The sequence below is a fragment of the Roseibium sp. MMSF_3544 genome, from assembly GCF_030732845.1.
Classification (GTDB): Bacteria; Pseudomonadota; Alphaproteobacteria; order Rhizobiales; family Stappiaceae; genus Roseibium.
This window is the reverse complement of sequence record NZ_JASHKA010000037.1, coordinates 1-45,958: the sequence shown is the minus strand read 5'-3', so window position 1 is coordinate 45,958 and position 45,958 is coordinate 1. Positions and strand designations below refer to the sequence as shown.

The 45,958-nt window shown below is 57.8% G+C and carries 39 protein-coding genes; 15 read left to right on the top strand and 24 right to left on the bottom strand.

The window, feature by feature from the left end; translation table 11 throughout:
• Positions 1 to 142: 142 nt before the first annotated feature.
• Positions 143 to 808, bottom strand: a complete 666-nt coding sequence (locus tag RBB47_RS29320) for a helix-turn-helix domain-containing protein (protein ID WP_305989480.1) — start codon at positions 806 to 808, stop codon at positions 143 to 145.
• A gap of 82 nt (positions 809 to 890) precedes the next feature.
• Between RBB47_RS29320 and RBB47_RS29315 the strand changes: the two genes are divergently transcribed.
• Both RBB47_RS29315 and RBB47_RS29310 read left to right on the top strand, forming a co-directional pair.
• Positions 891 to 1,997, top strand: coding sequence for an NmrA family NAD(P)-binding protein (locus RBB47_RS29315; protein ID WP_305989479.1), 1,107 nt, complete (start codon positions 891 to 893; stop codon positions 1,995 to 1,997).
• Positions 1,998 to 2,087: 90 nt separating this feature from the next.
• Positions 2,088 to 2,381: a DUF1330 domain-containing protein gene (locus RBB47_RS29310; RefSeq protein ID WP_305989478.1), complete on the top strand. Its 294-nt coding sequence runs from the start codon at positions 2,088 to 2,090 to the stop codon at positions 2,379 to 2,381.
• Between the two features lie 168 nt (positions 2,382 to 2,549).
• Here the strand turns inward: RBB47_RS29310 and RBB47_RS29305 are convergent, their stop codons facing one another.
• The 6 genes from RBB47_RS29305 to RBB47_RS29280 form a co-directional block, all read right to left on the bottom strand.
• A complete protein-coding gene (locus tag RBB47_RS29305) occupies positions 2,550 to 2,960 on the bottom strand; it encodes a hypothetical protein (protein ID WP_305989477.1) in 411 nt (136 codons plus the stop codon).
• A gap of 94 nt (positions 2,961 to 3,054) precedes the next feature.
• Positions 3,055 to 3,882, bottom strand: a complete 828-nt coding sequence (locus RBB47_RS29300; protein WP_305989476.1) for a 3-keto-5-aminohexanoate cleavage protein — start codon at positions 3,880 to 3,882, stop codon at positions 3,055 to 3,057.
• Complete coding sequence (locus tag RBB47_RS29295; protein WP_305989475.1) at positions 3,879 to 4,889, bottom strand: branched-chain amino acid ABC transporter permease; 1,011 nt, start codon at positions 4,887 to 4,889, stop codon at positions 3,879 to 3,881. The genes RBB47_RS29300 and RBB47_RS29295 overlap by 4 nt, the downstream gene beginning before the upstream one ends.
• Before the next feature lie 4 nt (positions 4,890 to 4,893).
• Positions 4,894 to 5,760, bottom strand: a complete 867-nt coding sequence (locus RBB47_RS29290; RefSeq protein ID WP_305989474.1) for a branched-chain amino acid ABC transporter permease — start codon at positions 5,758 to 5,760, stop codon at positions 4,894 to 4,896.
• A complete protein-coding gene (locus RBB47_RS29285; protein WP_305989473.1) occupies positions 5,760 to 6,473 on the bottom strand; it encodes an ABC transporter ATP-binding protein in 714 nt (237 codons plus the stop codon). The genes RBB47_RS29290 and RBB47_RS29285 overlap by 1 nt, the downstream gene beginning before the upstream one ends.
• A complete protein-coding gene (locus RBB47_RS29280; RefSeq protein WP_305989472.1) occupies positions 6,457 to 7,188 on the bottom strand; it encodes an ABC transporter ATP-binding protein in 732 nt (243 codons plus the stop codon). The genes RBB47_RS29285 and RBB47_RS29280 overlap by 17 nt, the downstream gene beginning before the upstream one ends.
• Before the next feature lie 205 nt (positions 7,189 to 7,393).
• Between RBB47_RS29280 and RBB47_RS29275 the strand changes: the two genes are divergently transcribed.
• Genes RBB47_RS29275 through RBB47_RS29255 form a run of 5 tightly spaced genes read left to right on the top strand, consistent with a single transcriptional unit; the run spans position 7,394 to position 11,625 of the window.
• Positions 7,394 to 8,260, top strand: a complete 867-nt coding sequence (locus RBB47_RS29275) for a dioxygenase (protein ID WP_305989471.1) — start codon at positions 7,394 to 7,396, stop codon at positions 8,258 to 8,260.
• A gap of 56 nt (positions 8,261 to 8,316) precedes the next feature.
• Entirely contained in the window at positions 8,317 to 9,495 is a 1,179-nt protein-coding gene (locus RBB47_RS29270) for a muconate/chloromuconate family cycloisomerase (protein WP_305989470.1), read from the top strand.
• A 1-nt stretch (position 9,496) separates the two neighbouring features.
• Positions 9,497 to 9,886 (top strand): hypothetical protein, encoded by a 390-nt coding sequence (locus tag RBB47_RS29265; RefSeq protein WP_305989469.1) that lies wholly within the window; start codon positions 9,497 to 9,499, stop codon positions 9,884 to 9,886.
• Complete coding sequence (locus tag RBB47_RS29260) at positions 9,883 to 10,725, top strand: alpha/beta fold hydrolase (RefSeq protein ID WP_305989468.1); 843 nt, start codon at positions 9,883 to 9,885, stop codon at positions 10,723 to 10,725. The genes RBB47_RS29265 and RBB47_RS29260 overlap by 4 nt, the downstream gene beginning before the upstream one ends.
• Positions 10,726 to 10,734: 9 nt before the next feature.
• The gene (locus RBB47_RS29255; RefSeq protein ID WP_305989467.1) at positions 10,735 to 11,625 is read left to right on the top strand and encodes a LysR substrate-binding domain-containing protein; all 891 of its coding nucleotides are present in this window, start codon (positions 10,735 to 10,737) and stop codon (positions 11,623 to 11,625) included.
• Positions 11,626 to 11,663: 38 nt separating this feature from the next.
• Here RBB47_RS29255 and RBB47_RS29250 read toward each other — a convergent pair whose 3' ends face one another.
• From RBB47_RS29250 to RBB47_RS29230, 5 genes are all read right to left on the bottom strand, one after another.
• Positions 11,664 to 12,947, bottom strand: coding sequence for an ABC transporter substrate-binding protein (locus tag RBB47_RS29250; protein WP_305989466.1), 1,284 nt, complete (start codon positions 12,945 to 12,947; stop codon positions 11,664 to 11,666).
• A 297-nt stretch (positions 12,948 to 13,244) separates the two neighbouring features.
• Positions 13,245 to 13,544 (bottom strand): hypothetical protein, encoded by a 300-nt coding sequence (locus RBB47_RS29245; protein WP_305989465.1) that lies wholly within the window; start codon positions 13,542 to 13,544, stop codon positions 13,245 to 13,247.
• Positions 13,545 to 13,637: 93 nt separating this feature from the next.
• Positions 13,638 to 13,862 (bottom strand): hypothetical protein, encoded by a 225-nt coding sequence (locus tag RBB47_RS29240; protein ID WP_305989464.1) that lies wholly within the window; start codon positions 13,860 to 13,862, stop codon positions 13,638 to 13,640.
• Between the two features lie 339 nt (positions 13,863 to 14,201).
• A complete protein-coding gene (locus tag RBB47_RS29235) occupies positions 14,202 to 15,416 on the bottom strand; it encodes an HlyD family secretion protein (protein WP_305989463.1) in 1,215 nt (404 codons plus the stop codon).
• Entirely contained in the window at positions 15,413 to 15,793 is a 381-nt protein-coding gene (locus RBB47_RS29230; protein ID WP_305989462.1) for a hypothetical protein, read from the bottom strand. Before RBB47_RS29230 ends, RBB47_RS29235 begins: the two co-directional genes overlap by 4 nt.
• 178 nt (positions 15,794 to 15,971) lie before the next feature.
• On the opposite strand from RBB47_RS29230, the gene RBB47_RS29225 reads away from it, so the two are divergent.
• A complete protein-coding gene (locus tag RBB47_RS29225) occupies positions 15,972 to 16,979 on the top strand; it encodes an AraC family transcriptional regulator (protein WP_305989461.1) in 1,008 nt (335 codons plus the stop codon).
• Between the two features lie 62 nt (positions 16,980 to 17,041).
• Here the strand turns inward: RBB47_RS29225 and RBB47_RS29220 are convergent, their stop codons facing one another.
• Positions 17,042 to 18,331 (bottom strand): hypothetical protein, encoded by a 1,290-nt coding sequence (locus RBB47_RS29220; protein WP_305989460.1) that lies wholly within the window; start codon positions 18,329 to 18,331, stop codon positions 17,042 to 17,044.
• A gap of 518 nt (positions 18,332 to 18,849) precedes the next feature.
• On the opposite strand from RBB47_RS29220, the gene RBB47_RS29215 reads away from it, so the two are divergent.
• Positions 18,850 to 20,025, top strand: a complete 1,176-nt coding sequence (locus tag RBB47_RS29215; RefSeq protein ID WP_305989459.1) for a hypothetical protein — start codon at positions 18,850 to 18,852, stop codon at positions 20,023 to 20,025.
• Positions 20,026 to 20,308: 283 nt separating this feature from the next.
• Here the strand turns inward: RBB47_RS29215 and RBB47_RS29210 are convergent, their stop codons facing one another.
• Complete coding sequence (locus RBB47_RS29210) at positions 20,309 to 21,154, bottom strand: enoyl-CoA hydratase/isomerase family protein (protein ID WP_305989458.1); 846 nt, start codon at positions 21,152 to 21,154, stop codon at positions 20,309 to 20,311.
• A gap of 522 nt (positions 21,155 to 21,676) precedes the next feature.
• Here RBB47_RS29210 and RBB47_RS29205 point away from each other — a divergent pair.
• The 6 genes from RBB47_RS29205 (at position 21,677) to RBB47_RS29180 (ending at position 30,487) form a co-directional block, all read left to right on the top strand.
• Complete coding sequence (locus RBB47_RS29205) at positions 21,677 to 23,164, top strand: DUF6212 domain-containing protein (RefSeq protein WP_305989457.1); 1,488 nt, start codon at positions 21,677 to 21,679, stop codon at positions 23,162 to 23,164.
• Complete coding sequence (locus RBB47_RS29200; RefSeq protein WP_305989456.1) at positions 23,151 to 25,832, top strand: glycosyltransferase; 2,682 nt, start codon at positions 23,151 to 23,153, stop codon at positions 25,830 to 25,832. Before RBB47_RS29205 ends, RBB47_RS29200 begins: the two co-directional genes overlap by 14 nt.
• A 39-nt stretch (positions 25,833 to 25,871) precedes the next feature.
• A complete protein-coding gene (locus RBB47_RS29195; RefSeq protein ID WP_305989455.1) occupies positions 25,872 to 27,053 on the top strand; it encodes a polysaccharide pyruvyl transferase family protein in 1,182 nt (393 codons plus the stop codon).
• Positions 27,054 to 27,106: 53 nt separating this feature from the next.
• Positions 27,107 to 28,198 (top strand): glycoside hydrolase, encoded by a 1,092-nt coding sequence (locus RBB47_RS29190; protein ID WP_305989454.1) that lies wholly within the window; start codon positions 27,107 to 27,109, stop codon positions 28,196 to 28,198.
• Positions 28,199 to 28,253: 55 nt separating this feature from the next.
• Positions 28,254 to 29,288: a hypothetical protein gene (locus RBB47_RS29185; protein WP_305989453.1), complete on the top strand. Its 1,035-nt coding sequence runs from the start codon at positions 28,254 to 28,256 to the stop codon at positions 29,286 to 29,288.
• A 230-nt stretch (positions 29,289 to 29,518) separates the two neighbouring features.
• On the top strand, positions 29,519 to 30,487 hold the full coding sequence (locus RBB47_RS29180; RefSeq protein WP_305989452.1) for an SMP-30/gluconolactonase/LRE family protein: 969 nt from the start codon (positions 29,519 to 29,521) through the stop codon (positions 30,485 to 30,487).
• Positions 30,488 to 30,558: 71 nt separating this feature from the next.
• Here RBB47_RS29180 and RBB47_RS29175 read toward each other — a convergent pair whose 3' ends face one another.
• The 10 genes from RBB47_RS29175 to RBB47_RS29130 all read right to left on the bottom strand — a co-directional run.
• Entirely contained in the window at positions 30,559 to 31,254 is a 696-nt protein-coding gene (locus tag RBB47_RS29175) for a carboxymuconolactone decarboxylase family protein (protein ID WP_305989451.1), read from the bottom strand.
• Positions 31,255 to 31,615: 361 nt separating this feature from the next.
• On the bottom strand, positions 31,616 to 31,975 hold the full coding sequence (locus tag RBB47_RS29170; protein ID WP_305989450.1) for a hypothetical protein: 360 nt from the start codon (positions 31,973 to 31,975) through the stop codon (positions 31,616 to 31,618).
• 187 nt (positions 31,976 to 32,162) lie between these two features.
• Positions 32,163 to 33,791: an alpha-D-glucose phosphate-specific phosphoglucomutase gene (locus RBB47_RS29165; RefSeq protein WP_305989449.1), complete on the bottom strand. Its 1,629-nt coding sequence runs from the start codon at positions 33,789 to 33,791 to the stop codon at positions 32,163 to 32,165.
• Position 33,792: 1 nt separating this feature from the next.
• A complete protein-coding gene (malQ, locus tag RBB47_RS29160; protein ID WP_305989448.1) occupies positions 33,793 to 35,799 on the bottom strand; it encodes a 4-alpha-glucanotransferase in 2,007 nt (668 codons plus the stop codon).
• A complete protein-coding gene (glgX, locus tag RBB47_RS29155; RefSeq protein ID WP_305989447.1) occupies positions 35,796 to 37,895 on the bottom strand; it encodes a glycogen debranching protein GlgX in 2,100 nt (699 codons plus the stop codon). The genes malQ and glgX overlap by 4 nt, the downstream gene beginning before the upstream one ends.
• Positions 37,892 to 39,346 (bottom strand): glycogen synthase GlgA, encoded by a 1,455-nt coding sequence (gene glgA / locus RBB47_RS29150; RefSeq protein WP_305989446.1) that lies wholly within the window; start codon positions 39,344 to 39,346, stop codon positions 37,892 to 37,894. The genes glgX and glgA overlap by 4 nt, the downstream gene beginning before the upstream one ends.
• A gap of 1 nt (position 39,347) precedes the next feature.
• Positions 39,348 to 40,610, bottom strand: a complete 1,263-nt coding sequence (gene glgC / locus RBB47_RS29145) for a glucose-1-phosphate adenylyltransferase (protein WP_305989445.1) — start codon at positions 40,608 to 40,610, stop codon at positions 39,348 to 39,350.
• A 27-nt stretch (positions 40,611 to 40,637) separates the two neighbouring features.
• Positions 40,638 to 42,839 carry a 1,4-alpha-glucan branching protein GlgB gene (glgB, locus tag RBB47_RS29140; protein WP_305989444.1) on the bottom strand — a complete coding sequence of 734 codons (2,202 nt, stop codon included), beginning with the start codon at positions 42,837 to 42,839 and terminating at the stop codon, positions 40,638 to 40,640.
• Positions 42,840 to 42,841: 2 nt separating this feature from the next.
• Positions 42,842 to 45,226, bottom strand: a complete 2,385-nt coding sequence (locus RBB47_RS29135) for a glycogen/starch/alpha-glucan phosphorylase (protein ID WP_305989443.1) — start codon at positions 45,224 to 45,226, stop codon at positions 42,842 to 42,844.
• A 321-nt stretch (positions 45,227 to 45,547) separates the two neighbouring features.
• On the bottom strand, positions 45,548 to 45,958 hold a 411-nt coding region (locus RBB47_RS29130), incomplete at its 5' end, for a TOBE domain-containing protein (protein ID WP_305989442.1).

Below are 45,958 nucleotides of genomic sequence, written 5' to 3'. Positions count from 1 at the left end.
GCTTGAAAATGAACCACATTTCCTGCGCTTTCGCTCCTTGCCGCTGGTCAAAACGATCCAAACCAAATTGACTTCATGTATGAGTCCGTACCCTAGAGCCCAGCTCGGCAACCTGTAGCCGTTTCACTTGACCGAAAAACCGTCAGGCCGTCCTCAACATGTCGGTAATTCTCGACATCAGCTCCATAAACTCAGCCTCTTTTCCCGGTGAGCGAACCTCAAGACTGCAGTGGTTTGCTGCGAACTCATCTGGATCCATGTCTCCCTCCGTAAGAGCAAGCAAGGCAGAATAGGACGTTGAGAATGTCAGGTCAGGCGCACGGCATTCACCGTATGTCATGTCTGCAGATCCCTCACTGACGTTCAGGCACATCTGTTCGCCATCAACCAAAACAGTCGCGTCGAAGTTCATCTCTGGGGTCGCTACACGCCTGGCTGCCGCTCCCATAGTTGTGGCAACTGTTCTCAGATTACCGGGTGGAACAATGTCGTCCTCTGGCGCGAAACGCGCCCCGAATGCTGCAAGTTCAAAGATGATGTCCGAGGTTTGTTTGCCGAGAGCGGTCAACTCATAGACCGTCGCGCCGTGACCGGCGTCAGCTTTTCTCGCGAGGCCGTCGTCAACCAGTTTCGCCAGCCTCTCCGTCAACAGATTTGCGGCAATTCCGGTCAAGCCGCGCTGGAGTTCGGAAAACCTGGCCGGCCCGGCGTGGAGATCCCGAAGGATTAGCAGGGTCCATCGATCACCAATTCGATCCAGTGCACGGGCAATCGGACAGAGCAGCCTGTAGGAACGTGCTTTTGCCATAGCATCCTCACAAAAATGTTACTTTAAAAAATAAAGTAACAACTTTAATTCAAGAAGTGCCACATTGATCAGGAGACCCCCGATGTCAACCCTGCCCAGAATTCTAGTCACCAGTGCTGCCGGTAAGACCGGCCGGCACGTCACGACCCAATTGCTTGAAAAAGGGTTTCCCGTCCGGGCGTTTGTTCGCAAGCGTGATGGTCGGTCAGATGCCCTTGCCCGCGCCGGCGCCGAGATTTTTGAAGGAGACCAATACGCGCTCTCTGACATGCGCCGGGCCATGCAAGGCATGAAGCGGGCATATCAATGCGCGCCGACCGCGCCAAACGGATTGCACTTCAATGCGATCTTCACGGCCGCCGCCCATGAGGTTGACCTGGAACACGTCGTAACGCTTGGCCAATGGTTGTCCGACGCGGATCATCCGTCCTTGTTTACGCGAGAGGTTTATATCTCCGATTTGCTTATCCGGATGTCGTCCAAGTTCACCGTAACCTCCGTCAACCCAGGATGGTTTGCGGACAACTATCTGATGGTCCTCGACATGGCGGCACATCTGGGGGTGTTCACAATGCCCCTGGGTCCGGGAGATCAGAAAAAAAATGCGCCGCCATCAAATGAAGACATTGCAAGCGTCGCGGTTGCTGCCTTGTCCGACCCCGGTCGACACGCCGGAAAGTCCTATCGGCCAACTGGACCTGAACTGATGTCGCCGAACGAGATCGCTGCTTCCATCGGGAGTGTGCTTGGCCGGAAGGTTCGGTACATGGACATCTCCGAGAAGATGATGTCAAAAGCACTCAGAGCGCTGCCGCCCTCCAACTATTCCGAGGCAGCCGTGTCACAATTGGCGATTTACGCAGATGAATACCGGCGCGGCAGCTTCGCCGTGAACGCACCGACGGACGCCGTCCGGCGGGTCGGTGGCCGTTTGCCGGAACGGTTTGAGAGTATCGTCCGGCGCGCAGTTGCCGAACGGTCCGAGCTTCGCACGACCTCGCTCAGGCGCGTGAAGGCCTTATTGAACTTCGCGAAGATTCTCCTGACCCCAGCATTGGACCTGACAAAGGTTCAGTCGGATCGGGACTATGTTTGCATTCCGCGCCCCAAGTTCAGTCAAAACAGTGCGGACTGGGTGACGACGCATCAACCGCAACGCGTCGCGCAAAACCCTGTCAGCGCAGCTTGAGCGGCTGCAAAACGCTTTCTCCAATTCAATTTCCACCCGGACGGTGCTCCTGCACCGTCCAACGCAGCGGCTCAGCCCAAGGAGGATTTCATGAGCGCACTCTTCATCTCACGTGTCACCATCAAGGATCAGGAGAAGTTTCAGGACTACCTGCAAAAATCCAAGGAAATCGCTTCCCAACACGGTGCGGAACTCCTTGCGAGTGGCAAGGATCCCCGGGCCCTGTCCGGACGAGCAGACACGCATCAACTCGCTGTTGTCGTGCGCTTTCCGACGATAGCGGCTCTGGATGCATGGCATGACTCCAAGGCGTATCAGGATCTCATCCCGCTTCGGGTGGAATCTTCTGATCAGGAGATCACTGTATACCAGCTGGCCAACTGATTAACTTGCGAACAACGCCCCGGTGCGTGTCTTGGGCGCATTGGGGCTTGCCCACAGCGGCAAAGGTGCCAGGACCTCCGCCGAAATATCCATCAGGATCGAAAACTGCCCTGGTTCCGCAATTTTCCCGGTCCGATATCGCGTTTCTTGCTTCCCGGACTGCTTTCGTCAGGGCCCGACGCAGGTCACGCCCATCGTTGGAGATCCGGTAAGCTGGACATATCCGATCTGATACGGCTCCTCATCGTCGGATCGCACAACACGTATTGACGCAATCAGATCGCTTGCCTGGTCATCAATCAGATCGACCTTCACCATGTCATCGTCCGCAAAATCTCGAGCAATCCATGCTGGCGTCGCACCGTCCCTTTTCTGGGTCGAAAAGTACTGGGTTTCGGTGCTTAACGTGACGTCGATTATGGTCAGGACAGGTCCGGCGCCGAACAGAATATTGACTTCAACACCGGAGTCGATGCCATCGCAGAACATGTTGGATGTTGCGCTTGCAGGAGAGGCGAGGAGAGCCAAGGTGCCAAAGCAGGAAGACCATCGCACCATGTCTCTGAAAAGTGATTTCATGAAAATAGCTCCCCCGGAGACGTCGTCATGACGTCTTTGAAATGTCCGACAAGTGTGTCGTCAGCGCACAATTAATCAAGTCGAAAATTGGGCCTCACTTCAGGCCGAGAATGTCCCGGGCTTGCTGAGGTGTTGCGACGGAGCGGTTGTTGGCGGCGCAGATCTCGGCGGTGCGCTTGACGAGTGCCGCGTTGGAAGGCGCAAGCCGGTCCCGGTCAAGGCGGATATTGTCCTCCAGCCCGGTGCGTGCATGGCCGCCGGCAGCGATGGACCACTCGTTCAGGGTGAGCTGGCTGGCGCCGATCCCGGCCGCACACCATTCCGCGGCCGGCATCAGGCGTTCCACGGTCCGGACGTAGTAGTCGAAGACATCCTTGTCCGCCGGCATGGCGTTTTTCACACCCATGACGAACTGGATGTAGATGTCGCCCGGAATGCGTCCGTCCCGGTTCATGGCTGCGGCCTGGTGAATGTGGCTCAGGTCGAAGGCCTCGATCTCCGGTTTGACGTTGTGCGTGCGCATTTCGCCCGCAAGCCAGTCGACCAGATCCGGCGCGTTCTCGTAGACGCGCGTCGGGAAGTTGTTGGAGCCGACAGAGAGCGAAGCCATGTCGGGTTTGAGGGGCAGCATGCCGCCGCGTTCCTTGCCGGCACCAGAGCGTCCGCCGGTGGAGAACTGGATGATCATGCCGGGGCAGTGCTTTTCCAAGCCTTCCTTGAGCCGGGCGAACTTTTCCGGATCGGAGCTGGGGGTCTGATCGTCGTTGCGCACATGCGCATGACAGATCGTTGCCCCGGCCTCGAAGGCTTCTTGCGTGCTTTCCACCTGTTCCGAGACCGTGATCGGCACGGCCGGATTGTGCTCCTTGCGCGTCAGGGAACCGGTGATCGCAACGCAGATGATGCAGGGTTTTCCGGTCACTTCAGGTGCCTCTGGATCTTGAAAAGACTGGGAACGCCCCGCGCCTTCAACGCGCCCCAGATGCCTCGCCGGTCGATGAGCATGACCGCGATCGCCACGACACCGAGACCGATCAGATAAATCGTGCCCAGGTCCGCTGCGATGTCGCGCAGCAAAAAGAACAGGATCACGCCCAGGATCGGGCCCTCAATCGTACCGAGGCCACCGATGACCACGATGAAGATCACGAAGGCCGACCATTCCGTCACGCTGAAGGCCGCATCCGGTGTGATGCGCAGCTTCTGGAAGAAGATGAAAGCACCCGTGAAGGCGGTTCCGATCGCCGTACCGACATAGACCGCGAATTTGATCCGGCGGATCCTGACACCAAGACTTCCCGCTGCTGTTTCGCTGTCGCGGATCGCATTTAGGGCCAGGCCCCAGCGCGAGCGCAAGAGCAGCCACACGGCAAGGACTGCCCCAAGCGCGATGAAGAGAGCGATGTAGTACATCACCATTTCACGGCCTGCCCGGGTGTCAGCAATAGACTTGGCAACACTCACCGGCAAAGAGATGCCCGACCCGCCGCCAAGCGCGGGAAACTGCGCAGCCGTCAGCCGGAAGACCTCGGCGACCACCCATGTGCCGATTGCGAAATAAGCCCCTTGAAGGCGAAACAGCAGCCAGCCTGTGGGGACAGCGATCAGGCCCGCGATCAGGGCTGCAATCGGCATCGCAGCGAGAACCGGTATTCCACCAAACATGGCCAGCGCGAAGAACAGATATCCGCCGATGCCAACGAAGGCCTGTTGCCCGACGGAAATCAGTCCCGTGTAACCCGCAAGCAGGTTCCACATCTGGGCCAGAGCCAGGAAACTCAGGGCTTCCATGAGCATCCTCAGATCCGCCCGCCCGGCCCAAAGCGGTGCACTCACCAGGGCCACAAGACAAACTAGGGCGGCGGCGACAAGCATGTAGTTCGCCGGGTTGCTCCCAATGGCGGGAGCTCTTTGTGTTGCAATCTCCATGACGTTATCCCTTCGCTTTGGCAAACAGACCGGACGGCCGCACGATCAGGACTGCGAGAAACGCAAGATGTCCGGCGAGGATCTGGTAACCCGCGTCGATCTGGGCACCGATTGCCTGGGCAACGCCGAGAATGATCCCACCCGCCAGGGTGCCCCAGATATTGCCCATGCCGCCGATGATGACCGCTTCGAAGGCAAACAGCAGCCGCGACGGGCCGATGGTCGGGTCGAAGTTGGTTTTCATGGCAAGCATTGTGCCGGCGATCGCGACGACACCGCTGGCAATTGCGGTCGCCAGTGCAAAGACATGCCCGTTGTTTGCACCCATCAACGGCACGATTTCCGGATCGTCGGATGTCGCCCGCAACAGGCGGCCCAGCGCTGTGTTGTAGAAAACAAACTGAAGCACTCCGATGACGCCGATAGCCGCCAGGAACATGGCCAGTGGCAGGAGACCAACCGCCAGATCTCCGGATAGGGAGAGGCTCGCCGTGTCAAAGCCACTTGCCGGTACACGCTGGCTGTCGGCGCTGAAGGTCTCAAGAAGGCTGTTCTGGATGATGATCGACAATCCGAACGTCACAAGGACCGGTGGCAGAATGTCATCATCGAGGACCCGGTTGAGCAAGATCCGCTGCCCCGCATATCCGACGGCTGCCATCAAAACGACCACCAGCAAAATGCCGATGATCGGGTTCAGACCGAGGAACAGGACAGCCACCAGCATCAGATAGGCAGCAACGACGATGAAATCGCCATGCGCAATGTTGATGAACCGCATGACGCCGAACATCAGCGAAAGTCCGGCGGCGAATAGGGCGTAGAGCCCCCCGAGAAGCACCCCTTGCAGGATGACATTGATCATTTCCATCAGGCAGCCTCCTCCGTGCCAAGATAGGCCTTTGCAATTTCATCTCTTGTGAGATCTGCTGGTTCGCCCTCGAGCGAGACGCGTCCCTCCTGCAGGCAGTAGACCCGGTCAGCGACCTTCAGGGCCTGCGCAATATCCTGTTCGATGACCACCAGCGATGTGCCACGTTCACGGATGAGCGGCACAGCCGCATAGATCTCCCGCACGATTTTCGGGGCAAGACCGAGGCTGAGCTCGTCACACAGCAAAAGCTTCGGATTGGACATCAGGGCTCTGCCTATGGCGACCATCTGCTGCTGACCGCCAGAGAGTTCCGAGCCGCCGTGACGCTTGCGTTCCAGAAGGGCCGGGAATAGGCGATAGACCTCATCGAGCGACCAGGGACCCTTGCGTCTTCCGGATGCGCCGATCTTCAGATTTTCCTCAACGCTCAGCGAGGGAAACAGGCGACGGCCTTCAGGCACCATCGCCAGACCGAGCTGGTGAATGCGATTGGCCGCCAGGCCGGAGATGGCGGTTCCGCAGAAACCGATGGATTGTCCGGGGACCGGGTGAAGACCCGTCAGCGATCTCAGCAGGGTCGACTTGCCGGCACCGTTCGCACCGATGATGGCAACCGTCTCGCCTTCGTCCACTGCGATATCGACACCGAACAAGGCCTGAAAGTCGCCGTAAAACGCTTTCAGGTCCTGCGTTTCAAGCAGCTTCGTCATCGACATCAATCCCCAGATAGATTTCCTTCACGACCGGCTCGTTGATCACCTCCGCCGGATCACCGTCCGCAATCACCCTGCCGTAGTCGATGACAACCAGTCGCTCAGCGACCGCGGTGAGCGCATGAACAATGTGCTCGATCCAGATGATCGAGACGCCGCTTGCGTGGATCCGCTTGATCAACTCGACCAGGAGCTTGCATTCCCCGTCGGTGAGACCGCCGGCAATTTCATCCAGAAGAAGCAGCCGCGGGCGGGTTGCCAGCGCGCGCGCCAGCTCAAGGCGCTTGCGTTCCAGAAGGGACAACTTTCCAGCGGGTGTATTGGCCTTTGACAGAAGTCCGGTCTGGTGAAGGATCTCCCGGCACCCCTCCCCATCCGCCGGTTTGCCGCCGATGCCAAACGCTTCGGCAACAAGCAGGTTCTCGTAGACGGTCAATCCGACAAACGGGTGCGGGATCTGAAAGGAACGGGCAATCCCCGCGTTGCAACGCTCGGCCGCCGAAAAACCGGTTATGTCGGCTTCATTGAAAAAGATCCGCCCTGAACTGACGGTCGTCGTGCCGCCGATCAGATTAAAGAGCGTGCTCTTGCCGGCTCCGTTCGGTCCGATGATCCCAAGCGCCTGCCCCTCCGGCACGGACAGGGAAACGCCGTCGGTTACCGTGAGCGCCCCATATTTCTTTGAAACCGCATCGAGCCTCAAGACATCCATGATACCGTCCTCCTGCCCTCAAACTGGACGGAGTGTGGCTGAAGGCTCAATGCCGGTTTCGGTGTCGCGTAATACCTTGTTCGTTAAGATTGCCGGCGCGTGATATCACATCGGTATGACCGTATACCCGAGCGAGCATTGGTCCCGGGCGACGATCGCGTCACTGTGACGGAAAGCAAGTTGACTGCGATCGATGGAGGAGAGCATGCGTAACATCACCCTGGAAAACATCACGGACGCCGTAACAACGTCGCTCGGTGACGACATTCCCCCGCGCAACAGGGAAATCCTGGTCAGTGCCCTGAAGCACATTCACAATTTCTGCAAGGAAGTGAACCTGAGCTACGCCGAATGGCTCGAGGCGATGGAATGGCTCCGCCGCGCCGGGGACATTTCCGATGATGCCCGCAACGAGTTCATTCTGATCTCGGACATTATCGGCGTGGAAGTGCTCGTCGACATGCTCGACCAGATGCCGACACACGGCGAAACCGTCACCACCGTCTTGGGCCCGTTCTACCGGGACAATCCACCCGTCCTGCCCAAGGGCGCTTCAATTGTCCAGAAGTCCTTCGAGGGCCAGGAAACCGTTCGGGTTCGCGGCCGGATCCTGGACACGGACGGCGTTCCCGTTTCCGGCGTTATCGTGGATGTCTGGGAGGATGCGCCCAACGGTCTTTACGAACAACAGGACCCGGACCAGCCGGACTACAATCTGCGTGGCCGGTTTGAGACCGACAGCGATGGCCAGTACGAATTCGTTGCCATCCGGCCGGTGCCCTATCCGATCCCGTATGACGGTGCAGCCGGTGAGTTGCTCAACTATATGGGCCATCACCCCTGGCGCCCGGGCCACATCCACTTCCTGATCCAGAAGCCGGGCTACAAGACACTCGTTTCGCAAATCTACGACGGCGAGACGGAATATCTCGACAATGACTCCGTATTCGCCGTGAAAGAGGATCTGATCGGGGAAATGAAACCTGCCGGCGAAGGCGCGGACACGGACCTGGTCATGGATTTCGATTTCGTCATCCGCTCAGACGCCAAGCTGCAGATCGCAGCCGAGTGATCGTCTTCCCGGCCGGTGCTTTTGCCGGCCGGGCACATTCCCGAGCCGAGGTCCCCATGTCACCGTTACAACCGGCCACGCTTGCGGCACACACGCCGTCACGCGACCTGATGCGCGACACGACCATTCGAAGGGTCGAAACGCGCATTCTGGACGTCCCGACCATTCGCAAACACCGTCTTTCAAGCACATCGGTGAATTGCCAAAGTTATGTTCATGTCGCCATTCAGTTTGAAAACGGTGTTGTCGGCCATGGAGAAGCCTCCACTCTAGGCGGCCCGCGTTGGGCAGAAGAAAGTGTCGAAGCCATCAAGGCCAATATCGACAGTTACCTCGCGCCTGTCTTGCTCGGCAAACCGGGATGCCAGCTCGAGGCGGCGGCGCTGTTGCTGGGCAAGGCGGCAAAGCGTAATTTTGCGGCCAAGTCCGCTCTGGACGCTGCCTTGCTCGACGCCCTGGGGATCACGCTTGATGTATCGGCGGCAACCCTCCTTGGTGGAGCGGTGCGAGAAAAGTTCTCGGTGATCTGGGCACTCGCTTCGGGCGACCCGGTTCAGGAAACCGAAGAAGCGCTTTCAAAATTGGAAGCGGGAAAGTTCAACCGATTCAAGATCAAACTCGGCTTTGCAGACCCTTCTCAGGACATTTCGCGCCTGGCGCAACTTCGCAAGAACCTGCCGGAGCAAACGCAGATTATCGCCGACGTCAATCAGGCCTGGAGCGAGGCGGAGACGATCCGCTGGTTGCCGGTTCTGAAGGATCTTCAGATCGACCTCGTCGAACAACCCCTTCCCGCAGAACAGACCGCCGCCATGGCAAGAACAGCGGCGCGCAGCCCCATTCCGCTCATGCTGGATGAAGCGGTGTTTACGGAAGAAGAAGCCCTCGCCGCCTGCAGCGAAGGTGCCGGGTCGGTCCTGTCGTTGAAACTCTGCAAGCACGGGTCCGCCCACGCGCTCAAAAGGGTTGCTGGCATCGCAGATGCCGCCGGATTGCAGCTCTATGGAGGATGCCTTCTGGAAAGCAGCCTCGGAGCCGCCGCTCATCTTGCGGTTTTTGCAACTTTGCCGTCGCTGCAATGGGGGACCGAGCATTTCGGCCCGTTGATCCTGGAATCTGACACGACGCTTGAAAGCCTTCACTTTGAGGATTTTCACGTCCATCTGCCAAGCGGGCCCGGACTGGGCGTTCAGGTCAATCCGATTATCGCAACAAGGTTTGACCGGGAGACATGACATGACACCGCAGCAAGTCTTTCCAAGACTGCAGGAAATGCAGGCGTCTCATAACGACAGACCGCATCTTGCACGGCTTGGCGCCCTTTTCTCTGAAACCGTTCTTCTCGAGGTCGACACGGTCGAGCACTATCTGACGTTTGAAAAAGGCAAACTTGTGCTTCTCGCGGAAGGCCCGAGCCGGAAAACCCCCTGGCGGTTTGCCCTGCGCACGGACGCAGATGCCTTGGACCGGTTCTGGAGCGCCTTGCCGGAACCCGGCTTCCACGACATTTTCGGCCTTGTCAAACTCAATCGCGGACGGATCGACGGCGACATCCTGTGTCTGGTGAAAAACCTGCGTTTCTTCAAGGAGTTCATGGCGCTCGGGCGGCAGGAGGCAGCGGGATGATAGCGCATCTTGAACCGATCACCGGCCGGTATGTGAACCTTGAGATTGAAGGCGCTCCCGTGCGTATTTATTTCGAAGAGGCAGGTACGGGAACACCAGTCTTGTGCTTTCACACAGCCGGCGCCGACAATCGCCAATGGCGCCACATCCTGAACGACGAGGCACTGACCTCCCGCTATCGCTTCATCGCACCGGACATGCCCCGGCATGGCAAGTCGCTGCCACCTGAAGGCTGGCAGACGGAAGAATATCTGCTCACGACCGAGACCTACATTTCAACCGTCCTCGCCTTTGCAGATGCGCTCGGTCTGGACAAACCCATCTATGCGGGTTGTTCCATGGGTGGGCGCATCGCGTTGCAACTCGCCTTAAGGCATCCAAGCCGGTTTTCCGGCTTCATCGCCATCGAAGCATCGGACTTCCAGCCGGCCTGGTACGACATCGACTGGTTTCACAGGCCCGACGCGCCCGGGGGCGAGATGGGAGCGGCGCTCGTATCCGCCAATATCGCGCCGCAGGCTCCAAGCGTCGAACGATGGAACACGCAGTGGATGTTCATGCAGTCTGGGCCGGGCGTTTTCCGGGGCGATCTCAGTTTCTATACAAGAGACGATAGTCTTGTCGGACAGCTTCACAGGATCGACACCAAACGTGCGCCCGTGCATCTGCTCGTCGGTGAGTATGACCTGACATGCACACCCGAAGATGCACTTCGCACTGCCGACGCGATCGACGGGGCAACATGTGACGTCATGCCCGGGATCGGTCATTTCCCCATGAGCGAGCATCCTGAAGCCTTTCGCCCCCACTTCGTTGCGGCGCTGGAGCGGATGCCGTAAAGAATCCCGATGGAACTCAAGCGCCTCCGATATTTTGTCGCCGTTGCCGAAGAACTCCATTTCGGCCGCGCTGCGGAGCGTTTGGAAATGGCGCAACCGCCCCTTTCGCGGCAGATTGCCCAGCTGGAAAAGGATCTGAACGTCAAGCTGTTCGACCGGTCGCGAGCCCAGATCAGGCTGACGCCGGCAGGCGACGTTCTGCTTGAACGGGCGCGCCAGATACTGGACCAGCTCGACTCGACTTTCAGGGAAGTCACACGCATCGGACAGGGCAGCGCCGGCCGATTGAGGATCGCTTTTGTCGGCTCGGCCTCGCACGGGGTCCTGCCCATCCTCATAAAGTCCTACCGCTCCCATTATCCGGACGTTGACCTTGCGTTGTCGGCCATGAACAACGCCGATCTTGAGCGCGCACTGGTCCAACGCGAAATCGACATTGCCGTCGCGCGCCCGTCGCTCACATTCGAGGAATTCCGTTCCGTCGAGCTGCATCGCGAGCCGCTTGTCCTGGCAATGCCCGACAACAGTCCTTTGAACGCCAGTGGCCAGATCGCGCTGAAAGACACAGCGACTGAGACCTTCATTCTCTATCCAAGGCGCCCGCGCCCGAGCTTTGCGGACTATATCCTTGGCGTCTTGAACACTGAGGGCATTACGCCGAAGGAAACGATCTTCGCCCAGGACTATCAAACGGCGATAAGCCTGGTTTCGGTCGGCGTGGGCCTTTCGCTGGTGCCGGAAAGCGTTTCCACCACCCAGCGCCCCGGCGTCTTTTACAAGCACTACACGGGCACAAACCCCGGCACGGGGTTAAGCGCGCATGCCCGGCGCGACAACACGAAGCCCCACGTCCTCAATTTCTTCAAGATCATCGAAACCTACAAAAGAAAGACCCGCTGAAAAGTCAGCGGGTCAGGTGGGGAGGCTTGCCGGATCGTTCAGGTGATCGGCCGCACGTCGGCGGTCAGGGGAATGTTCGTGTGATCCCGGTTTTCGACGAGATCGAGAACGGGTGCGCCGTTCTCAAGGCGCCACTGACCACCGACGAGCGGTGTCTTGGCAATGTTCGGCACCGGACCCGACGAGAAATCGATCGGACCGACGATCGTTTCCAGGGACGTCTTTCTAATAGCCGAGGCAATGCTGTCCGGGTCATCCAGATCTTCAGTTCTTCCCAGCGCGTCGATCGCGACTTCAAACAATGAATGCTTGAAACCGAGCGGCATGGTCCAGGGACGGCCAGTGGCGCTTTCATAATCTGCCGCAAGCTGAGCCGAGTTTTGTCCTGTGAAACTCGAAGCAAACGGATGGTGGGGTGACCACCAGACTTCGACGGACAACCCGTCAGCCCGATCTCCAAGGGCAGCCATCGCTTGCGGGAATTCGGAAGCCTTTGCGACATTGACGACCTTCGGCTTGAAGCCCTGCTGCGCTGCCTGTGTCCAGAATGTCGTGAAATCCGGTGGAATGACCACACCTGTCACGATTTCCACGCCCGCCGACTTGAACGCGGAGATCTGGGACGAAAAGTCATCGGTCATGGATTGGAACCGGCCAGTATCGACAAGCTGGTAGCCGCGTTCGCTCATGACGGGCGGAAAGCCGAGCTTCGGATCCCCCCAGGCGTTTCCATCCGGATCATTCGGCCAGAGCGCGCCGACAACCTTGTTGGTATCCACCGCGTCCCAGATCCCGGTGAAAACGGAAATGATGTCTTCCAGCCCCCAGAAAAAATGAAACGTGTAGTCGAACCCGGTTTCCGGGTCGCCCTGCCGCCCAAAGAAGTGCGGCTGCCACGGTGTATCGTTGGTGATGCACGGGACACCGTTGAGTTCCGCCTGGTCGGCGACCGGGTTGGTTGTATCCGGGGTCGATGTGGCCGTGATGATGTCGACCTCATCCTCGAATATCAGTTCCTGCGCCACGGACGACGCGCGGTTGGAACTTGACTGGCTGTCCTTGACGATGAACTCAACAGGGTGGGCAGTGCCGTTTATCTCAAGGCCGTTCGCAAGCTGGGACCGGAACTGATTGAGAACGAACTCGTCCGGCTCTGCGAAAATGGCAAGCGGTCCGGTTTTCGGTGTCACAAAGCCAATCTTGATCGGCCGGTTCCTGGCGATCGCCGGGGCGCTCAAACCGCCAACCAGGGACGCGGCGGCAACAGCACCGCCAGCTTTGATGAGCGAGCGTCTTGAGAGTGAAAATTTACGGTGTGTCATAGTCTCCTCCCGTCATGACATGGAAGGAGGCTAGAAAATCGAAGCACGGAGAGCGATGCCGTCTTCAGTATCGTGCAATACCGTTGATCTTTAGGAAAAAAGACCTGGCCGGGTCGAGGGGATTAACTTGATTGCTGCAGTCACCGTTTGCTGCGTCTCGCCGTTCGGCGAATGAAGGATCAGGATTTGGACTGGAGAGTGCTCGGCTTGAGTTTCGGTTTTCCAGAACCAAAACGGCTTCGGGAGCTGGCATTGCCAGCTCCCGAAAGTCCGTTGATATCAATGTTCGAAAGCGTCCTAAGGGTTGACGACAACATACACTGTCGTGCCGTTCTCCGTTACCGCCTGATAGTACACACCACCGCAATTGTAGTAGGCGTTGTACGGCGTGCAGCCTGAAATGGAATGACGGCGATTGACCCTTCGGGAGGTTCTACGCGCGGTTCGGCGGGCGGCGTTTTGTGAAGCTGTCTGAGCGCTGGCCTCGCCGACCTTGAAGGATAAAGATCCGGTGGACTGCGGCGACGGCAAGTCGATATTGCTGACAAATCCAACTGAAAAGGCGGCAGCGGCAAGTGTGAGTGCTTTGGCGTTCATTTTACATTTCCTTTGAGTTTTGCTGCTTCAGGCGCTTCGGCCATCGTGAAGGCAGTCAATGAATTGCTGGTGGGGTTTAAGGCGCTGTCAGGGTTAGTTGCTTTCAGCCGCAGTCTCGGCGGCCTCGTGCCGGCGGTTCACCCGACGCGAGGTTCTGCGGGACGTGCGCCGAGCCGCGTTCTGGGATGCCGTCTGCGCATTGGCTTCACTCAATTGAAAGCTCACTGGCGCACCGGACGGAATGGGATTGAGGTTTACTTCGCCGACATAACCGATCGAAAAGGCGATTGCTGCGAGTGTGAGTGCTTTTACTTTCACGATACTGCTCCTTTGAAATTCAACCGCCCCCCAAAGGGCAGTTTGCTTGCTGACACGGTGAATATGGTCGATGGGAGTCGGGAGATCTTTTGATGCCTGGCCAGGTGTTTAATCGTTCTGGCCAAATTGATCCGTGGAGCCTGAGCGAAGGGAAAGCCGGTGGGGGAGAGCGCCGTTATCCGCAGGAAACCGGGGCGCTTAGGGTCAGGACCCTAGGTGTTTTTCGCCGCTTGTTTCAGGAACAGGTCAGCAGCGGTGACAGACGAGACACACAAGAAAACAGGCGCCGGTTCAGGAACCCGCGCCTGTTTGCACATCTTCGATGTGATGGTTTGAAGATCAGTGGCTCGCGCCCGCAAGACCGATCCCCGAGGCGAGACCGAGCCAGGCCTTGATCCGCAGGCCGACGGCCTTGATGATCCCGAGAGCCTCGATCACGTGAGCGGTCACACTTCCTTCCAGATCGCCCTTGAGGTCGGTGGTGTAGGTCTGGACGATACAGCCGCTGCCCGGGACAAGAAGGTTCTGATGCTCCGGATGGACAAGGTCCAGATGCGCGACCACCTGACCTCGCTTGGCGCGTTCTGCAGGTTCCATCAACCGGCCTGAGGGAGCCAGCTGTCCGGAGGAAATCGGCTCCTGGATCCGCGTGATGCGGGCCGGCAATACCGTGTTCTTCATGGCGATGTTGAAGTTGCTTTCGCAAGCGATCTCCGCCGCCATGCCCTCATAGATTTCGGTGCGGGACACCTGCGAAAATCCTGCGACAATGCGGCCGTTTTCCTTCGGCAAGCGGTCCGGCACGATCAGAAGAGCCGGGCTCATCGCAGCCTGAGCAGCGCGGGCACCGACACTCAGCGTCAGCTGTTCAACGGTGCCGTCCACGTAGCTGTGCACCCGGGTCTTGTCCAGTTCTACCTCGGCCTGTTTCAAAGAGGCCCTGGCGCTTTCCAGCTGCGCCGGCAAAACAGCCTTTGCCTGCACCTTGGCGGTTTCCAGACTGCTTTTGGCAGCCTCGACGTCCGCGCTGCGCGCGTCGCGCTGGGAAATGGCACGCTCGTGCTGGCTGGGCTGATAGGCGGCCGATCCACGCGAGTGCAGTTCGCGCTGGTCGGCCAGCGCAAGCTCTGCTTGTCTGAGAGCTGCATGTGCGGCGTCGAGCGCGGCAGCGGCTGTTTCAACGTCCTGGTCGGCAGCCTGCATTGCGGCTTCAACTTCTTCGACCTTGCGCTGGCTGTAGTCCACTTTCGCCAGTTCGGAGCTGTTTTCGATCGCAAAAAGGGGATCTCCGACTTTTACGTGGTCACCGCCCTTGACGAAAACCTCAGTGACTGTACCGCCCGTTTCGGCAACGACGGGAACGGTGCGGAAAGGAACCAGACCCGTATAGGATTTCGGATAGTAGTAGAACACGGCAAAGAAGACGATCAATGCCAGCACGAACCACAGGAACAAAGCCCGATGGACGTTGTAAAGCGTGATCGGCAGACTCCGCCAGCGCAGATACATGACCCTCAAAACGAAGGGGAACGAGGTAACAAGGAGCTCGATCATTGTGCTGCCTCCTCTTCATCCGGGCGCCACCACAGCATGAAGTCCCGGGCGATCGCCGTCAGGATCAGGGCCGTAGGCAGAAGGATGCTGAAATGGTCCAGTGCAGGCATGATCTCGTAAGCCAGCGCTATGGTCAGTATGGTCGGAATGGTGGTGCGAAGCGGCGTGCCCTTGGCGCGATGTTCGGCGTAGTGGTCGAATTGCGAATAAAGATGAACCACAAGAAAGATCGCCAGAAAAAAGATGATAAGGCCGACCCAGGCGTACCAGTCGGATTGCCCTGGAACGACCCACCATCTGGGATCGCCGCCACTTGCGGCGGCCTCGGTGGTTAGGGCGCCGGTAAAGGCCAATGCCGGCAAGATGAACGTCTTCACGATGAATGTCCTTTGCTGTTGAAGATGGCCGCCCCCCGAGGGCAGCATCGGTGTTCACAGCCGACAGATGGGGAAAACAGGAGACGCGTTCTTTTGAGCTCTGGCCACGCGTTTAACAGTTCTGGACAATTTGCAGCTATCTTGCACAGCTGATCGATACATCCGGGAGACATGACTGATGCCGCGCGTCAGTGCCTATCGTTTGAAACACGTAGCCAGGTGCTTTGAGCAGGAACCGGCAGCGGATTTTGCTTTCCATGAAATCCTGGAAAAGTGCGGCATCGATGCAAAAATTCTGGATGCCCCGGAAGCAAAGGTCGAGTTGACGGCGGAAGCAGCGGTCGTCGAGCTTTCCTGCGAGGTCCTTGGAGACAGGACATTCGCGGCCCGTGCAGGTTTGTCGACACCCGGCTCAAAAACCCTATTGGCCTACCTGGCAAGGGCGAGCGAGACGGTTGGTCAGGTTCTGGCGCTGGCCCAGAAATACTACGCACTTGAAGACCCCGACCTGCAGTTTCATCTCAGTAAGACCTCAAAAGGACCCGTCATCGCCTTTGAAAGCTCGGTGCTGGCAAGCCATCAGGCGCCGAGACATCGTGAACTGCTCGTTTTCGGGGCCTACAGGCGAACCCAGCAAATTGCCGGCCCGGAGTTCGGTCCCTTGGCGATCGTTCTGGAAACCAATGACCTTGCCCACTGCGCCGAGCTCGAACGTTGTGCGGACTGCGAGATCATTTGCGGTCAGTCTGTCAGCGGCGTGCGGCTTCCGCTCGGAGGACTTGATCACCCGATTTCAACTTACGATCCAGCCTTGCTGGATCATCTGCTGATTCATGGAGATGCCCGTCTGGAGGCAGAAAGCCAGGCAGCGCCAACGCTTTCGCAAAAGGTTATCAATCTGGTGCGCGGACAGCTGCCCGGACATCTGCCGAGCGGTGATGAAGTCGCGTCAAAACTTTGCATGACACGGCGCACATTCACCCGGCATCTGGCCGCCGAAGGGACAAACTACAAGTCGCTCATTGATACCGCTCGCAGCGACATCGCCAAACGACTTCTCCTGGGAGAAAGCAGCATCGCACAAGTCGCGTTCCTGCTCGATTTTTCCGATCAGGCCGCCTTCTCGGTCGCCTTCAAGCGATGGACCGGCACAACCCCTGCCCAGTTCAAAAGAGCGAACGGGTAAAAGGCACACTTGACGTCTTCCAGGGTCCGTCCGCTTCAAGGCGATGAGCTGCTGCAAGACCACTATCTGTTTGCATCGGCAGCCAGAAACCGGCTCATGCGGGCGAGTGCCTCAAGCTTGGCTTCCGGTGTTTCCAGGTTCAGCGCCATCAGCAGCGCCAGGGTATTGTCCCGTCCGGTCTGCGCGTTGATGATCATGTGGTGCGCATGCTGACGGCTTCTGACATCGGGGAGTGCGGCGATCAGTTTTTCAACCGCTTCCGGATTATCTGAAAGGGACTCAGCGACCGCGACAGCCACGATGGCATCGTCCAGCATAAACCGGTCGCGTCCGGTTTTTTCGCCGGCATCGCGGATCAGTCCGTCCAGCAAGACATGGGCTTCATCAAGACAGGTATTGGGACCGTCGTTGCCACGCGCCACAAAGCTGCTGGCGCAATATCCATAGACCGATGCAAGTACGTCCATTGCACCCGCTTCTTCCGCCAACCCCCGCGCGAGGGCCCAGTTCCCAGCCCGGGCTGCGGTTTGCACAAGTCCGCCCAGAACGCTTTCCCGTACCTGATCGGAGGTCGCGCTGCGGGCAAGTGTCAAGGCTCGCTCCGTCTCGCCCTCCTTGATCCTGAACTCCGCAGCGCGCGAAAGCGTCAGGTAGCGCTTATCCTCGGGGAGCGCTTCCCTGAGGTCCGCAGCTTCGGCCATCAAGGCATGCGCTTCATCCTTCCGCCCGTCCTTCGCTCGGCGGGTTGCCAGTTCGATAAGTGTGATCGCACTGTTGGACGGATCCAGAATGGCGCGCGCGGCTTCTTCGGCAGCATCATGATCGCCCGCCATTTCGAGTGCGCTTGCAAGCCGGTAATGTCCGTGAGGTGCTTTTGTTTCCGCCTCGACCTCGGCTGCGGCAGCAAGCGCCTGATCAAGAAACGCGCGCGCGTCGTCGCCCTTTTCCTTTCGAAACGCCGCCTCCGCCATCATCGCGTAGTCCACCACACGCCGTTCAGCCGTGATACTCTCATCGAGGAGCGGCTTTTCCGACGACGCAACGCCCTTGCCAGGCTGCTGCGCGGCCAGTGTTTTCAGAACCTGGTTACGGCTCCGCTCGGTCTTGATGCGCTCGGCGATTGCAAGGGCCTCTTCTTCACGACCGGTCAGAGCGAGCGCACGTCCGTAGTCCGACAAAACTGCGTCTGTGCGGTATCCTGGCCTGAGATCGCCGATCGCCGAGGCAACCATGTCCAGGAGGCAGTCTACGGTGGGCTCCCGGACGCAATAAGGGTCCGCATCCAGAGCCAGAAGGGGCGTAGACGCCGACACAAGCAGGCTGCCGGCGAAAAGAAAAGACCTCCAGTACAAGACCAGTTCCTCCCCTTTCAGGTGCGCATGTTTATCCGCCGGCTGAACGAAATGCTTACAACGAAAAGGTTTTACGACCGGCGGCATCCGAATGCGGTGCGCTGCACCGCCCGCAATGGCACCAGTCTACACCGCGGCGCGGCAGTTCGGTATGTAAAGATTGCGTTTTCTGGATTTCAAAATACGACAAAACCTGTGAGCAATCTTGGCTCTTCGTGAGATCCCGGGGTCGAAGGCATCGACCTGACTGAGCCCCAAAACAAGGAGAACTTAGCCCTACAAAGACGTTAGAAAATTAAAAAAGTCCTGCTCGAAAAACCAGCTAGGAGCCCTTCCAAATTTGGAACGATCTAAAAAATTAATAAAAATTTAATTTGATTTTAATGCCGATATACGCCTACGAATACAACTGTTCGTTGATTAAAATTTCTTCGAGCCAGAGTGCTATTGGATGAAGATCATTCGTTACAAAACTTGTGCACGAACAGTACTGAACAGTGATCTATAGCACTGCATAAGTGTCTGCCCATGAAGGCAAAGAATTAAGTGGTGGAGAAACAATGGCTAGTGCTTTAGACATGATCGTGGAAGGTGACTCCAAGAAGGACCCTTATCTCAACGAGAAAGACGTCGGTGTCTTTAAAACCAGCGAAAAAAGCGGAAACGTTGGAGTTGTTGATTTTGGTGATCGCTCCAAGGCGTATACGATCGACCTTGATAACATCAATGCCTTGACAGTTCTCGACATCAAGGAGAACCAGGCATTCAAAGATATCGCATCGATGGGTCAGGATGGGAAGCGGTTCCAAAACAAGGAACTTGGCCTGATAGACAATGAGTCTGGTGAGGTCGACGCAGAACTTATTGAACTGATCAAGGTTGCTGCGCTTGGTGAAACAGACTCTATTCAACTTGGTAAGATCGAAAGCGGTGCCGTTGAAATACTCGTTGCCGGGGATTGGTCCACGGACGTACTTCGGTTCGAAGGAGATCAGTTGAACGAGGTCCTTGCTTCGTTGTCAGACATTCCTGCAATCTGCGAAGCGCTTCCAACGCTACTAGACCTAAAGAATAAGGATTCTCAGATTGCGGTTTACGACTACGAAGATGACAAAGACAAAGGTTTTGTCGGCAACGACGCTGATGTTGATAGTTCAGCAGTTAAAGCAATCATCGGCGGTTCTAAGCTCGAACTAGATGAAGCTGCCGCGTTGGTTAACTATGCCTTGAGTGACGATGGTCAAAACGACGACGGGATCGAAATCGACTTCAATGGATCGGCATTCATTGTAAACATTACAACGAGGGGCGGCACCGTCGTCGACACTCTTGTGCTCAAAGGTGACGCGCTCTTTGACGAGATCGGAAACAAAGTCATCGGCAACGGCGGTGAGCAAGACGGTCTCGACATGAAAAACGCGGTTAGCCAAACCGCTTTTTTCGACTATGACGAAGCAAACAGCTTCTTCTTCGGAAGTGACAGTTTTGTCGATAGCAAAGACGCCAAAGACATTCTCGGCGGGTCAAGAATGGATTCAGGTGAAGCCGAAGGCCTGGTGGAACTAGCGCTCGCGGGCGATCCGAATGTGCGTTACCTCGCTGGCGATGAAGACAGCGCGATCATTCAAGTTGATGCTGGTGGCGACAGCGTTGATACGCTGATAATCACCGGTGACGATTTTAACTTCGTTTAAGCGACACTGAGTCTACGGACTCAGGAAAAGTTAGCTTTCTGCTGTCTGCCTGTCGTTTTTTTAGACGGGCAGACCGAGCGGGAGCAACGAGTTCCCGTCAACGCCCGCGAAAAGACCCGGACCAACGTTTCGGTCCGAGTCTTTTCGGTAAGCCTAACGATCCCTACGTCCGGAAACGTACCCTAGCACCGCCACCGGCTCTCACCGGTTTTCGCCCGGCAAGAACACGGCGGCAGAAAAAAGTGTCCAGCGCCCGGCCATTCGGCGGGCGCTGCTGTGACAGTTACTGGATTTCCTGCACCTTCATGACAAGTTCATTCCAGTTGCGCTGGTTCTCGATGTCATGCTCAAGACCTTGCTCATCAGCAATCCTGAACCGCTTGAGTGCCGGTGTCTTGCTGGTCGCCTGGTAAAGCCAGTAGGCCTCCGCCTTCAGGGCTTCATCGATCGGTTTGTCGATGGACTCATAAACAGCCTGTTTGCAGGCATTGATCGACTCCGCCGGGAATTGGGCGATACGCCGGGCAAGGTTTTCGACATAGGCACCGATCTCGTCCGGGTCCAGCGCCTTGTTGATGGTGCCGAGCGCCTCGGCCTCGTCCGCGTCAAAGTCGCGTGCACTGAGGATGATCTCCAGCGCTCGCCCGAGGCCGGTCTGGCGCGCCATGCGCGAAGCGCCGCCGCCACAGGGCAGAATGCCCATGCCGACTTCCATTTGCATGAACTTGTACTTGCCGCGCGCCGCAAATCGCATATCCAGAGCCAGGGCGAGTTCATGCCCGCCGCCGCGGGCAAACCCCTCAAGCTTCGCAATGGTTGCCTGGGGCACTTTGCTGATCCGCTCGCAAACTGACTGCAGGTCGAGCAATTGCGCGTCTTCGCGCGAAACCGCCTCGTCCGACATGTCCTTCAAAAGCTCGGTGTCATAATGACAGACCCAGATTTCAGGATTGGCAGACTGGAACACGACCACTTTGGTTTCGCGGTCCCGTTCCAGTCGCATCGCGAGACTGTTCAGGTCAGCCAGCATCTGCTGCCCTTGCACGTTGACCGGCGGATAATCGAACGTCACCCAGGCAATGCCATTGTCGAGTTGAACGTTGAAGGTGGAGAAGTTTTCGTACTTCATGAGGAATTCTCGCTTTCTGGACCCGGCGTGCAGACGCTTCAGCACGCGCTTGTGTGATCAGTAGGTGAGAAAGGACCGCATCTTGCCGGCCCCAACGAGAACACATTTATTATCTCTGAAATCGATAAAAACACCGATTGAATGAATTCAGTATCTTGAAATTTCATATAATAGAAGTGCGTTCGAAACGGGCGTGGCACCCGTGGGCGCGGCACACACGCCTCCCCTGCCCGGTCTACAAAGCCTGTCTGATGTTGCCTAGGCCTCCAGGCGGCGTCAATTTCTCCGAAAAAATAGACGTAAAATAGTTCAAAATTACTTACAATAATTTTGTTTTTATTTCTTCAATTCATGGTTACATCTAATTTTATTTCATGATATTCCTGTGCTGCAGGGCACAAACACAGCGAAAGATGAGTATTTGCTGTAGTTTAGAGAGGTTTTTGTTTCGAAAATGCAGTTGAAGTGCGGGATTGGCCGTTCCAAATGTATCGAAAGCTTCAAGGGACAGCGCAAGACGAAATGTCGTTAGCACCAAGGCAGTTGCCAGCGAGCCGAAAACTGGTATTGGCGTCCGCGCAGGACAGACGAGCAATTGAAAACAGTGCGATCGAGCATCTTGTAAGGTTCATCGATCCTGGCGTGCCGGACATAACCTTGTTCCGGAACACCTTTCCCCTGCTCGCGATTGCATTTTCCAACGAAACCGAAGCCGCACTGAAAACCACGCTCGCATCCATCCGTCGACTGAAAACCATTCCGGAAATTTCCCTGTTGCGGCTCGACCAGGGCAACAGCGAAAGGGATTTCGCGCTCATTCAGGCGCTGCTGAGCGGCGGCGTTGGACAGCTCGCCTCGTTTTCAGCCTCCATCGCGTCGGAATTGACGCTTCTGAGGCGCGAACGTGAAGCGCTGCTTGAAAACTACCGGGCGCTGGAAGATGCCTTTCAGGCGAAAAACTGGGAACCGCTCACGGAAGCTTTTGCGCACGATCCCTATGTCGATCCGAAAGACGAGGGCATCGGCCAGCTTCTTTCCAAAAGCTTCATCGATCAGCTTCTTCCGGTGTCCAGCCACGGTGTGGCCGGGATCGCGCTGCACATGAATTTCGTGCCCAAGAGCGCGGGCGAACTGTGCGTGACGCTCAGCTATGTCGAAAGCGACGAAACCATCATGGAATGGATCGTCGACTACAAGAACCTCGTTGCAGAGTGGAACTACTTCTCACTTTCGCGTGCTTGCGGCGGCAGCGCACAAACCTTGCGCCTGCGCGTTTCCACCTCCGGTTCTGAAACGATCGGGTTGTCGCTCGGTTACCCGATCGCCAGCGAGCGATACACAATCCGTTCGGAAACAGAGCATCCGGATCTCGACATGCGTCCGTTGGCGTTTCGCGTTTACACAGGCGTTCCGGGTGTCGCCCCGGTTCTGACGCCCAACATGATTGCGCCGACCGACGTGTCCGACGCTCCGCGAATTCAGAACTATCATTTGCCTGTGGACCTGCTCAAGCAGACGGCCGATGTGTCGGTGAGAACCGTCATCCCTGATTTCGAGACGGTCAATTTTCTCGAGCATGAGAACGCTCTCATGTGCCATCCGGTTCCGGGCGGCATCACTGCGGGTGCGATCAGCGGTGCGCTTGAAGCGGGAACCGTCTCCGTTTCAGTGAGCGCAATCATAGATCATCCGGAGGGCAGACCCGCCGCCGTCAGTATCTTGCTTGCGCCCGCAAATGAAGATCCGCGGCCGAGAGTGGAGGAAGCGGGCCGGAGTGGATCAAACAGTCCCAGCTCCGTTTTCAGCGGCTGGCGCAAGGTCGGTCCGGGCAATCCGGTGAACATCAACATACAGCTCGACGAGCCGCTGCCTGGTCCGATGAACCTGGTGGTTCTCAGCGGTGCGATCGGTGACTCCGTCGATTTTTCCTGGCTGAAGATCTCCGACTTCCGGATCGCAAAACAAGCTGTCTCCCTGGCAGGAAGGGGCAAAACGCATGTCCAGCAGTGAGGACCCTTCCGATCTGATCGTCGTCGCGATGCCGCTATACGGGCATGCGGCGCTGGCCATGGAGGCAATCCAGTCTGTCCTGTCATCGAACACGCCGAATTGCCGTCTGGAAATTGTGGTGTCCGTCGACGGTGACATCCGGAATGAAACCTTCGACCTGCTTCTTCTTTACGCGGCGGCCTACCCGCAGATCCACGTGGTGTTCGGAGTGAATGCAGGGCCGGGCGGAGCGCGCAACCGGGCAATCGACTTTGTGCTGGAAGAATTGCCGGACGCCCGTGCCATTTACTTTCTCGATGCCGACAACCGGGTCCTGCCGACGACGATCGAGACACTCTACAAGGCCCTTGTGTCGAACGAGTGCGGCTGGGTTTACACGAATATCGACACCTTCTCGGTAAGCTGGCGATCGCATTATGGCAACCGCTATTCCCGTCTGGTTCACTGCATTACCGACAATATCTGCGACACCGGGTCGATGATCTCGATGGAGGTTTTCCACTCCGGCGTTCGCTTCAATGACGACAGGCAAAACGGGTTCGAGGACTGGGAGTTCTGGCTGAGCTGCATCGAACACGGTTTTGTTGGCATGCCCTGCCACGACACGACCTTCGAGTACCGCTTGCGGGCCGAAAGCCGCTTCAAGGATGCCAACCGGGATCGGGCCGCTTCGGAAAGCTTTCTGAAGAAGAGGCACAAGGCCCTTTATCAGCGTCCGACGCTGGTAGACTTCGAACACGAAGAATGTCCGCGCTACATGTTCATGCGCACCGAAGACGGGTCCCTGTCCTGTTTCACCGATCCGAACAAACCGCGCAGGACCATGCTTCTGGATGATCTTATTGCCGAGTTCTGGGCCAGTATCGGCGAACCGGACAATGTCCATTTTCCACCCTTCGTGATGGCCGGAAGCAGAGCAACACTGGATCTCCTGCAGGGCTCCCGCATGCTGCCGGGCATCCTGGCGCATCTGGAGAGCCTGAGTGAGAAAGCCAACGTCGTCTTCGTTCATCTGAGCAACGACAGGCAACAAAGGGAAATCAGTTCGACGCTCCATGACTCCGGCGCGCAAAACATTCCCCCGGCGGACCTCATTTTCCTGTCCACCGCCCTGATCAGGGACGTGATCAGCAACAACGCGCTGGACTGGTTTTCCTCGATCGCCGCCGATCAGGTCTGGCCGACGCTCGCCGTGTTGAATGTGTGCTTCCCTTACCCGCGCAAGCTGCCGCGTCGATCGCTCATTTCCCCGCAGCAAGTGGTTCTGAACTGCGTCAATGCGGTCGCATCAAGCTCGTTTCGCCAGATGGCCGACAAACGTTGGACCTGGCGCCCGATGCGGTTCATGCCCTATTCGGAATTGTACAAGGCCCTGCGCAGGGAACTCGGCGGCTCGCCGGTCCTGCCGCTCGGACATAATCAGGGCGGCAAGCGAACGGCGGCCCTCCTGGTCCCGAACGCCTCCTTCGGCGGCGCGGAAAAGGTCATCTATGCGGCGGCCGGGGAATTGAGGGCAGCAGGGTACGAGACCCATCTCTTCGTTCTCGGCACCACACGTATGGATGTCATCGACGAGTTCGAAAAAAGCTTCGACTACCTTCACTTTTGGGACGAGGGCATCCCCGCCTGGGGCAGTTCAGGTCTGTTCGTGGGTCAGGACTTCATTTCCGAAGATCATCCGATGGACTGGCAACCGCTCAAGGGTCTGCTGTCCGGATTTGACCTCGTCGTAAACAATCACGTCATGGCGGTGCATCCGTTGATCTCACGGCTAAGGTCGGAGGGAGCACGCACCGCCTGTTATCTGCACGTCATTGACAGCACCGTTTTCCAGCGCCCGGCCGGTCAACCCTATGCGGCCATCGCACACGAACATTGTTATGACGCCTTCCTGACATGTTCCGAACAGTTGAAGACCTATCTGCACAGTTTCGGTGTCCCGTTTGAGAAGACGTTCGCTGTCCCGAATTGTGCGAGTTTTTCCGTCACCCCGGCCCTGGTTTCCGAAGTGATGTCGCAGCGCCGGATGGAGGGTCAGGATCGGCGTCTCCGGCTGCTCTATATGGGCCGTCTCGACAGACAGAAGGGCATCGACCGCCTTTCTGCCGCGATCGGTCAGTTGCGCGCGTCGGGAGTGCCCTTCGAAGCGGTCGCGATTGGTGGGGAAATCCTGGCGGACTCGGCTGTCTCCTGGAGTGACAGGCTGCGGGAACAAGGTGTCGTCGTGCGCCCTCCGGTGTTTTCAAGCAATGACCTTATTAAGGCCTTAGGATGGGCCGATATCCTGGTTATGCCATCCCGATGGGAGGGCGCTCCCCTGATGATTGCCGAAGCCCAGCAGCTTGGATGTGTCCCGATTGCCACCGATGTCGGCGCGGTCGGTGAACTCATCACCCATTGGGAAGACGGCATCCTGATCGATGCACCGACCGATGTCGGCGTCGTCACCGAACTGGTGAGCACAATCAGGGAAGTGGCCAACAACCGGCAGAAACTGGCGCCTGTCGTGGAAGGTTGTTTGAGGTCAGCGCAGCGGCGCTCGTGGTCGACCTCGTTCGCTTCCTTCATCGGCTGGTGCGACGACACGGTCGTGAATTCGTCGGCAGTACGCCCAAAGTCGCGCGCCACGGACGAGACCGCATATCGCGGTGTTGTGGCAGCGGAGTGAAACGCTTGCGGGGGAAGCAAACAAAGAGGATATCATTGCATGCCACCTAGAATTCTCGTGACAGGCATTCCTGGGCATTTCACACGTTTGGTAAAGGGCGCACAAGGCCTGTCGGTTTTCTACTCCGAGCAACAAAAGCAACCAGAAACGAAGGAACAGTTCCTTGAGGAACTGCGCGGTATCAGCAATTCAGGAAACTACCTGATTGGTGAAGGCGCGATGGCGGCGCTTGTTCCAAGCGCAAAAGTCATTCCGTTCTGGCACCTTTACAACCTGGTCACCAAAGGCGAGAGCCTGGAAGAGTTCAACAGCCAGTTCGACATCTGCGTCTTCACCTGCGCGAACCTTTTGCGCAACGGCCTTTCGGCCGACGCGGAAGCGAAAGTCCTCGGTGAACTGAAGATGCCCATCGTCATGTTGGGTATCGGCATGCAGAACCGGAACGACCTGGAGAAAAAGGAGCTGCCTGCCGGCACGAAACGGCTTCTGCAAGTTCTCAAGGAACGCGATTCCTTCTTTTTGACCCGCGGGCACGAGACCGCCGGTTATCTCAAGGACCAGGGGTTCTCCTTCGTGCGCCCGACCGGTTGTCCGTCAATCTATTTCATGCCGCACAACATGCGCGCATCGATGAAGAAATTGCCCAAGGTCCGGATCGGAAAGGCCCGGACAATCTATTCCGGCTACCTCGGCGGCGACCAGGAACCCATCCTGGATGCCAACGCACTGGAACCGGCGGGCAGCGCTCCTGAGTATGTGGTGCAGGACGAATTCCTTCATTTCGACATGAAGGTGGAACCTGACGAAAACGGCCGCATCTATAATTCAGCGACAGGCCAGATGATCGGATCGCTTGCCTACCCGGGCATCGAAAAGCGGGATCAGCCATTCGTTGTGCGCACCTTCTTCGATACAAACCAGTGGCGTGGCTGGGCTGCATCCATGGACTTCAACTTCGGTCGCAGGTTTCACGGATCGATCATCGCGATGCAGTCGGCGGTGCCGAGCCTCATGGTGGCAATCGATGACCGGATGCGCGAAATGCTTGGATACTCGGGACTTCCGGCCATCGACCGGCATGAACTCGACAGGACCGGCGACAGGGCTGGCTATGTTGCCAACCACCTGGAGGGACTGAACGCCTCTGAGCTGGTTGATCGCTATTCCGACCGCGAACGCAGCTTCCGCGAGACGCTCCGGGAAATCGGCATCGGGAAGTAAAAGGTCCCGGGGCCGAACTGGTTATGACGCACTTGACCCAAATACCGGCAGGAATGCGCGCATCATTTATCGCATTCCTGTTCGCCGCCTTTGCCACGCTCGGACCGCAACCGGCCCCTGCCGGCGACGACCTTCGTTCCGGCGTCAACCGGGTCAACCTCGCCTGGCGCACAGCTGCAGAACAACAGGAAATACTTGGCGAGATCGCTGCAAGCGGTGTGACGGACATTCGTCTTTCGCTCTCCCGTCCGGTCGACCGGAGCATTGACGCTCTGAAAATCGCGGACGCACTGGGCTTGAACATTCTTCTTGAAATTCAGCTCTCGAACAAAAGCTACTACCCGCCCGGCCTTAAGCCCCGCACGGGACATGATCGGGTGTGGGATATCCATCGCTTGTCCGACCTTGATCTTGAAAAATATCGTACGGAGCTTTCGAGCGCCCTTACCCGGATCGACGAAGCTGGAATACGCCTTGAGGCCGTGGAACCGGGAAACGAAATCAACATCAGTCCCTACAATGGGGACTTGCATGTTTACCCCGTACGCGGCGTCCGAACGGCACGCAGCATCGATGAATTGCGGAACAGGTCCGCCTTCGAGAAAGGCCTGGACAAATACGTTGATTCACTGCGCATCACCCGCGATCTCCTGGATGCCACGGTCCACAGCCGTGAGGCGAAACTGGTCTCCTCGGGCCTGTCCGACATGCGGGCCCAAACGGCAGACAGACTTGGCCTGGAACGTCTCGACGCCGGAGAGGTGATCGATCTCCTGCAGGAACGCGGTCTCGACGAGATCGTCGATGCTTACGGTATCCATATTTATCCGGGCAACCGAACCGCGTCGGCCATCGAACGAAGGATTGGTGAGCTCTTGGAATTCTGCCTGCCCGCCGAAACGGGACATCCTTGCTGGATCACCGAATGGGGGGTTGCCAACACCAGCCAGGAATGCCCGGTCGACGACGGCAAGCGTGAGGTTGTCGTGCGCAACGTTCTTCAAACATTCGACGACCTGAGCGACACCGGCCGGCTGGAGGCGGTGTTCTACTACGACTGGGATTCCCACGATCGATACAGCGTCTGGCGGTGCGGAGGATTGTCACCGGCGGGCGCCTTGGCCGTGGGTCTGGAGGAAAAATAACAAACGTGGCCGACCGGCCAATGCCGAAGGCCTTCAGCGTTCGAAAGGAAAGACGGTGAGAATTGTTCTTCATATCGGAACAGAAAAAACCGCGACCACGTCCATCCAAAGATACCTCTTTGCGAACCGCAATGCCTTCGCGGAAAAGGGTGTTCTTTATCCAGATAAGCTTGGCGCTGAAAATCAGTTATGCCTTCCCGCCTGGGCAATCGGCAAGCCGGACGCGGATGAAGTGACAGCCACCGCATACGGGGTCATGAGCCGCTCCGGCTTTGACCAGATGGACAGGTATATCCTTGAGACACTTGAAAGGCAGATCTCGGCAACGGACCCTGACGTGATCGTATTTTCCAACGAACATCTTCACAGCCGGGTAAGGTCCCTGGGCCAAGTGCGCAGGCTCAAGCAAATCCTTTCGCAGCTGTCCGATGACATCCAGATCATTCTCTACATCAGGCGACAGGACAGACTTGCGGTCAGCTACTTCTCAACGCCGTACAAATTCGGCGAGAAAACGACGGTCGGCCAGGCAATCCCGGCTGCCTCCAAAGGCGTGCCGCACTACTACGACTACGGAAAACTCGTGACCCTTTGGAGCGAGGTGTTCGGTGCCGAAAACCTTGTGGTCAAGATCTTCGAGGAGGAAGTCCGATCCGAAGGTGGCGTCGTCGCGTCGTTCCTGAACGCAGCCGGATTGCCGCGCCAGGCTGACACGATGGCAAAGGTCCACAACGAGTCCCTTTCGATGGAAGCCATCATGTTCCTCGCCAGTTTCAACGAGCAAATAGCCGCGCTTCCAGACCAGAAAGCCGAGTTGCGCAAGATCCGAATGTCCCTCGTTCGCTTTCTGGAACGAAACTATCCGGCACGCCGCAAGCTGGCTTCAAAGGAAGCGGCAATGGACTTTTATTCGCGTTGTCATGCGTCGAACGAGATTGTGCTCAAGACCTTTTTTCCCGACCGAACGAAACTGTTTGATGAGAATTTCAACGAGTATGGCGATGAGGAGTCACTGGCGCCGGACACGCAAATGCTTGCTGAGATCGGCGCCCGCGCCGCAATGTTGATCCGCGATAAACTCACCGCGTAACGGTCGACACTTTCCTTGTGCCGCCTGATTGCCGTTGATCCGGACCGGAACATCTCGGCAGAAAAGTCCGTGAACCGATTGGGATGAGGACTTTCAGGATAGACCCCGTTGCCGCCACGAACTGGAGCATCGAAAGGTTGGATTTGCCGCGCCAAGGTGCCCTGTTCAATTCGAGCCCGGTGACATAACGTCTTTGGTGACGCAATATCCTTCAAAGCATGTGAGAAAGAATGTCCCAAGACACGAACGACGCCGGCGACTGGAAACCGTCGACACGATACCCCGACCCTTCCGTCATCTCCCTGGATGCAAGATTTGACGCTTTGAAGCTGCCGCTCGCAGGCGTGGAGCGCCTCGCAACAGGTTGCCGCTGGTGCGAGGGACCGATCTGGTTCGGAGACGGCCGTTACCTGATTTGGAGCGACATTCCCAACAATCGCATCATGCGCTGGGACGAGGTGACGGGACAGGTATCGGCCTACCGCCAGCCATCGAACTTTGCCAACGGGCAGACCAGGGACCGCCAGGGACGGCTTGTGACCTGCGAGCACGGTGGGCGGCGTGTAACGCGTACAGAGTACGACGGCAGCATTACCGTTCTGATGGATAGCTACGACGGCAAGCGGTTGAATTCACCCAATGACGTCGTCGTCAAATCGGACGGCTCCGTGTGGTTCACCGACCCTCCGTTCGGTATCCTCGGCAATTACGAAGGACACCGGTCGGAGCCGGAGCTGGGTCAGAATGTCTACCGGCTCGATCCGGAAACCGGCGCGGCAACTGTCGTTGCCGACGATATTCTCGGCCCGAACGGCCTCGCCTTCTCACCTGATGAGCAAAAACTCTACATCGTTGAATCCCGCGGCCAGCCAAATCGCAAGATCCTCGAGTACGATGTTTCTGCGGACGGTGCGGCGATCAGCGGCAAGCGCGTGCTTATCGACGCTGGACCTGGAACGCCGGACGGGTTTCGAATTGATGTTCTCGGCAATCTGTGGTGCGGCTGGGGCATGGGATCAGAGGATCTCGACGGCGTGATGATCTTTGCGCCGGACGGCACTCCGATCGGCCGCATCGCGCTCCCTGAACGCTGCGCAAACCTGTGTTTCGGCGGCCGCGCAAACAGCCGCCTGTTCATGGCAGCCAGCCACTCCGTTTACGCGCTTTATGTGAACGTTCCGGGCGTCGCAAACGGCTAGACTGTGAAGACACTGCGTCTTGGCTCCTCGACATCCCGTTGAGCAGGAGCCAATTTGCATTGGATGGGACCCTAGGTCTCCCAGGTGGCTGCTTTTTCCGCTTCCGCGTTCATCCGTTGAAAGGCCGCTGCATCTTCCGGCCAGAAATCGGCGAGCCAGTGGAGATAGGTGCCGACCTTGGCCGGGTCCATGTCCAGCGAGCGCTTGATCAGGTTGATCTCGTCTTCAAGTTCGATCGGAACGGCCAGTGAATCGTTGAGGCGATTGATCATGTTGAACATGGCGCTGACCATGGTCAATTCGACAATTTCGCCGTTGGTGAAATGTTTTTTCATCTCTTCGAAGAGTGCGTCGTCGCCCGCGGCCGTGTTCTTCGTGACAGCTTCCGCCCAGCGGACCGCGACTTTCTCTCCCGGCGACAGCGTTTCGGACTGCAGGTAGTCGTCGGAACTGAGTTCGATGATTTCCTCGTGGGTAATTCCGGCGGCCTGTCCCAGCGCCGTGTTGTGCGCATAGCAGTAGTTGCAGCCGTTCGTATGGCTGGTTTTGATCACCATGAGTTCCTTGATCCGGCCCGACATCCGTGACCCCGGCCATTGGCGCTGAACACTGGCATTGAAGCCAAGCAACAGCATCACGTACCACGGGGCATGTGAAATTGTTCGGTAGAAATTCGGGACCCGCCCAAGCAGTTGCGTCACTGCTCCATAGAATTCGTCGAATTCTCCCGAGATATTTTCACGCTCGATTTTTGGAAGTCTTTGCATCTTCTGTATCCTACCGTGACTTTAGCAACCCAGCGGCAGATTGACGGAAAAAATCCGCCTTGCCCAATGACTTAAGCTAATAATCACTATTAGGATTTCAGTTACCGGAGCATAGGACGCTGCAAGTCACCCGGCAAGCTGTTGCCGGACTTACGTAAGCCCGGAACATCTTTCAGCCCAAAGTCCGCGGCCGGCGCGGCGGTTACGGGTATCACAATTGGTAGATCGGCAATCGGTACAGGTTTCGGCGTCAAATTACGCCAACAAACGATGGGCGTTTTCGGGAAATGAGGAAGGTCGGCGGCTAGGCCGCCCTTTAAAACGCCATCCGCGGGCAAGTCGGATTTGAGCGCTGAATGCCTCAGAGAGGAAAGGCATCAATGATGGCTCGGTTACCAACTTGCACCGCGGAAGAAGCGACTGGTGTCTCACCTTGAGAGTTGAGGGTGACACCCGGATAAGCCGCTGGCACTTCCAGAAGTACCAGGGGGTTTAGCGGCGCTTCTGGCGAGTGATGGTGGACTTTTTCACCTGCAGGGGTCTGCTGGCCAGCCTGTTCGGTTTCCTTGCCCGCCTTGGAAAGATCGTCAACAAGTTTGTCGATGCAGTCCTGAAGTGCCTGACCTTGCAGACCCCAGCAGCTCTGACCGGCATTTGCAGCCGTACCCTGCATGACAAAAGCAGAGAACACTGCTGCAGCTACGATGGATGCGGTTTTCATTTCTAGTCTCCATTTGGTTCGTGACATGCCGGCGTTGTTGCCGACAAAACCAAAATGGGGACTGCTCTTGTCACCCCCGTTTCGCCGCATGTCTCAATTGTACCGGCCCGCGGTAAGGCCGACACAATTGATACATCAGGGATTTCTACGTCGAGCGGCTTCTGCGGGAGCAGGCTCCAGTAGACCCTCAGGTAATTACATCGGGACCGTCCCGGTTCAAAAGACCGATGCCGGCAATCTCATGCGCTGCATTGATGACAGGGCCCAAAGCCGATTGGACGTCCTGGTTGAACTTGGCCGGATCCGTTTCCAGGTGTTCGACATAAAGACGTACTGTTGCACCTTCCGTACCTGTTCCCGACAAGCGGAAAACGGCACGCGCGCCATCTTCAAACTGGATACGCAGACCCTGGTTGCTCGTTCTGGAACCATCAATCGGATCTTCGTAAGCAAAGCTGTCGGCTTTCGCGACAGCCAGTCCTGCAACCGTTGTGCCCGGCAGCTCGGCGAGTTTGCCGGTGACCCGCTCCATGAGGGCGCTCGCGTCGGCATTGGGAAGCGCCTCGTAGTCGTGCCGAGAATAGTAGTTCCGACCAAATTTCTCCCAGTGCGCCTGCACGAGATCCGTAACAGAGCAGCGTTTCGCTGCCAGTATGTTGAGCCAGAGCAATACCGCCCAGAGCCCGTCCTTTTCGCGAACATGATTGGATCCGGTGCCAAAACTCTCCTCACCGCAGATAGTGGCCCGGCCCGCGTCCAGCAGATTGCCGAAGAATTTCCACCCTGTCGGCGTTTCGAAATGTTCGATACCAAGGTCTTGCGCCACGCGATCGGCAGCGCAGCTTGTCGGCATCGAACGGGCAACACCCGCGAGCCCGCCGGAATAGCCGGGTGCCAAATGCGCGTTGGCCGTCAAGATCGCCAGACTGTCGGACGGCGAGACGTAGCAATTCCGGCCCAGGATCATGTTCCGGTCGCCGTCCCCGTCCGAGGCTGCGCCGAAATCGGGCCCGTTGTCTGACATCAGCTCGTTCATCAGTTCCTTCGCCCAGGCGGGGTTGGGATCGGGATGCCCGCCGCCGAAGTCTTCCAGCGGGGTCGCGTTGATGGCACTGCCCTTTGGCGCTCCCAGCGCGCCCTCAAGGATAGCTGTTGCATAGGGTCCGGTAATCGCATGCATGGCGTCGAACCGGATTTGGAAACCGGATGCAATGAGCTCCCGGATGGCTCCGAAATCAAACAGCTCTTCCATCAGCACAGCGTAATCTGCAACGGGATCGACAATGCTCACGGTCGTACTGCCGACCTCCGTCTCACCGATCGCGTGGAGATCGACATCCGGTGTCCCAAGCGTCAGATAGCGAGAAATGGATTTTGTGCACTCAAAGATAGCGTTGGTGACGCCTTCCGGTGCAGGACCCCCATTGGGAATATTGAACTTGAGACCGAAATCCTCGTCGATCCCGCCTGGATTGTGGCTTGCCGACAGGATCAGTCCACCGTCGGTCGCATTCTTGCGGATCAGGTTGGACGCTGCCGGCGTGGATAGCAGCCCGCCGCGTCCGACAATGATGCGCTTCGCTCCGTTGGCGGCCGCCATGCGCAGGATTGTCTGGATTGCGCTGGCATTGAAATACCTGCCGTCCCCGCCGACGACAAAAGTCTTGCCGTCTGCGCCACCGATCGCGTCAAACACGGACTGAACGAAGTTTTCCAGGTAGTGCGGCTCCATGAAAACACGAGTTTTCTTGCGCAGACCCGAGGTGCCCGGTTTTTGTCCCTCAATCGGTGCCGTTGAAACCGTTTTGATGTCCATGTCAATTTTCTCCTTCCGGATAAAAATGAGCGCGTCCGGCGTTGCGCATCAGGCTTGCCGTTTCATTGAGTGCGGAAACGCCGGCCAGGTCTTCAAGAGACACCGCCGAAATGCGGCGCCAGTTGGGATGTTCATCGGTCGTGCCGGGAAGGTTCTGAGCTTCCGTTTCGCCCAGAATGTCATCAAGTTGCACCGAGGTCATGGCTGCGGGTGAATTGGCCAGGCGGCTATGGATTGCAGTGGCGGGGTCTTCTCCTTCCGGCACGAGTGCAGCAACGGCTCCCTCTCGTTCATGGCGTAGGCGGTCGGCATTGTCCGCGTCCAGCCAGCCAAGGCGCTGCCACCAGTCGATGTCCCGCCCTGTGCAAAAACCATGTAATGTCGGCGTGTCGTGGGTTGCGAAACACGCAAGGCTCTGACCGCGAAGATGCGAAGGGTCGCGGAAGGTTTCGTCCGCTTCCTTCTCGTATTGCAGAACCGAGTATCCGTAGATCCCGCGCACAGCCAGCGCGTCTCGAAAGCCGTCGGGCACCAGGCCGAGATCCTCACCGACAACCACGCAACCGGCGTGGTGCGCTTCGATCCCGACGAGCGCCAACAAGGTCTCGAACGGCTGCTGGATATAGGCACCCGGGCTGCCGTCATCAGGTATCCAGAAGCTGCGGTTCAGCCCAAGCACATGATCGATGCGGATGACGCCGGCTGAGCGCATCGTCTGTCGCAGCACGGTCCTGAGGCTTCTGTAGCCATTTGCAGCACTGAGCGAGGGCGCAAAGGCTGTGAGTTGCCAGTTCTGCCCTTCCGGACTGAGATGATCCGGCGGTGCCCCGAGGGAAACGCCCTTCGCGACACTGTCCTGCCCCATCCACGCTTCAGCACCGTCCCGGCGGGCCCCGACGGCAAGGTCGAGATAAAGACCGAGCGGCAGACTTTTACCATTCGTGACTTGATCGACCTGCTCGGTTGCGACCCATTGCAGCCAGGCGTGAAACTCGGCCTCGTTTGGATCGTGGGCATCATGCGGCAGCTTGTTCGGGTCTTTCAGGGTGTCCGGCCAAAGGTGCCAGTTTTCGCCGTGTTTCACGGAAAGCGCTTCGAAAACCGCAAACCGCTGGAGATCGTCTCCGCCTTGGTCAACGAAGTCAGAGAAACGCGCTGCGACATCCTCGGTGGATGCGGACTTGAAGATTTCGAACAACGCGCGCAGCAATGGATGCTGCCGTGCCCGGATGGACGGATAGTCGATCAGGTCCACATCCCTGTCGATTTCAGCACGTGCCTTTTCAATCAGCACAGCGGCTTCATCCTGACCCTGAAGGCCCGGGATATCATCCACGGCAATATGGATCGTGTTGAGGAAACCGCGATGTGAAGGCGAATAGGGACTAGCAATATCTGCATGAGACCAACCCAGATTATGGATCGGGTTTACGCCGAGAAAACTTCCTCCCACCGCCCCGATGGTCTGGGCAAGGCTCGCCAGGTCGGAATAGTCGCCCAGACCCAGATTGCACATGGAACGCAATCCGTAGAGTGCTGCCGTTACCCCCCACACGCGATCCTGCCCAACGCGGGCCGCAAGCGACGGTGTCTGGACCGGCGCTGCGGGGATCAGCGCGGTTTGCTCGATCGTCCCGGACTTAACGCGCAGCCGATAGACGTTCACCTCCAGTGCAGGCAGGTCTACGAAGTCATGGGCGAACCCATCGGCCACCTGCTGTCCCGCGTCATCCAACAGGATCCACTCACAAGAACGGCTGGCGGGAATCTTCGCGCCGTACCCAGACGTCACAACATATTCCGGCGGGACGATGTGGCCATCACGTTCGGCCCACATTGCCTCCAGCGACATCTGCGCATCACTGTCGGTGTCCGCGGGAACCCCCATGGCTTTCAGCATTGCGCGCCGTGTGTCGTCGGTCGTCCAGCGTTCCTGGCCGCCAAGATCGTGGAACATGGGCAGCACACCATAGGCTTCCGCCAGTTGATGAAGCGGATCGTTACTCATGGAATTTCGCTCCCGGGCACCAGCGACAAAACAAGGATTGAATGCCCCTGAACGGTGATGCTGGTCTCTTTGGGGTAAACGTTCGGAAAGGGATCTTTCAAAGACGTATCGAGTTCAAGGCACCAGATATACCCAGGGTCAGGCTTGGGCAGGGTGGCCTGCAAACTTGCGACATCGCGGTTGAACAGGAGAAACAGCGTGTCCTTTATCTGGTGCTTGGGCGGGCGTTCGCCGGATCCGCGCAAGACCAGACCGAACGACGACAGGCCGGGATCCCGCCAATCCAGCGGCCGGCAGCTGAAATCAAGCCACTCGACATCGCGCTGACCGTCGCTCTCACGCACGGCGCCATGGAGAAACAATGATTGGCGCAGGCTTGGATGTGCCTTGCGCAGGGCTGAAAGCCCGGAGACGAATTCCACAAGCGCTTCATCTGCATCAGCCCAGTTGATCCAGCCGATGGCATTGTCCTGGCAATAGGCGTTGTTATTGCCTTTCTGGCTGTTTCCAATCTCGTCGCCGGCAAGCAGCATCGGCGTTCCCTGTGACAGAAACAGCGTTGCAAGCAGATTGCGCTGACGGCTGGAGCGGCGCGCCAGGATCGCCGGGTCGTCGCTGCCTCCTTCAACACCCAGGTTGTCGCTGAAATTGGCGTTGTGACCGTCCCTGCCCTCTTCACCATTTGCCAGATTGTGCCGCTCGGAGTATCGCGTGACATCGGCCAGCGTGAAACCGTCATGTGCCGTCACAAGATTGACGGAGGACCAGGCACGGCGTCCCCCCTTGTCGAAAAATCCGGCCGACCCCAGGACACAAGCGGCCAGCTCCTGAGCGCTGTGATCATCGCCTCGCCAATAGCGGCGGCTGGTGTCTCGAAACTTGTCGTTCCACTCTCCGAATTCAGGCGGAAACTGCCCAAGTTGATACCCCCCGGGGCCGATATCCCAGGGTTCGGCGATCATGTGCACATTGGCCAATACCGGATCCTGCCTCAACGCATCCAGAAAGCTGCCACTTGGATCGAAGCCGTTGCTCTCCCGGCCAAGCGTCGTCGCCAGATCGAACCTGAACCCGTCGACGCCCATGACTTCGACCCAGTAGCGGAGACTGTCGAGGATCATTCTCAAAACAAACGGATGCGACGCATTCACCGTGTTTCCGGTGCCTGTGTCGTTGACGTAGTATCTCGGCTGTCCCTGGATGAGGCGATAGTAGGACGCGTTGTCGATGCCGCGGAACGAAAAGGTCGGTCCCCGGTGGTCGCCTTCGGCCGTGTGGTTGTAGACCACGTCCAGAATGACCTCGATACCGGCTGCATGCAGCCGCTGGACCATCGATCGGAACCCGGCACGACCTGCAGGTCCGAAGTAGCGCGGCTCGGGAACGAAAAAACCGATTGAGTTGTAGCCCCAGTAGTTTCTCAGACCCTTTTCAAGCAGGAAACCGTCATCGACAAATGCCTGGACCGGCAACAGCTCGACGGTCGTGATACCGAGCTTTTGAAGGTGCTCGATCATCGCATCGGAGGCCAGGCCCTCATAGGTCCCCCGAAGGTGTTCGGCGATAGCCGTATGCTCTTTGGTCAAGCCTTTCACATGGGCTTCGTAGATCAGCCGCTCCTCGTCTTCTACAACCGCACGCTCGGCAAGCGGGACCAGATCTTCCGGAGCCAGAACAACCGACTTTGGAACGTAGCGCGCGCTGTCGAGCGAACTGAAAGACAGGTCAGCCTGCGGATCGAAAGCATCAAAGCCAAGCAAAGCCTTGTGGTAACGAAAGGAACCGCTGAAGGCGCGCGTATACGGATCCAGCAGCAATTTGTTCGGATTGAAGCGATGCCCCCGCTCCGGCGCAAAGGGTCCGTGAACGCGATATCCATAAAGCGTGCCCGGGAGGGTCTTCGGCAGGTATCCGTGCCAAACCGGCCCGCTCCGTTCCGGCAGTGCTATCCGTGACAATTCCCGATTGCCGTCTTCGGAAAAGAGGCACAACTCGACCTTGTGCGCATTGTCCGAGAACAGCGCGAAATTCGTTCCGACACCGTCATAATTTGCGCCGAGCCTGTTTGGCGAGCCCGGAAGCATCTGGATAGTCATTCAGCTTCCTTCTTGCCGGCACTCAAAACAGTGTCGAACAGCGCCCGGTATGCAGCGGCGGACGCGTCCCAACCGACCTGGTGCCGCATGGCATTGCTGATCAAGGATGTCCACCCTTTTTGATCGGCAAACAGGTCACAGGCACGATCGATCGCATCCGCCAGCCCTGCGGCCGAGACCGGCGCGAATTGAAACCCTGTGGCACATCCCGTCCTCATCGCGGCATCGTTGGCATCGATCACCGTATCGGCAAGTCCGCCGGTCCGTGCGACAACGGGCAAGGTACCGTATCGAAGTCCATAGAGCTGGGTCAGTCCGCAGGGCTCGAAGCGCGAGGGGATCAGAATTGCATCCGCACCGGCTTGCATCAGATGGGACAGGCTTTCGTCATAGCCGATAATCGTTCCGACCGATCCGGCATGATCGCTGGCCGCTTTGCGAAACGCGTCTTCAAGCGCCGCGTCACCGCTGCCCAGAAGCGCAAGGCGTCCGCCACGCCCGACAAGCACCGGCAACACCTCAAGAAGCATATCCAGTCCCTTTTGCGCAGTCAGCCGGCTGATCACGCAGAACAGCGGTGCTGCCGGATTTGCAGTGAGGTTGAACCGCTCTTCCAGCGCTGTCCTGTTGAGTGCTTTCTGCTTGAGTGCCTTGGAACTGTAGTTGCTCTCGATTGCGGCATCGGTCTGAGGATCCCAGGTGTCAAGATCAATCCCGTTGAGAATCCCGGCAAGATCCGACTTGCGGGACTGGAGCAAACCCTCAAAACCCATTCCGAATTCTGGAGACATCAATTCCCGCGCATATGTCGGACTGACGGTCGTGATCTTTTCCGAAGCCACGATCCCGGCTTTCAGATAGCTGATCTGGTCGTAGTACTCATAACCCTCCGGCGAAAACCCCGCGGGATCGAGCCTCAGCTCTTTGCTCAACGAAGCCGGAAAGAGACCCTGAAAGGCAATGTTATGAATTGTCAGGACCGAGGGGATATCCGCACCGGCCTGGCGCAGGTACCAGGGTGTCAAGCCGGCCTGCCAGTCGTGCGCGTGAACCAGATCGGGTTGCCAGCCGTCGAAACCTTTCACCGCGACACGGGTCGCAGCCTCACACAAGGCCGCGTAGCGCTGCGCATTGTCGGACCAGTCCTTGCCGTTCTGATCAAGATAGATGCTCCCGGTGCGGTCGAACAATCCGGGTGCATCCAGCAAAAACAGCGAAAGCCCCTCTGCGTCGACGGCCATTAGCCGCGCCGGGCTGCCGAAAAGCGAGCCGAGATCTTCAACAACGGATGCCTTCTCGGCAAGGTTTTTCAGGGCAGGATAAAGCGGCAGGATGACTCGGCTTGAAACGCCGAGCGGATCCAGAGCCTTCGGCAAGGCTCCGACAACATCCGCCAGTCCTCCAGTCTTGATGAATGGCGCGCATTCGGACGCGACCAGGAGGACCTTCATCTCAGCCCTCCAGCTTGTCGATCATGTTTTGGGTAATCAGGCAGATACCGTTCTCCGTGCGGCGGAAACGCTTGGCATCCATTTCCGGATCTTCTCCGACAACCAGATCCTGGGGGATCTTTACACCCCGGTCGATGACCACATTTGTGAGCCGTGCATTGCGGCCGATATCCACATGCGGCAATGCCACGACGCCCTCCAGACGGGAATAGGAATTGCATCGGGCCCCGGTGAACATCAGACAGCGGTAAAGGCTCGATCCGGAAATGATGCACCCGCCCGAAACCATGGACGAAATCGCCTGGCCGCGCCGGCCTTCCTCGTTGTGAATGAACTTTGCCGGCGGATTCAGCTCCTGATAGGTCCAGATAGGCCATTCGTTGTCGTAGATATCAAGTTCCGGCGTGAAGTCCGTCAGGTCGATATTGGCTTGCCAGAACGCATCGACAGTCCCGACGTCGCGCCAGTAAGGCTCCTTTTCGATCCCGCTGGTCACACAGGAACGGCTGAAGGGATGGGCATATGCCGTGCCGTTCCTGACCAGCTTGGGGATGAGATCCTTGCCGAAATCATGGCTGGAGTTGGGATCGTCAGCGTCTTCCCGCAGGAGATCGAACAAGAGTTTCGTTTCAAAGATGTAGATCCCCATGCTGCACAGGGCCTGGTTCGGATTGCCGGGCATGGGAGGAGGATCGGCGGGCTTTTCGACGAAATCGGTAATCCGATCGCTTTCGTCGACGGCCATGACACCAAAGCCCTTTGCCTCTTCCAGAGAGGCTTCGATGCATCCAACAGTCACTTCGGCGCCTGTGTCCACATGCTGCGCCAGCATCTTGGAGTAGTCCTGCTTGTAGATGTGGTCACCAGCCAGAACCACCATGTACTTCGGCGCGTAGCTCTCGACGATGTCGATGTTCTGGTAAACCGCATCGGCCGTACCGAGATACCAGTTCTGCTCATTCACGCGTTGCGAAGCGGGCAGAATGTCCATCGTCTCGTTGCGTTCCGGCCGGAAGAAGCTCCAGCCGCGATGGAGGTGACGTATCAGGCTGTGCGCCTTGTATTGCGTGGCAACACCAATGCGCCTGATGCCGGAGTTGATTGAATTTGACAGGGCGAAATCGATGATCCTGGTCTTGCCACCAAAATAGACGGCCGGTTTGGCACGACGGTCGGTCAATTCCTTCAGCCGGCTTCCCCGTCCGCCAGCCAGAACAAATGCCATTGATTGACTCGCGAGACTGCGTTGATCTTGCGTGGACATCCAGTTTCCTCCCGTTTGTAGCGCCAATTATGTGTCCGGCGCCTCAAATTCTAAGATCAGGGTGCTCAATGGTGGCAGTGTCAGACTAAGGGAATATGGCTGTCCAGCAACAGCAACCCGGTCAGTTGCCACGCCGCCCAGATTGCCACCGCCACGACCGCCATAGTCCGCAGCATCCGTATTCAGCCGTTCCGCCCAACGTCCTTCGATGGGAACCCCGATCCGCCGCCCTGAGCGTTCAACGGGCGTGAAATTGCAGACCACCAGAACAGGCGGAGCTTCCTCGCCGCCCCGGCGGATCCAGGCAAATACGGACTCGTCCGCGTTGGACTCCATCCATTGGAAACCTTCCGCCTTGCTGTCCAGCTGATGGAGCGCCGGTGTCTGCGCGTAGAGGCGGTTGAGATCACGGACAAGCGACTGCACCCCCTTGTGCAAACCGTTGTCCAGAAGGTGCCAGCCAAGGCTTTCGTTGTGGTTCCATTCCCAGCCTTGCGCGAATTCCGAGCCCATGAACAGGAGCTTCTTGCCCGGATGGCCCCACATGAAGCCGTAGTAAGCCCTCAGGTTCGCAAATTTCTCCGCGCCGTCCCCGGGCATCCGGTCCAGGATCGATCCCTTGCCGTGCACCACTTCGTCATGGCTGAGCGGCAACACGAAGTTTTCCGAAAAGGCGTAGTGCAACCCGAACTCGATCTTGTTGTGATGGTATTTTCGATGGACCGGGTTTTCGCTCATGTAGGACAGCGTGTCGTTCATCCAGCCCATGTTCCATTTGTAACCGAAGCCGAGCCCGCCATTGTCGACCGGTGTACTGACACCGGGAAAGGCTGTGCTTTCCTCGGCAATGGTGATGACGCCGTCCATATCCGCATAAACGAGCGTGTTGGCCCGTTTCAGGAACTCGATCGCTTCCAGGTTTTCGCGCCCGCCATATGCATTGGGAACCCACTCGCCTTCCTTGCGCGAATAGTCGCGGTAAAGCATGGACGCCACGGCATCCACGCGGAGCCCGTCGACATGGTGTTCGCGCATCCAATAGATCGCATTGGCAATCAGAAAGTTCTGAACCTCCGTGCGGCCGTAGTTGTAGATGAACGTGCTCCAGTCCGGATGCCACCCTTCCCTCGGATCGGCGTGCTCATAAAGCGGTGTGCCGTCGAACCGGCCGAGACCGTGCTTGTCTTCGGGAAAGTGACCGGGGACCCAGTCGATGATCAGGCCAAGTCCTGCGCCGTGGCAAGCATCGACGAAGGCACGGAATTCATCAAGCGTTCCATACCGGATCGTTGGTGCGTAAAGCCCGACCGGCTGATACCCCCAGGATCCGTCGAATGGATGCTCTGAGACCGGCAGGAGCTCGATATGTGTGAAACCCATGTCCTTTGCGTAGGACACCATGTCGCGCGCGAGTTCCAGATAGGAAAGCGAGCGATCCCCGTCTTCCGGTATCCGGCGCCAGGAACCCAGATGCACTTCGTAGATCGAAATCGGCTGGTCGATCCGCTGCGTTGCGGCGCGTGTTTTCAGCCACGCATCATCCTGCCAGGCGTATCTGTGCAGATTGCGCACCACGGACGCTGTCTTGGGCGGGTGTTCTGCTCCGAAGCCGAATGGATCCGCCTTTTCCGGCAACAGATTTCCCTGGGCATCCTGCAGCTCGAACTTGTAGACGGCACCGTCGTCCAGTCCGGGCATGAAGATTTCCCAGACCCCCGTGCTGCCGCACCGTCTCATCACGTTGCGGCGCCCGTCCCAGGCATTGAAATCGCCAACCAGCGAGACGCGTCTTGCGTTGGGCGCCCAGACCGCGAAATGGGTGCCTCGACTGCCCTCATGATCCATCACATGCGCGCCAAGCTTTTCCCATAGCCGCAAATGCGACCCTTCGCCGATCAGGTATTCGTCCAGTTCCCCCAGAACGGGGCCGAAGCGGTAGGCATCGTCGGCCTCCCAGCTCTCGGAACCACGCGAGAACCGCAACCGGTAGGAAAACCGGTCTTTTTGTCCGCTTGCCGCGTGGAAAACACCAGGTGCATCCGGCTGCAGCAAGAGGGTTGCAATGACCTTGCCCGTTTCTGCGTCGAATGCTTCCACCTTGTCCGCATCCGGATGAAACACGGTGAGGCTTTGCTGTCCCTCTGCCTCGTGCAATCCAAGAACGGAAAACGGATCGTCAAAGCTGCCCCGGCTGATATCCCGAAACACGCTTTGACCTGATGCACTCATCTTCAGTCTCCCGTTTTGTCCAGAAGAGACGACGTTTTCCAGATATCCTTAGCATATCCTTCAATCGTCCGGTCGGAAGAGAACCATCCTGAACGGGCTGTGTTCAACGCGGCCATTTCCGACCACCGTTTGCGATCGACAAACGCCTGATCGACGTTTCTCTGCGTCGCATAGTAATCCTTGAAGTCGCAGGTCACCAGAAAGTAGTCATGCTCGTGGAGCAGGCGAACCAGACCGTGGTAGCGGCCCGGATCTCCAGGTGAGAACAGGCCGTCTGCGATCTGGTTGAGGACGCGCGTTAGGCGCGGGCTGGAAGCGATGGCCGCGCGGGCATAATCGTGCACATTCCGGCGCTCCACGACTTCCTCGGCCGTGAGCCCGAAGAGGAAGAAATTCTCCGGGCCGACCCGTTCGCGAATTTCCACGTTTGCGCCGTCAAGCGTTCCGATCGTCAGAGCACCGTTGAGCGCAAATTTCATGTTGCCGGTGCCTGAGGCTTCTTTGCCGGCGGTCGATATCTGTTCTGAAAGGTCTGCGGCCGGGATCAGGATTTCCGCCATTGAGACGTTGTAGTTCGGCGGGTAGATCACCTTCAGCCGGTCGCTTGTGACCGGGTCGGCGTTGACGACCTTCGAAACATCGTTGATCAGGTGAATGATTTCCTTGGCGACCACATATCCTGGAGCCGCCTTGCCGCCGAAAATCTTGAGCCTTGGTGTCCAGGAACTGTTTGGATTGTCGCGAATGTCGTTCCAGTGCGCGATCGTCTCCAGAATATTCATCAGCTGACGCTTGTATTCGTGGATCCGTTTGATCTGCACGTCGAACATGGCCGACGGGTCGACCGACGGTCCTCCTTGTTCGGCGAGCCAGTTTGCCAGTCGCTCCTTGTTGGCCTGTTTCGCCGCCATGAAGTCTTCCAGGAAGCCCGCGTCGGAAACGTGCGGTTCAAGACGCTGGAGTTGCTCCAGGTCATCGACCCAACCGTCGCCGATCGTCCTGTTGATGAGTTTGCGCAGGGGCGGATTGCAGGTGTAGAGCCAACGCCGTGGTGTGACGCCGTTCGTCTGGTTGATGATACGTCCCGGATAGTCCCGGTTCAGATCCGCGAAAACGGTCTTTTTCACCAGTTCGGAATGCAGTGCCGAGACGCCGTTGACGCTATGAGCCATGATGAAGGCCAGTTCGCCCATCTTCACATTGTGGTTCTCGATGATCCGAATATGGCTGCCGGTTCGCGAGCGGTGGTCGGCCTCGATCATCTCGATGATCTGGAGGTGCCGTGGCAGGGTCCGGGCAAACAAGCCGAGATCCCAGCGCTCGAGCGCTTCGGGCAGGAGCGTGTGGTTGGTATAGGCGAGGCAATTGCGGGCCAGACCGATGGCTCTTTCCATCTCGACACCATGCTCGTCCACCAGAAGGCGGATCAGTTCAGGACCGGCAATGGCCGGATGGGTGTCATTGAGTTGAATGGCAACATGATCGGACAGGGTCTCGATCTCGTAGCCCTCCGACTTGAAACGCCGGACAATGTCCTGCAGCGACGCGGAGGTGAAGAAATACTCCTGCTTCAGGCGCAGTTCCTTGCCGGCCTCGGTCGTGTCATCGGGATAAAGAACACGGGAAATCGCGCGGGCCAGCGCTTCCGGCACGACGGCACCGACCAGGTCGCCGCGGTTGAAACTGCCCAGGTCGAACAGGACCGTCGGTTTTGCGGACCACAAGCGCAAGGTGTTCGCCCACCTTCCCTTCCAGCCGAGGACCGGTGTGTCGTGCGCATCGGCGATCACGGTTTCGGCCGGCTCCCATTTGTCGCCGACATGTCCGCCAAAGCCGATCTTGTATTTTACTTCGGGACGGTCGAACTCCCACGCGGGACGCTGAGCAAGCCACCCTTCGGCAACCTCGATTTGGCGGCCGTCTTCGAAGTGCTGTTCGAACAGACCATGTTCGTAACGAATGCCGTAGCCATAGGCGGGGATGCCGAGCGTGGACAGGCTGTCCAGAAAACAGGCGGCAAGCCGCCCGAGGCCCCCATTGCCAAGCGCGGCGTCAGGCTCGTCATGCACGACCGTCTCGTAGTCGAGACCAAACCCCGCCAGTGCTTCGCGAGCCGTGCTTTCAGCCCCCAGATTGATCGCCACGTCTTGAAGAAGGCGACCGATCAGGAACTCCATTGACAGATAGTAGACGCGCTTGCCGGCGACTTCGTAGGACTTGCGGGTTGACTCGAACCAGGGATCGACGACCAGATCGCGCAAGGCCAGTGACAGCGACATGCGCCAGTCGTAGAGGCTCGCGTTGACAATATCCTTGCCAAGAGACGTCTCCAAATGGCGCAGTATGGATTTTTGCAGGTCTTCAGGGGCGATCGCCGTATTCGTCAACTTTTTCTCGCTTTCTATTCCGATTGGTCGATGCATGGTCGATTGGCGGGCTCTCGATCCGGTTCTCAGAACCCGGGCCGGATTTTGAAACCTTTGAACGAGTCACACCCGATCTCGATACCATAATCAACTCTGAAAGCGCGCTCTAATAGTGTGCAAAGATGGATTCCGTCCTATGGAACGGCGAGAACGGGGTTTGGACGAACGTGCTGGAGCCCGAAAGGTACGCGCCGTGCGTGTCACACCAACGCTGTCTTGGCCGGTCCGTAGCCGGACCGTGCCGCCAACTCATTTTTCTACGGGCCAGCGCCCGAGGCCGCATTATGCGATCCTCAGGCCCTGATTGTCGAAGCGGTGTATTTTGTCAGCTTCTGGCGTGAGATGGATTGTGTCTCCGTGCCGGAATGCGATGTCTCCGGGGGATCTAACGGTGACCGGTTCGCTGAGCCCTTCGACATCGACATAAAGGAAGGTGTCTGATCCCAGATGTTCGGAGACGCCGACGGTTCCGGTCCACTTGCCCTCGGTGTGGGAGACGGTCAGGTGTTCCGGTCGGATGCCGATGGTGGCCGCATCATATTCTGAGGAAAAGGCGCCCATCATGAAGTTCATCTTCGGCGACCCGATGAAGCCGGCGACGAACCGGTTGCGCGGCGTGTGGTAGAGCTCCAGGGGCGAGCCGACCTGCTCGATGATACCGGCCTGCAGCACCACGATCTTGTCGGCCATGGT

Coding starts and splice junctions, on each gene's coding strand:
- RBB47_RS29285 (WP_305989473.1), bottom strand. CDS start 6,473: ATGACGAAGCTGCTTGAAACGCAGGACCTGAAAGCGTTTTACGGCGAC.
- RBB47_RS29320 (WP_305989480.1), bottom strand. CDS start 808: ATGGCAAAAGCACGTTCCTACAGGCTGCTCTGTCCGATTGCCCGTGCA.
- RBB47_RS29225 (WP_305989461.1), top strand. CDS start 15,972: ATGCCGCGCGTCAGTGCCTATCGTTTGAAACACGTAGCCAGGTGCTTT.
- RBB47_RS29290 (WP_305989474.1), bottom strand. CDS start 5,760: ATGGAAATGATCAATGTCATCCTGCAAGGGGTGCTTCTCGGGGGGCTC.
- malQ (WP_305989448.1), bottom strand. CDS start 35,799: ATGAGTAACGATCCGCTTCATCAACTGGCGGAAGCCTATGGTGTGCTG.
- RBB47_RS29275 (WP_305989471.1), top strand. CDS start 7,394: ATGCGTAACATCACCCTGGAAAACATCACGGACGCCGTAACAACGTCG.
- RBB47_RS29165 (WP_305989449.1), bottom strand. CDS start 33,791: ATGGACATCAAAACGGTTTCAACGGCACCGATTGAGGGACAAAAACCG.
- RBB47_RS29245 (WP_305989465.1), bottom strand. CDS start 13,544: ATGAACGCCAAAGCACTCACACTTGCCGCTGCCGCCTTTTCAGTTGGA.
- RBB47_RS29255 (WP_305989467.1), top strand. CDS start 10,735: ATGGAACTCAAGCGCCTCCGATATTTTGTCGCCGTTGCCGAAGAACTC.
- RBB47_RS29295 (WP_305989475.1), bottom strand. CDS start 4,889: ATGGAGATTGCAACACAAAGAGCTCCCGCCATTGGGAGCAACCCGGCG.
- RBB47_RS29270 (WP_305989470.1), top strand. CDS start 8,317: ATGTCACCGTTACAACCGGCCACGCTTGCGGCACACACGCCGTCACGC.
- RBB47_RS29195 (WP_305989455.1), top strand. CDS start 25,872: ATGCCACCTAGAATTCTCGTGACAGGCATTCCTGGGCATTTCACACGT.
- RBB47_RS29280 (WP_305989472.1), bottom strand. CDS start 7,188: ATGGATGTCTTGAGGCTCGATGCGGTTTCAAAGAAATATGGGGCGCTC.
- RBB47_RS29210 (WP_305989458.1), bottom strand. CDS start 21,154: ATGAAGTACGAAAACTTCTCCACCTTCAACGTTCAACTCGACAATGGC.
- RBB47_RS29305 (WP_305989477.1), bottom strand. CDS start 2,960: ATGAAATCACTTTTCAGAGACATGGTGCGATGGTCTTCCTGCTTTGGC.
- RBB47_RS29310 (WP_305989478.1), top strand. CDS start 2,088: ATGAGCGCACTCTTCATCTCACGTGTCACCATCAAGGATCAGGAGAAG.
- RBB47_RS29250 (WP_305989466.1), bottom strand. CDS start 12,947: ATGACACACCGTAAATTTTCACTCTCAAGACGCTCGCTCATCAAAGCT.
- glgB (WP_305989444.1), bottom strand. CDS start 42,839: ATGAGTGCATCAGGTCAAAGCGTGTTTCGGGATATCAGCCGGGGCAGC.
- RBB47_RS29200 (WP_305989456.1), top strand. CDS start 23,151: ATGTCCAGCAGTGAGGACCCTTCCGATCTGATCGTCGTCGCGATGCCG.
- RBB47_RS29175 (WP_305989451.1), bottom strand. CDS start 31,254: ATGCAAAGACTTCCAAAAATCGAGCGTGAAAATATCTCGGGAGAATTC.
- RBB47_RS29235 (WP_305989463.1), bottom strand. CDS start 15,416: ATGATCGAGCTCCTTGTTACCTCGTTCCCCTTCGTTTTGAGGGTCATG.
- RBB47_RS29190 (WP_305989454.1), top strand. CDS start 27,107: ATGCGCGCATCATTTATCGCATTCCTGTTCGCCGCCTTTGCCACGCTC.
- RBB47_RS29205 (WP_305989457.1), top strand. CDS start 21,677: ATGTCGTTAGCACCAAGGCAGTTGCCAGCGAGCCGAAAACTGGTATTG.
- RBB47_RS29315 (WP_305989479.1), top strand. CDS start 891: ATGTCAACCCTGCCCAGAATTCTAGTCACCAGTGCTGCCGGTAAGACC.
- RBB47_RS29180 (WP_305989452.1), top strand. CDS start 29,519: ATGTCCCAAGACACGAACGACGCCGGCGACTGGAAACCGTCGACACGA.
- glgA (WP_305989446.1), bottom strand. CDS start 39,346: ATGAAGGTCCTCCTGGTCGCGTCCGAATGCGCGCCATTCATCAAGACT.
- RBB47_RS29170 (WP_305989450.1), bottom strand. CDS start 31,975: ATGAAAACCGCATCCATCGTAGCTGCAGCAGTGTTCTCTGCTTTTGTC.
- RBB47_RS29260 (WP_305989468.1), top strand. CDS start 9,883: ATGATAGCGCATCTTGAACCGATCACCGGCCGGTATGTGAACCTTGAG.
- glgX (WP_305989447.1), bottom strand. CDS start 37,895: ATGACTATCCAGATGCTTCCGGGCTCGCCAAACAGGCTCGGCGCAAAT.
- RBB47_RS29265 (WP_305989469.1), top strand. CDS start 9,497: ATGACACCGCAGCAAGTCTTTCCAAGACTGCAGGAAATGCAGGCGTCT.
- glgC (WP_305989445.1), bottom strand. CDS start 40,610: ATGTCCACGCAAGATCAACGCAGTCTCGCGAGTCAATCAATGGCATTT.